Raw genomic sequence first — 41,209 nt, forward strand, 5'->3', positions numbered from 1 at the left:
GGACACCGGCCGCCCCTCGGCCGTTTCTGCGGGTGCTCGGTACTTCTCCTGCTACTGCTGCGGCGCTTGCGGCGCTTCGGGAGCCTGCGGGTAGTGCGGCTGCTCGGGCTGCTGCGGCGGGTAGCCGTAGCCCGCCGGGGGATACCCGGGCTGCGGGTTCTGGGGGTTCTGGGGCTGGCCGTAGAGCTCCTGGCCCGGGTGCGGTTGCTGCTGCTGTTGCGGCGGATACGGCTGCCCCGGCTGTTGCGGGTACGGCTGGGCCGGCGGTTGTCCCTGGGGCGGACCCTGCTGCGGGTACGGCTGGCCGGGCTGGGGAGCCTGCGGCGGATAGGGATAGCCCGCCTGGGACGGATAGGGCTGTCCGGGCATCGGCTGTCCGGGCATCGGCTGTCCGGGCATCGGCGGGGCGGCCACCGGGGGCGGGTTGCCGTCGTTGGTCCACAGTCCCTGACGCTGTTGGTGGCGGATGAAGTCCTCCGCGACCAACGCCGTGAGGTTGAAGTAGGCCTCGCGTACCTTCGGCCGCATCATGTCGAGGTCCACCTCCGCGCCGGCGGCGAGGTGCTCGTCGAACGGCACGACGACGACACCGCGGCAACGGGTCTCGAAGTGCGACACGATGTCGTCCACCTTGATCATCTTGCCGGTCTCGCGCACCCCGGAGATCACGGTGAGGGACCGCGAGACGAGCTCGGCGTACCCGTGCGCGGACAGCCAGTCCAGCGTCGTGCTGGCGCTGCTCGCGCCGTCGACGGACGGCGTGGAGATGATGATGAGCTGGTCGGCGAGGTCGAGCACACCGCGCATCGCGCTGTAGAGCAGGCCGGTGCCGGAGTCGGTGAGGATGATCGGGTACTGGTTGCCCAGCACCTCGATCGCGCGCCGGTAGTCCTCGTCGTTGAAGGCCGTGGACACCGCCGGGTCGACGTCGTTGGCGATGATCTCCAGGCCGGACGGCGCCTGCGAGGTGAACCGCCGGATGTCCATGTACGAGTTGAGGTACGGGATCGCCTGGACGAGGTCCCGGATCGTCGCCCCGGTCTCCCGGCGCACCCTTCGGCCGAGCGTGCCGGCGTCCGGGTTGGCGTCGATCGCCAGGATCTTGTCCTGGCGTTCGGTGGCCAGGGTGGCGCCGAGCGCGGTGGTGGTCGTGGTCTTGCCCACGCCGCCCTTGAGGCTGATGACGGCGATCCGATAGCACGACAGCACCGGCGTGCGGATCAGCTCCAGCTTTCGCTGCCGCTCCGCCTCCTCCTTCTTGCCGCCGAGCTTGAAGCGGGAGGACGCGGCGGTCGGCCGGCCGCTCTTCGCCTTCTGCTTCTTGTTGTTGAGCAGTCGGTCGGACGACAGCTCCACGGCGGCCGTGTAACCCAGCGGCGCGGCACCGGGATTGACCGGTTGCCGCTGGTCGTGCTGGATCGGCTGCGGCCAGGCGGCGCCGGCCCGGGGGTCCACCGGCGGCTGAGGAGGCTGCGGGGCCTGCGGCTGCTCGGCGTGCGGAGCCTGCGGGGTCTGCTGCGCGGCCGGCTGGGGGAAGCCGTAGGCGCCGGGTGCGCCGGGCGCGGCAGGCGGGGTCGGCTGAGGCGCCGGGTGCGGCTGCGTTCCGGGGAAGCCAGGACCGCCGGGTGCCTGGGGCGCGGGCGGCTGGGGGAAGCCCTGCGGTCCCGCCGGTGTGAAGTTCTGACCACCGGCCGCCGGGGGCTGTCCGTCACCCGGCTGCGGAGTCCCGGGCTGCGGGTATCCGGGCTGCGCCTGGGGGGCTTGGGGGGCAGGGGAGGCGAACTGCGGCTGCGGAGCCTGCTGCGCGGGCGGCTGGGGGAAGCCGTAGCCGCCGGGGGCGGCAGGCGGCGTCGAGTACGGGTGCGGCTGCGGTGCGGCTGCGGCGGGAGGCGCCGCCGGGTCCGCGTGGTGCTGCGGGAAGCCGTACCCGCCGGGTGGCACGGGCGGCTGGGCGGCCGAAGGCGCCGGCTGGGGTCCCGGCGCCGGTGCGTGAGCAGGAGCGGCGGGAGGCATCGCCGGGCTCGCGTGGTGCTGCGGGAAACCGTAAGCGCCGGGGGCGCCGGGCGGGTTCGGGGCAGGGGCGACGCCGGGCTGCGGAAAACCGTAGCCCGGCTGCGGGGCCTGGGCCTGATGCGGGGCCGGGGCCGGGGCCTGGGGCTGTGGCCGCGGCGCCTGTGGCTGCGGCGCCTGGGGAGCCGGGGGGTGAGGGAAGCCGTAACCGGGCTGCGGTCCCGCCGGAGCGGGCTGCTGGACCGCCGGGTTCCAGCCGGCCGGTGTCTGAGCCGCGGCGTCGGCGGGCTGCGGCTGTGCCGGCCACTGGGCCGCGGCCGCGGGCGCCGCGGGCTCGTACGACGGCGGCAGCGGCGGCAGTTCGCCGTGCGGTGCCGGCGGGGGAGCCCAGGCTGCCGGGGCGGCGGGAACGGCCGGCTGGGGAGCGGGAACGTCGCTCTGAGCAACACTGCCGTGCGGCGCGGCTGCGGTTTCCGGGGCGGTGGCCACGACGGCGGCGGCGCTTTGGGGCGTCGGCTCCGGCCCGCCATCGGCGTCCGGGCCATCGGGCTGGGCCTGGGGTTCGGTTCCGGGATCGATTCCAGGCTCGGTCGCCGGTTGGGTCGCGGGCTGGGCCCCGGCCTCAGCGCCTGACTCGGCCTCAGCGTCTGCCGGGGCTTCAGGGCCTGCCTCGGCCTGGGGCTCCTGCTGCGCGTCCGCAGGCGCTTCCGCATCGGCGGAGGTGTCACCGTCCGCGTCGGTGGCCACGGCAGAGACAGGGTCCGACGCTTCCGTGGTGGCGGATGCCCCAGCGCCCTCGGACACCGGGGAGACCTCCGGGGAGGTATCCGCGGACGGCTCGGGCGACTCTGCCGGCTCGTCGGTCCGGACGGGCTCGACGGGCGCCTCGGCGGCATCGAGCGTATCCGTGGCGTCGGCGGGCGGTTCGTTCTCGGCGGCGGCGGCGGCAGCAGCAGCGTCGTCCGTCGCGGCGGGCTTCTCGTGGTCCGCCTGCACCGAGGCGGCGTGCTCCGCGATGTCACGACGGAGAGCGGCTGAGGAGAAGCGCATGGTGGCGCCGCTCTCGAGGTCGCCGTTGCCGGCCTCGCCCTCCTCGGCGCCCGCGCCCGGAGTCCCCCACGGCGCCCCCGGCTGTCCCTGGGGCTGCGGCTGAGAATGAGCCTGAGGGTGAGCCTGGGGCTGCGGTTGGGCGTGCGGCTGCGGTTGGGCCTGCGGCTCGAAAACCCCGCCCGGCGGAACGCCGGGCACGGGGGCCGGTTCTGCGGCGAAGGCCGGCGCAGGAGGCACGGCAGGAGACGCGGGACCGGCAGGAGCCACCGGACCGACGGGATTCACTGGACCGGCAGGAGCCACCGGACCGACGGGATTCACTGGACCGCCCGGAGCCACCGGACCTGTGGGACCGGCCGGCGCAGCAGGGGCCGTCGGCGCGCCGGGCGGCGGAGGCGCGGCCGCCACGAACGGCGCACCCGGAGCCGGCGGCGTGACCGGGCCACCGGGACCCCCCGGGGCTCCCGGCGCCGGCGGCACAGGAGGAGCGGCAGGCATGCCCGGCGCGGGCGTGGCACCCGGCGCGGGCGTCGCACCCGATGCCGAACCGCCGCCCGCGTTCTGCGTGTACCAAGCCGGCGGCGCGTAGTCGATGGTGAACTCGCCCGTCGCCTCGACGGCGGATTCCGCGTCGGGCTGGTCATCGCCGGGTGTGGCCCAGCCCCCGCGGATGCCGTCCCGATCGCTGCTCACAGTTCCTCCTGGTTGGTCGAGCACCCTCATGCCGTGCCGAAGCGACCATGTCTGTCGTCCGATGTGGGTTCGCGGCCGTCTGACGTCGTCGGATGTGCGGGCCCTCCCCCGGAGGCGCCGACGTCCACCCCACGGTTTCCGGCCCTGCGCCCCGTACCAGCCTAATCACCGAACGGCCCGCCCCGGCAGGCCCGCCCATCTCTCGGCACCGGTCCGTCACGTCACGGACCGTCCGAGAGGCCGCGCGGGCATGTCGGAGGGCTCGACAAAACGGCCATAGGGCCCGAAGTGCCGCGCAGTCGGACGGAGCGGCGGCCTCAGTCCATCCGTCTCGGCGTGCCCAGCAGCCCGATCTCCGCGTCGGTGGGCTGGGTCATCACGTACTGCCGGTCCCGGTCGCCGCACCACAGCGTGAAGCCGTCGGCGAGGGCGGGCAGAGCCTCCACGTCACGTGGGGGCAGTGTGAGGGCGCGGCCGAGTTCCGTCGCCTCGTCCGGCGAGATCCGCTGCACGCCCACGAGCCGGGCCTGCCGGATCAGCCGGGGTGCGACCGGGCTGAGGTACGGCAGAAGGGTCAGCACGGACTGCCAGGGCCCGGAGGCGACCCGTCCGCGGGGCGGGCGCATGCCGCAGTCCCGCACCACCAGCGCGGGCGTGCCCGCCGATGCGCCCTGCGGGGGCACCCGTCCGACCTCGTACACCGCGAGCCCGTTCTGCCCGCCGCCCATTGCGTGCACCATCTGCACCCAGGCCTGCGGCCGCCCCGTCTCCACGGCCACCCTGGCCCCGGTGGCCGCCGCCCTCAGTGCCAGGACCTGCGCCGTCCACAGGCCGCCGATGAGGACGACGTCGTACGGCGAGGGCCGGTTGATCCCCAGTACGGCCGGCCGCCCTTCGACGTCCACGCCGATGACGACGCCGTCGTCCCCGATGGGCAGGGCGAGCGCCCCCAGTTGCTCCAGGGACGCCGAGTGGCGGCCGTGCCGCGGCCCGAGGAGGCCGAAGCCGCTGCGCGGCGAGCGGCGTGCGGGCCGACCGGCGGGCGATGGCTCCGGTTCGTTGGAAGGGGTGGTTCCGTGTGTTGTCGTCGCCGTCATCGGGCGCCTCCGAGGGGCAGCGTCGCGAGCATGCCGGGCACCTGTTCCCGGTCGAGGCGGGCGAGGCCCGCGCCGGTGTGCCGGGCGGCGCCCTGCACCGCGCGCCGGGCCGCCACGAGTTCGTCGTCACTGCGCCCGGTCACCCGGATGTGCCCCGAAAGGGATATCTCCTGCCGTTCGCCGCGCGCGAGCGTGACGCTGAACGTGGTGGCGAGCGCGGGCACGGCCGTCACCAGGGCGACGAACTGCGGCAGCGAGGGACCGGCGCCGCCGAGCGCGGGCCAGCGGCGCAACCAGTACGTGGTGTGACGGCGGTTGTCGCACCGCCAGCTGCGGCCGGTCTCCTCGGTCCGCCGCTCCAGCTGCCCTGTCCGCCCGGCCTCCGCCGTGACCAGCGGGTTGGCGCAGGCCGACGTGGCGACGGCGGCGGTCAGCTCCTCCTCGTCGAGGACGGTCGCCCGGAACCCCGCGCCGGTCAGCCGGCTCGCGAGATGGTCCGCCGCCCGCACGACGCACTTCTGAGCCCCGGTCAGGCCGCCCCCGCGGACCGCGACGGCCTCCGGGCACAGCTCCGGATCCAGCTTCAGCGCGATCCAGGTGATCCGCACGGCGGGCGCCCCGGTCTGCTCCTGCAGCGGCGCGTAGTTGGCCACCGCCACCGACTGCCGGGGCAGGTGCAGGGCGGGCGCGGGCTGGGTGTGCAGCACGATCTGCGCGGACTCCAGGACGATGCCGTCCACTTCGAGGGCGTCCGCCACCAGTGCGAGGGGCAGCGGCTGCCGGTCCCGCTCGGCGCGCAACGCGGTCGCGTCCGCCTGCACCTGCAGGACGGCGGTGACGAACGTGCCGTCACCGACGAGTCCGACCGGCCGCCGGTCGCGTCCGCCGTACGTGTAGGTGCGCAGGCCGGGGTCGCACTCCACGGCCGGCCCGAACCCCGGTTCCGTCCCGGCCGGTATCCCGAGCCGGTCGGCCCGGCGCCGGCGGGCCTTCAACGCCCGTGCGGTGGCCAGCCATTCCGGCAGCGAGCGGCCGCGGCGACGGGCGAAGGCGAGGACCACCAGCACTACGGCGACTACCCCCGCCGCGATCAGCGCCATGGGCCCGGCCGTCCAGCCGACGACCACCGCCGCAGCCGCGATCTCCAGCAGGACGAGGCGTTGCAACCGGAATGCCCCGCCTTGCGCGGTGCGCGCCCTGAGGTGCGGCGCCCCGGACGCCGACGGGTTCCGGCCCCGCTCGGACGGCTGCGGACCGGTGGGCGCGGAGCCCCGGTTCCGCGACCGGCCGGCGGAGCGCACGCCCGTTCCCGAAGCCATCACTCCATCTCCCCGTTCCGTTCACGAATCACCCGTGTTCCAGCACCGCACACGGCACTCGACGGCCCAGGAACCCTACCCGCTCCCCGAGTCCCCAGGGTTACCGGGCATAGTAGGTGGCCGCTCTGACATCGGAGACGGGGAACCGGGCCCGCCCGCGCAGCAGATCACGCGGATCGGCCGGAAAACGGGGAGTGACGAGCACAGATGGCATCTCGGCGGGACCAGCTCAACGCCTACACCTTCGCGAAGCGCAGGATGCTCGCGGCCTTCCTCCAGTCGTCGCCGGACGGCTCGGAGGAGGGTGCGCCGCGACCGCTGCGCGGAATCCTGCCCGGCATCGTGGTCGGGGTGATCGTCATGGCCGTCTTCGGGGCGTGGGGCATGTTCAAGCCGACCGCTCCCAAGGGCTGGGACGAGCCCAACGCCAAGGTGATCGTCGCGAGCAAGTCGACCACCCGCTACGTCGTCCTGCGGACCGGCAAAGAGGTTCAGCTGCACCCGGTCCTCAACATGGCTTCCGCGAAACTGCTCCTCGAGGAGGGGCAGGGCGACGTCGTGACGGTCTCGGAGTCCGTCCTCGACAGCGGCAAGGTTCCGCACGGCGTGACCGTCGGCATCCCGTACGCCCCCGACCGGCTGCCTTCCGCGTCCGAGGCGGGCACCTCCAAGCGCTGGGCGGTCTGCGAGCGGCCGGGGGCGGGAGGCGGGGCCTCGGTCCAGAAGGCCGCGCTGGTGCTGGCGTCCCGTGAGAAGGAGGCCACCGAGGGCTCGGAGCGCCTGCACGGCGGCCAACTGCTCTACGTGGCGGGCCCGGACGGCAAGCGCTTCGTCGTGGACGCGGCCGGCACGGCGTATCCGATGGGCGGCGACGAGTTGCTGCTGCGTGCGGTGGTCGGCTCCGGCCGGGAGCCGCAGCGGGTCTCCGCGGAATGGCTGGCGACCCTGCACCAGGGCGACCCGATCGCCTTCCCGGACGTCCCCGGACAGCCCGGCTCCGCGGCCGGCGCGCCCGGCCAGCTGGACACGGAGGAGAACAAGATCGGCGTGGTGCTCAAGGCGTCCGACAACCACAAGGACCAGTACTACGTGGTGTTGCAGGGCCGGGTCGCTCCCGTGTCCGCGTTCGTCGCCCAGCTGCTGCTGTTCAGCAAGGAACTCGCCCCGCTGGGCCAGGCCGGTCACGCCCGCGAGATGAGCCCCGGCGCGATCGTGCCGGGCGGTCCGTTCGGCACCGAGCACCGCTGGCCGGCGGGGAGTCCCGTGCCGGTCAACGAGGCGTCGTCGGCCGCCGGGAGCCGCAGCACGATCTGCACCGTCCTGCGGGGCGTGAACGCCGGGTCGGGCGCCACGACCCTGAGCACCTGGGCGGGCGACGACTTCCCGGCCAAGCTGCCCACGGGCTCCTCCAGCGCCTACGTGACCCCCGGCTCCGGCCAGCTCTACCGCCAGTTCCAGGGCGAGGAGACCAAGGCCGGGCCGGTCTTCCTCGTCACCGACACGGGACTGCGCTACGTCCTGCAGTCCAACGGCGACAGCGCGACGGACGACGCGGGCATCGGCACCACCCCCGAGCAGCGCGAGAAGCAGCAACAGGAGGCCAAGCAGGCCCAGACCCTGCTGGGTTACAAGGACGTCGACCCGGCGCCGATCCCGGCCGCCTGGTCGGAGTTCCTGCCCACAGGCCCGCGCCTGTCGACGGCGGCGGCCCGCCAGCCCCAGGGCTCGTGAGAAGGGAGACGGCGATGGCGCCGTGCACGACGACGGGGAGGCCGAGCCCGCGGCCGGCCCCCCGCGCGACGGCCCCGCGCGCCACGCCGCGGCGAACCTCGAGGTGGGCGCTGCGCACGACGCTCGCGACGGCCGCCGCCCTCCTCGCGACCGCCACCGTCCTCGCGCCCCCCGGGGCGGCCGCGCCGGCCGCGGGCAAGCTGCCCTACTCCGACCAGTGCGCGTTCCCGAACGGCGACTACCCCGGCCGCCCCTGGTCCCTGCAGCGGGTCCTGCTGGACGAACTGTGGAGCCGCTCCAAGGGCAAGGGCGTCCGCGTGGCCGTCATCGACACGGGCGTGGACGTCAAGAACCCGCAGCTCGCCCGCGCCGTGGACGTGAAGGCCGGCCGCAACCTCCTGCCGAAGAACCTCAAGGACGAGGACGGCGACCCGATCGAGCGCGGCAACGAGAACGGCACGACGGACACCGTCGGCCACGGCACCAAGGTCGCCGGCATCATCGCGGCCCGCCCCCTCGACGGCACCGGCTTCGTGGGCCTGGCCCCCGAGGCGACGATCATCCCGGTCCAGCAGAACGACGCCGAGGGCCACGGCGACACCAAGTCCCTCGCCCGGGCGATCCGTTACGCCGCCCAGGCCGGGGCCGGGGTCATCAACATCTCGCAGGACACCTCCAACGCGCTGAAGCCGTCCCCCGACCTGGAGAGGGCGATCGACGAGGCGCTGGCCCGCAGAATCGTCGTCGTGGCGTCGGCGGGCAACGACGGCCTCGGCGGCAACGTCAAGGAGACGTACCCCGCCTCCTACGAGGGCGTCCTCGCGGTGGCCGCCTCCGACCGCAACAACGAGCGCGCCTCCTTCTCCCAGTCCGGCGACTTCGTCGGCGTCGCCGCCCCCGGCGTCGACATGATCTCCACGGTGCCTCAGGGCGGCCACTGCTCCGACAACGGGACGAGCTTCTCCGCGCCGTACGTGGCGGGCGTGGCGGCGTTGCTCAAGGCACGGCACCCGGACTGGACCGCACGCGAGATCGTCGCCCAGATCGAGCAGACCGCGGAACGCACCATCGCGGGCCACGACCGCCTGGTCGGCTGGGGCGTCGTCGACCCGGTCCGCGCCCTGACGGAGGACGACCGCCCCATCGAGTCGCCCCGCCCCGAAGGGGGCCTTGGCAAGGCCGAGGCCCCGTCCCCCGCCAAGTTCCAGATCGGCGAGACCCCCGACGAACGCAACACCCGCCTCGCCACCTACGTCACCGTCGCCGCGGCCGTCCTCGTCGCCGGCCTCACCGGCACAGCGGTAGCCATCCGAGACGCCCGCAAACGCTCCCGCCGACTGGCGGGGGCGGGAGCGGAGTAGCGGCGCGAAACGGCCGACGCACGTGGCCACGCGGGGAGTTGAGGCATGCAGGCGGCACGGACTTATAAGATCATCGCAACAGCAAGCGACTTGTGATGCCGATGTGCAGGGGGACGGAGGTCGGCCATGGGCGTGCCCGGACCCGGCTCGGGGCAGGGGAGCGGCCCGAATCTGCGGGTCTCCGCGACGGATCTCACCAAACTCGCCGGCGACCTCGACGACATGCAGGATCACCTGGACAAACAGGTGCAGCGCATGGACGCGATCGTCGACCGCATCGAGGCGGGCTGGCGCGGCCCGGCGGCGTCGGCGTACCGCGACTTCCACCGCGCGGCGGCCGAGGACGCCGTACGCATCCGTGAAGTGATGAAGCTTCTGGAGGAGGCGGTACGGCTCAGCCGCGACGGCTTCTCCCAGGACGACCTCGAAGTGCTCGCCCACATGCGGCAGATCCAGGTGGACGTCGACAGCGAGGTCGCCCGCCTGTCGACCCCGAACACCGAGCCGCCGCCGGCCCCGTCGCCGCGCAGCAGCCTCGACGACTTGTAGGCCTCCCCGAGCCCTTTCCAGAAAGCAGTTGTTGAGACGATCACAGGGGGATCATGTCGACTGGCGCCGCACCCGACGACGAGAACATATCCGTTTCCTTCGCCACCCTCGACGAGCTGGCCGCCGATCTGGAGGACGTCCTCAAAAAGCTCAACGGCAAGCTTGACGACCTCTACGACCGGGTGGTGCCGGTCGTGCTGTCGTGGCAGGGCGAGACCCGGGAGGTCTTCGTCGACAAGCTCGACGAGTGGGACCGCTCCGCCCAGGACTTGCAAGCCGCCCAGAAGTGGCTTCACGAATACGTCACCACGGGCCGCACCAACTACACAGCTGCGCACCAGGCGGTGCTACGGGGCTGGGGGGCGGTCTGATGGCCGAGAGGCCCACGGCCGAGGAGCGCGCCCAGGAGAGGTCGCAGGCCCGGACCCGCTCACCCAAGTCGAGCGGCGGTGGATTTGACGTACAGCCACAGCATCTGCACTACACGGCGCTCGTGGTGCGTGACGGGCAATTCGACTACGACAAGGGGGCCACGGCGCTCGTCGACGCGTTGAACCAGTACAGCCAGTCGGCGGGAACGGGATGGGGCGCGGACTCCTTCGCCTCGGTGTACAAGTCGGTGAACGAGAAGTTCCTGGAGCTCTGGGCGAAGAGCGTGGTCAGCGTGGGCGGGGTCGCCGTCGGTCTGACGGACACGGCCAACAAATACACCCAGGCCGACTGGCACGCCCGCAAGATGTATGGCCCGCCGCCGGTGGAGAAGCCTCTGCCTGCCGTCATCGACAAGCCGCCCCGGTACGGCCCGGTCAACGACATCAAGTGGTCCGGCACCGGCGAGGACGCGGACTCCTGGGACATCTCCGGGATGCTTGGAGAGATCCCGGACTCTCTGGCCGACGTCATCCGGCCCGCGATCGAGCACGGCCTCAACCTCGGCAAGATGCATGAGATCACTCCGGGAGCCAGGGACGAAGAGCTCAAGGGCATGGCCACGGCCTGGCGAGCAGTCGAGAAGGACGCCAAGGCGGCGTCGGACGACTTCAACAGCGCCATCAAGTTCATCACCAACAACAAGGGCAACGACGAGTGGCAGGGCGCGATGAAGGCGTTCTGCCAGACCATCTGGGGCACCACCGAATGGGGCCGGACCTACGACGCCCAGGGCAACCGGGCTTCCATGGGCCGTAGTTGGAAGACCAATCGCAATGTGGTGCCTGCGAAGCAGCGGCCCGTCATCGAAATTCTCCGGCAGACCGCCAATACGGTGCAGGAGACCCTCGACCACCTGGCCGACGTGCGCGTCAAGACGGCGGAGACGACGACCCGGCTCGGTCAGGAGGCCGCGAAGGCAACGGCCAAGGATCTCACCACAGGCCTGGACCTGGGGGAGATGACCCGGCTTGCGGCGACAATGGCCTTCGGCGAGATCGTGCTGACTTTCCGCTCGCACATGGACAAGGCCGCCGCTGACGCTGCGGTCGCGAAATACCACCAGGAGTTCAGCGACGCCGCCACCAAGTTGCTGGCACTGGAGGTCGAGCTGGACGAGGCGCTTCTGAGCGTGCCCACGTTCCGGGCGGAGGCGGCGCGCGCGGCGGCGTACGGCGCTCGCTCCCTGAACGACTTCAAGAAGGAGCACAGCTGGCAGCGGACCGAGAACCAGATCCCGTACAAGTACTCCATAGACCTGGTCACCGAGGAGGAACTGTACGGGGGGCACAGTATCGACAGACACGTCGGTCTGACGGACTCCCAACTCACCCAACGCTTGCGGGACGAGGCGAACGGAGCGGGCAAGGTCGATATTCCGGCGGCTTCGTCCTTCACTGACCTTGATTCGGCGCAAAATCACACTCAGTATAATATTCGGACCAATACGGCAGAAATCGAAAAGTGGCTGACGGGCCCCCCGCCTCCGACACCGGGAGAAAAACAAGAATTCTCGGTGAATTCGGTATCCTCGGGATTGCAGGGAATGTCGACGGTGACCGGACGTACGGCGCCCGTGGTGAACGATCGGGCGACGCCGCCACGGGACGCTTACGGTGTTCTGTCCGTGCTGAAGTACGAACCGAACCTGGACCCGCCGTTCGTGGTTCTGACGTCCATGCCCCAATGACGAGGGAGAATTCGGCGATGACCGAACTCGATGAGCGTTCATGGTCCGATGCGATCGGCATGTACGAGCGCCGGGCCACCATTGCCAAAACGACAAATCGAAAGCATGAGAACTGGGTGCTCGACCTGTCCACCTTGATGCGCGGTGACACTCGCGACGTGCGAGGCTGGCGCACGGTGGACATGTGGGAGGGTGAACTCGAAAGGGTCGACGAGCCGTCCTACCCCTTCGTCATGCCTCCGGAGGTCGTCGCGGCGGCGGACAGCTGGAAGCCCTACCTGCATGAGATCCCACGCTCTCAGGCCTTGCGATTCCTGGTGGCCCTCTCCACCCCCTGGATCGATGTCACAAAGGAGCACGATTTTGCGGAGCGCCGGGAGATTCTCGAAGCGAATGCCCGAGTCATCCTGTCGCGCTTTCCTGACGGATCGCACTTTTACGCCAACACCGGACATGGCAGCGATACGCGTGACTACTACCAGCGGGTTTCTCGCTGGAACTCCTTTTCCGTGCGCACGTATGACTTCGGTTTGGTGCTTGTCTCGGAGAAGGAAGTGGGGATGGTCTGGTCATTCCGATGATGCGACGTGCGCCGTTCGTCCGAACAGGTTAATTTTCTTTGTTCGTTCAACCCCGTTTGATGGAGCCCAGCACTTGCGCACCCGAAGTTCCACCTACCCCGACCGCGAAACCGCCCAGTGGGCCACCCAGCAGGTCGTCACCGCCAACGAGCAGATCATCCACCGCTGGCTGGCCGGGTCCTCGCGCCCGCGCCTGGCCATCGAGGCGTCATGGCCCTCGCGGCCCGAGCCGATCGGCCGGGTACTGCTGCAGGCGATGATGCTGGCCGGCCGGGAGCCCGTCGACGTGCGCGCGGCCCGGGTGATCCTGAAGCGGGACGCCGGCCGCCCGCACGGCTTCGCCGTTCACGCGACCTTCCCCGTGTATCTGTAGGAACCCAGTAGCAGAAACCTGTAGAGGCTGCCCACCGTGCCCCTGAGCCCCCTTGAACACGACCGCCGCTATGGCGAGTTGGACCATGTGATCCGCGCCTATACCGGCCAGGCGGCGGACGACGCCCCCGACGGGCCGAGTCTCGCCCTGACCGCCTATCTACGTCAGACCTGGCACACCCGCCCCTGGGCCCTGGCCGTGGCGGAACGCCAACTGCGCGAGTACGCCGACAACCCGCCGGGCCGACTCCGGCTCCGCCTGGGCGAGTTCTACGCCGTCCCGGACGTCGGCCTGCCCGAAGCCGAGATCCAGCAGTGGCTGTACTGCCTGGCCGACCACCTCCGGCACAGCGTCGAGCAGGGCGAGGTCCCGCCGCCCGCCGTCCCCGCCACCCACTGGGAGTGGCACGCCCGCTTTCCGGAACTGGGCCAGTTCCTCGGCGGCTGGTTCTCGCAGGACATGCCCGACGAGTTCGACGACCACGACGCGGCCGTCGACGACTACCGTTCGCACACCGACCCGCACCTCACGGCCCGCCTGGTCGGCGAACTGCACGAACTTCTCGCCCTCGACCTGGACGAGCCCGACTACGCCTTGGCCGTCGCCGAGTTGGGCATGGAGGTCGACCCGTCTGCCCCCTACGCTCCCAGCGGTTGGCTCGCGCTCGTCGCGGGCCGACTGAGTACGCCGCGCGCCGACTACGGCCCCGGTGCGGCGACAGACGCGCCCTGACGGACGACCAGGTCATTTCGCGGTCAAGCGCTGATCTGGCCACGGCCAAACACCTGTATGCGTTCCGCATGCTCCGACCCTGCCGACCTGAAATAGCCGGACTTGCCCGAAAGTAGCCTGGCTACGGTGGTCCCGCCACATCATCCGCAGGTTCACGGGGAACAGGAGACCGCGGTGGGCACACCCATGCCTTCACGCCTCCTCGACTACATCGAGGCAGAGCCGCCCGCAGCGCCGCCCGCAGGGGCGGACCCGACGGCTCCGCGGACGCCGGAGCCTGAGCCGGGGCAGGGCAGATCGCGCCTTCTCGAATACGCCGAGGCCGCAGGGCCCGGAGCAACCCGGCCCGCGTCCCCGAGCCCCAAGCCCGGCGTCCCCGCCTACCACACCCCCGTGTTCGTCCCGGCCCATCCCCGGTACGCCGCCGCCACGGACGCGGACGGCCACCCGGTCCGCGTGCCCTGCATCGCGTACGAACTCTTCGAGCACCCGACGGCCGGAACGGGAACCCGGACCGGAGCCGAAGACACGGCCGGTGCCGGTGCCGGTGCCGTGGCGTTCGCCTTCACCACCCGCGACAGGCTCGTCGCCGCGCTCGGCGAGTCCCAGCCCTGGGTCGCCACTTCGATCGGTCCCCTGGCCGAAGCCGTCGGCGCGTACGACGCGACCGTCCTCCTCGACCCACGGGTCGCCCCCGGAAAGCACAACTGGCAGCCGGACGACCTGGCCGCCTACGCACGGGGGGTGCGCTGATGCCGCCCGACTTCAAGGCCGTCCTCGGCGATCTCACCTCGATGTCCAAGACCTTCCACGACGAGGCCGTCAACTACCGCAAGCTGCACGCCGACGTCGCCCCGCCCCTGGTCGGCGGCGGCGACGCCGGCCTCGACCACGCGCTCAAAGAGGTCGCCGACCTCATCGTCGCCCTGCACGTCGGCTTCGCCGACCGCCTCGACGACCACGGCGACAAGGTGACCTACGCCCGCGACTCCTTCCGACGACACGACATCGACGTACACGGACTCTTCGAGGACCTGATGGCGGAGGACGGCTGATGACCGACAGCTGGGTCGGCGGCGACATCGTCGGACTGCGCACGATGGCGGAGACGTACAAGAACGCCAAGGACAAGCTCGACGACGTCATCACCCCCGTGAGCCGCGCCGTCGAGGCCCTGGTGGACGACGCCGCCTGGAAGGGCGAGGCGGCCGAGACCTTCCGCGCCGCCTGGAGCGAGGACGCCCTGACGGCAGGCGCTTTCGCCACCCTCGTGCACAGTGCGGGCGACATCCTCGACACGCTCGTCGGCTCGCTCACGGCCTGCGAGACGGCGTTGCAGAACGCTGAGCACGTCGCCACGGGCAAAGGCGTCCCGATGGGGGAGAAGGGCGTGCCCCTGGAGATGCTCACCGCGAGTCCGCCCAGCCCCGCCGATCAGAAGACGATCGCCGCCCTCGTCGAGTACGGCAAGGTACGCAACGAGATCCTGCACACCGCCCAGCACGCGCGTCTCGTCGCTGCGGACGGCCTGCGCGGCCTCTACGCGCAGGTGACGGCACCGGTCTCGACCGGAGACAAGATCACCGTCGCGGACGCCCTGCGCGGTCTCTACGCCTACGACGCCGAGGACGCCCGAGCCGGCGGCAAGAAGGCCCGCGCACTGATCGACGACGCCAGGGCCGAGGAACGGGCCGCCAAGAAGGGACTGCGTGCGGAGCGCAAGGCCTTCCAGAAAGCCGGCCGCGCGCTGCCGGACGATCTTCCCGCCAAGAGCGCCTACCGGGACGCGGTGACACAGGTCGACTCGCTCGAGGACGCCATCGCCCGTGCCGACCACGGGAGCACGGCCCTGCCCTACGACCGCGCCCTCAACGTCAAGCTGGCGGACGCGGCGGACGCTCTGCGCCTCGGCAGAGGCGTCGCCGAACTCCCCGAGTTCCTCAGGGAGATCCCGGTGCTGGACGTCGCGGCGGCCGCCGCCTGCGGTCTGGTGGAGGCCAAGGACGACCATGACAAGGGCTGGTCCTGGCAGCACTCCGTGGTCGTCGACGGCGGTGTGGCCCTCGGCGGTGTGGCCGTCGGCGCCGCCGTGGTGGCCGCCCTGCCGGTCGAGGGAGCGGCGGCGGTCGCGGTGGTCGGCGTGGGGGCGACGATCCTTGCGACCGACGTGCTGGACCACTCGTTCCACGAGCACTGGAGCGAGGACATCCACGACCACGGGGTGGTCGGCGGCGTGCTGCACGGTGCCGGAAACGTCGCCACGGAGACGGAAGGCGACGTCGTACGCCTCGGGAAGGACATCTGGAATGGCGTCACGGGCCTCTTCTAAGGCTTCTGTCGAGGAAACACCCGTTCTCATTCCGGCGCTGCCGAAGCTCGGCACGACCTGGTACAAGCGCGGGACGCTCTACTGGCTGTGCCGCGTCCGCACCACCGTCTTCCTGCTCGTGGTGATGGCCGTGGTCTGCTTCTTCGCGTTCAATCTCTACCGGGGCTTCACCAGTGAGTGGACGCCGACCGCGCGCACCGTCGCCGACTGGGTCCAGGCGGCGGCGTCGTGTGTGGCTCTGCCCTGGGGCTGGCTCAAGCAGCGCCGGGGTCACCGGGAAGCTCTGCTGAACCCGCCCACTCCCGAGCAGACCCGCCTGGCCAAGAGCGACCACGACGGGCGCACCCCCGGCCGGATCGCCGCCGGTCGAGGTCTCGTCCTCCTCGCTGCCCCCGTCATGCCGGCGTTCGCCGCGTACATCGTCGGCTGGCTCACGGCGTGGCTCACCGTCCGCGAGTACCCCAGCGAAGTCGGAGCCCGGCGCTGGATGGTGCAGAGGATGTGACGTTCTGCGAAGAATAGGTGGTGTGCCCAACAAGCGGTAGCAGGGTTGTTGCATATGGCAGTTGGGACTGTCAGAGGAGGTCGTTAGAGTGGTCGTGTTGCGGTCATGAACACGTGAGAGGCGCGGAGTGAGCTGCTCAGGACGGGCAGCGGAAAACGGGGAGATGGGCTGTCGTGATTCCTGCGGACATGGGTGGGAGCGCCGACGTGCGGCGCGGCTACATGGCGCTCTCGACGTTCAAGAAGCGGGTGGACGACCTGCTCACGGCCTTCGAGAAATCTGCGGGCGGCTCCGCGAAGGTGGCCGGCCACAGCCTGTCAGCGGCCACGTTCGGAGCGGGTGAGTTCCCGGAGGCAAAGACCCTCCACCTGCAGTACGAGCGCGTCCACGAGCGCATCACCGCGCTCTCCAAGTCACTTGGGCTCCAGCTGGAGGCGATGCAGATCGCCGTGCACGGCGTGGACGTCACCTTCGACAACCTGGAAGACGAGTTGCGGTACCGGTTCCACGAGATCCGGACCGAAGTCAACCGGGACCGGGACGAGTCGCTCAACCCGCAGATCAAGCGGACCAACGACGCCGACCACACGGACGCGGGGTACTGATGAGCGGCGACAAGAAGCCGGACCGCTACCAGGCCGAACGCCAGGACGCGACCCAGCAGAACAGCGGCGTGGACGACGCCGTGAACAAGGCTGTGGTGATCAGCCCCGGGATGCTCAGCAGCCCCGGCGGCTTCGGCAACACCAGCTTCGAGGGCTACGATCTCAACGCCATGATCGACATCGTCGAGGGGGCTAGCCCGGAGACGCTCGAGAGCGCCGCCACGGCCCTTGTGGACGCCCGGGACGCCATCAACGACGCCGCCGACGAGCTCAGCCGCAATCTGGGCAACGTCGACTGGGAGGGCGAGGCCCACACCGCCTTCTACACCTGGGGCATGAACCTCACCACCACGGCGAAGGAGTTGGCCACCTACACCGACGAGGTGGGCACCCAGGTCCTGGCGGCAAGCTCCGGCCTCGCCTCCGTACGCAAGTCGATGCCTCCGCGCGACAGTCGTATCGTCCCCAAGAAGGTCGACGACATCCCGACGCCCCAGCGCGTCGACGGCAACGCGGAGTACACGGCCGCGGTCAAGGCCGAGAAGGACCGCCAGGAGGCCATCAACCAGATGTACCGACTGGCGTCGTTCTACACGGTGTCGAGCGGCATGATGGAGATGGCAAAGGAGCCGGTCTTCCCGGAGATGCCCAGCGTGGGGGTACCGCAGCCGCCGCCGGGCTTTGACCCTCCGAAGACGCCGGTTTCGACGCACGAGTCACTCTCTCCATTGACTGATTCAGGTACGACTCGGCGGGATTCGGCGGATTCCGGGGCAGGGCGGTCCCGTTCGGAGGAGACTCTGTCGTCCCACAAGGGGGTGGACGAGCCGATCAGAACTCCCGAACAGCACGTGGGCACGGAGATCGACAGCGTCGGTACGCTGCCGCCCCAGGAGACGATGAAGCCGGCACCCACTTCGCCGACATCGACGGGTCCCACCGTCACTCCTGTCGGAACAACGTCACCTCTCACGCCCGTCGGAGTTCCAGCCGCTCTGCGAGGGCCTGCTGGGCGTACGTCTATGTTCGGCGGTGGGTCCGGGACGAAGGCCCCGGCCTCGGCACAGGGTCGAGTCGGCAGTACGACGGGCCGCACGGGAACCGGGCCCATTGGTCGGGCTGGTGGGCCTGCTCAGACAGCCGGCCGTACTGCGGGCCCTATGGGCCCGATGGGTCGGACCGGTGGGCCCGCTCAGGCAGCCGGCCGTACAGCCGGCCCCATGGGACGAGGCGTGGTCGGTGGCATGCCCAGGACGGGCGGACCGACCGCGAGCCAAGCCGGCGGTGTGCCCCGCGGTCCCGTGAATGGCATGGGTGCCGGGAATCCCGGCCGTACCGGCGCCGGTCGTACCACTAATGGCGTCGTCGGCGGAAAGCCGATCGCTGGAGCCGCCTCTGGAGCCAACGGTGCCAAGGTGCCACGTGGCACGGTAGTCGGTGGTCAGGCTGCGCCCACCCGACCCGGCACAGGTGGAAAGCCCGGACAACGGGGGGTGATCGGGGCCCAGGGCCCCACGAACGGAGCGGGGCAGGCAGCGCGTCGCCCCGTCGCCAGTCCTGATGGGGTGGTCGGAACGCCGAAGGAACGGACCCCAGGGTCCCGGAACGGCCGACCCGCGCCGGGCGGCACGGGCGTCACGCGCGGTTCCAGGGGCAACCAGCGTTCCGACGAAACGCGTTCGCGCCGTGATGAGCGGCGTGACGGATCTTCGACCGACTGACCGGACAAGAGCGAGGACAGGCAGAGGCATGGTGTCAGGGATCAGTCGACGCGGCGGGTGGAGCACGCCCATCGCGGGACGAAACGGGAGACGGGTTTCCGCCGTCTGTTCAGCGCTCGGTGCCTTGGCAGTCCTGTCGGCGGGTCTGGCTCCCAGTGCGACAGCAGCCGACGCTCAGTCCCAGCAGTGGTACCTGTCAGCCATGAAGGCCGATGAGATGTGGAAGGTGAGCACCGGCAAGGGCGTGAAGGTGGCCGTCATCGACACGGGAGTCAACCCGGCTACCCCCTCGCTCAAGGGGCAGGTGCTCGTTGGCGATGTGTCGAAGGGTGTCGGCTACAAGGCCACCGATGACTACACGGGTCATGGGACGACCATGGCCGAACTCATCGCCGGTACTGGAGCGGGCGGTGGGCTGAAGGGCCTTGCCCCGGGAGCGAAGATCGTCCCCTACCGGATCTCGCTCAAGGGCCTGGACAGCAAGGCCGAACGAGAAAAGGCACCTACCGAAGAAGCGGTGATCAGGGCCATTGCCGACAGCGATGTCCAAATCATCAACATGTCTTATGGTGGTCAAGTTGCCTACCCGGCCATGGATGCGGCGATCAAATACGCCCAGTCCAAGGGGAAGTTGATGATTGCCGGCACAGGCAACGACGCTGAGAAGGATAACTCGATAGGATATCCGGCCGCCTTCCCGTATGTGGTTGGTATGGCCGCGTCGGATGAGTCCGGAAAAGTCGGAAAGTTCTCGGAGTACGGGAACTATGTCGATCTGGCGGCTCCTGGGCTGCGTGTGCCTACGTGGTGTGACAAGACATTTCGCTCGTACTGCCTCAGCGGGGGAACGAGTATGTCCACAGCCATCGCCTCCGCCTCCGCCGCCCTCATCTGGTCCGCCCACCCCAAGTGGACGGCCAACCAGGTCCTCGCCAGCCTGATCGACACCGCCGGGCGCGACTGGGCGAAGGACGACCCGAGCACGTACCTCGGATACGGACTGATCCGCCCCCGCAAGGTGCTGGAGAACAAGAACTTCAACCCCGGCCCCGCCGGCACCGACCCCCTCGCCAAGGAAAACGTCACGGGCGTCACGGACGCGGCGGGCAAGGCGCCCTCCGCCAACGCTTCCGCGGCAGCCTCGCCGCAGCCCTCGAAGGACTCGACGGACGATCAGGCCCCCGCAGCGGCAACCGCCGACGCTTCCGACAACACCACGATGTGGATCGCGCTCGGAGCCGCAGCAGCCGTCCTCGTGATCGGAGGCGGCGCCTTCGCCGTGATCCGCTCACGGCGCGGCGCTGGATCGACCCACGCATGACGAGGAACCGTCACACGCAACGGTTCTGCCCCACAGACCACCGCGCAGTCAGCAGCGAATCGAAGCTCACGAAGAAGGAGTGTCGCAATGGTCGACCGCAAGCTCAATGACGGCGATGTACACAAGCTCCAGAAGGAAGTCATCGACCGGTACGACAACATCCGGAGCTCCCTCGCGAAGCTGCAGGGGACGATCGACATGATCGAGAAGGCGTGGACGGGCCAGGGCGCCAACGCGTTCAACGCCAAGCAGACGGAGATCAACACCCACATGGTGGGGATCGGCAAGATGCTCGAGGACTTCCTCGAGGGCATTCACATGACCAAGAACGACAAGCAGAACCTCGAAGACCAGATCACGGCGGACCTCACCAAGATCTCGGTCGAGGACCTCGGTGGCAAGACTTCGGCGCTCAGCAGCTACTGACGAGCCTGAGCCAAGCATCGCGTTGAACCACATCGTTGCCCGGACTGACGATTCCGGCTGACATCCGCAAAGAGACGAGGGAAACATGTCCGGAGCCCATTACGACGAACTTGCCGTCACCTACGGCACCATGGACGCGCTCGCCACCGAGCTCGGCGACCAGGCCAAGAAGCTCGAGGAGGACCTCGAGGCGCTTCGGCAGGCCGTGCTCAACGTGTCGGCCGGCTGGGGCGGCGAGGCGTTCCAGGCGTTCCAGGGCAAGAGCGAAGAGTGGAACAAGCACGCACGGGGCATCCACACGGCCCTGATGCAGATCTCGCACAAGGTCCACGGCGCCGGCGGTGACTACCGCGGCGGCGACCTGAAGGGCGCCAGCTACTTCATGTAAGTGCGGGCACGTATTTCGCGGCACAGGGTGGGCACGCACGGGAGGTGCCCACCCTGTGCTGTGCAGGCATCTGCAACCGCCGCCCTCGACCTCGCCCCGTCAGCCGTTGCCGCTGTCCTCCTCGGACGCACCGGCGGGCACGGCGATGACGAACACACCCTTCCCCTGGACTCCTTGAACGGTCCCTTCCGCCTGTAGCACCTCGATGGCGGACTTGATGGTCCGGCGGCTCACTGCACCGCCCGTCTCCTGCTCCAATTCATGGTGAGAGGGGATGCGTCGGCCAACCGGAATCTCGCCGCGTCGGATGCGCTCACGCAGGGCGGAAGCAAGCTGCACGTACATCGGGACGATGCTCTCGCGGTCGATGTCTATCACGCCTTAGAGCGTAAAAGGCCAGCTCAAGACAGCATAGGGCGACCTAGCACGTAAAAAGACGTACCAAGACGTACCAAGTTGCCGTACAGTCGATGTCAGCAGAAGACCCCCGCGACGGTAGGAGCCGTCCGGGGGCATGGCCGCCAACCCGATGGAGGTTGATGACAGTGAGCATTATCCACGCGTTGCTGCGCTGGATCCTGGGCGTGTTCGCGCCCGGCACCGGCAGGCGGAGGGCGGGTGCACACCCCGCCGTACCCGCCGCCCGCGCTGCACTGCGGGTCGACGTAAGGGGCGTACAGCGACTCCCCGCAGCCCGTTCCCCGTACGGGCTGCCCGAGATCCTCGACGGAGCCGCCACCGTCCCGGTCCGCCCGTACGTGCTCGCGGCTGACTTCGGAATCGGCCTCGACCGGTATGTCGTCGGCGCGGTGAGGGCGGCGTGATGGGTGCGGGGGACAGAAGGGGGGACAGGGCACCCCGCCCGCCCGTGCGGATGTGCGTGCGCTGCGAGGTGACCACGGAGACGCCGGTCGTGGTCGGAGTCGTCCACCAGAACTCGGGGCCGGGCTTCGTCATCTACGCGTGCCAGGCGTGCGCCGCCGCACACTACCCGCCACAACCGGACGTCCTCACCGTCCTGGCCCCGCCCCGCCGAGCCGGGAGTGCGCAGTGAGCCGGCGCATGGCTGAAAGGACGGGGGCAGCAAGGGAGTTGTCGCCGGAATGCGCTCTGGCCCATCGGCCCGGCTACGAGGACGTACACCTCGCGTGCCGCCGCCTGCGAGACATCCCGCTCCCGCACGGCGGGGGCCTGTTGCTCGTAGACCGTTGCCCCTGCTCCTGCCACCATCCACGGCCGGAGGGAGCCCGGACGGCCGCCGGCACCACACCGCGGCGGGAGCCTGACGTCCGACGCTGAGCGCCCGTGGGGCCTGTATCAGGTCGGAACCTCGACCCGATACAAGCCCGATCCGAAGATGGCGGCCCCGACGCGGGGATGCGGTATTGGTCCGCGGTGGCCATTGCGGCACTCTCTCGTGGGGAGGGCCTGGAGGCCGTGAATGCGGCCGTCCTCAGCCCGTTTCAGCTGCTCGAGGCGGAAGGCCGAGGAGGGGGCGGTGGCATGGGCGGGTACGGCGGCCGAGAAGGGATCCTGGCTGTGGGTGGTGCTGCTGACGGAATTGCCGGGGGCGGTGACGGCGGCGGAGGCGGCACCTCCGCGAACTCCGGCAGGACCGGGCCGCCTGTGCGTAGCCGCGCGATGGTCCGCTCGGCTCGGCGGCGGGCCGGCGGGGCGTCGTCACGAAGGAAGTGAAGACGTACGCGCCCCCGTCTGAGGTTGTCGGCGGCGATCAATCGGTAGCCGAGGGCATGGGTGATCTCCTCTATGCGGGCCTTCTGTGATGCCCGTGTGAGAAATTCGAAGCGGCCACGCCCGTCGAAATGTCTGATGATCTCCTCATCCGTCATCAGTCTTCCTCGTAGCGGGGCAACGCCTCAGGGAAGCTACGAGGCTCTTTGCACTCGGCCAACTTGTAGGCGTGTCGGGTGAGCTGGTACGCGAAATCGGTCAGGGCCTGACGCAGCTCGCCACCGGTGGCCCGGCTCTTCCCTGTCACGTTGACCTCCGCTATCAGAGCATATTCTTGTTTTCCGGCATCTTCTTTCATGTTCCTCGGCTGGCATGAGACATAGACTGAGGAAATAGCGCTGTCGTCGTCCGTCTGTGTCAGTGCCTCGATGCCGCCTCGCGTGACTCTTATGACATGGTTACCTGCAAGACTTCCGTAGTGCTCTTCCCATGCGGACCTGGGCGTATCTCGAAGGTCCACCATTCCTGACAGGATAGAATCACCACTCGTGGAAACATTGCAGTAGAAGTCGAAATTATCTCCAGTTCCCCCTTGGTTTGAATGTTCCTCTGCCGCTCGTGCCCGTGGAAGGCTCTGGATCGCGATGTCACGTTGTACGGCACCGTCGCACACCTTGTCGGGCAACAGGTAAAGTCCCTTCATGGAGAACAGGGCAATGGCCCCACCTATCAGTCCGCAGGTCACCAGACCGATGAGGAAGCCTTTCGCGGCCTTTAGGGTCGCCTCCCTTTCCGGCCCCCTTTTACTCATACTGCTCCTTAGCGCGACTCAAATAGTAGTCACTGTCCTTCCAGCCATCGTTGACGGCTTGCCGCATGGTGTCCTTTATTTCATCCCTCGGTAGGTCAATCTTGTTTCGGTCGAGGGCATCTTCCATCGACCACTGCGTCTGCTGGCTGACCGAGTCGCGCATCCTGAACAAGTCTTGACTGGAGTGATACAGCGCTTCGTCTTTGGCGCCCTCGAGTTGCTGGCCATCGATTAGGCGATCAACCGCTGATCCGGCGACGGCGCCCAGCATCCCGCCGCCCACGGCGCCCATCGCTGCTCCTCCGAGTCTCTCGGGGACTTCGATGAAGGTCAGGCCGACCGCAGCCCAGGTCTTAGCGAAATCACCTTTTGCCTTCAGTGCGCTGTTGTAGTCCTTCTCGCCACTGATGCTGTCGTTGATCTCTGCGTTTGCGGCAGAATGGCCTACAAGCCCCTCGATGATCCCTGAATTTCTGCCGATATCCGCAAGGACCTTTTCGCGGCTCCCGTCGAACAGGGAGGAATCTGAAAGGTGTGCTTCAAGGAGATTTGCAGTGTAGATGCTTTCTCCGTAGATGATCCCTGCTCTTCCGTAAGGGTCCGCTGACGTCGCTGAAAGGAAGCGAGTTACATCCGAAACGTTGAGACCCGCAGCAACGCTTTGCCCACGGTTCGACCGCGGCCAAAATCGGGAGGCGAGGACCGGCCACCGCCGGACCTCCGGGAGCCCTCGGTCGGAGAGCCGCGAACCCCGGTTCGCGACTCCCCTCACCCCTGCGCTCCCCTCAGCTCACTCCGCCCCCTCCATCCCTTCCTCCACCAACCCCACCTGCACCAGCGGCTTCCCTCGGCGCCGGGAGACGAAGATGCCGCGGCCCGCGGGCATCGGGCGGGGGCGGACGCCGCCCAGGAGGTCGCCCTCGCCGGGGTCGCCCGCCAGGACCACACCCTGCGCCCCGAGTTCCTTGACGCGCTGCATGAACGCCTCGTACGAGGCACGCCCCGCGCCCGCCGTGGACCGCGCGATGATGAACCGCACCCCCACGTCCCGGGCGAACGGCAGCAGTTCGGTCAGTCCCGCCAGCGGGTTGCCGCTCGACGTGGCGACGAGGTCGTAGTCGTCGACGACGACGAAGACCGTCGGGCCCCGCCACCAGCTGCGGTCCCGGAGTTGCTGCGCCGTCACGTCGGCCGTCGGCGTCCGGCGCTTCATGAGGTCGGCGAGCGCGGCCATGTGATGGTCCATCGCGTTGGACATCGGGATGTACTCGGCGAGATGCGACGCCGGAGTCACGTCCAGCAGGGAACGCCGGTTGTCGACCACGAACAGCTTGCACTCGTCGCCCGAATACCGCTGTGTGAGCTGCTTGATCAGCAGCCGCAGCAGGTTCGACTTGCCGGACTCGCTCTCGCCGAGGACGAGGAAGAACGGATCCTGCTCGAAGTCGACGAAGACCGGCTCGAGACGGTCCTCGTCGAGGCCGAACGCGACCCCGCGGCGCGGGAAGCGGTCGCCCGGCGGCAGCGACTCGGCAGGGAACTCCCGCGGCAGCAGCCGCACTTCCGGCGCGGGCGCGGCCTGCCAGTGCCGGGAGACCTCCGCGGCCAGGGCCTGCGTGGCGTCGGAGAGCTCGGTGTCCGAGGCGAGGCCGTCGATCCGCGGCACCGCGGCCATGAAGTGCAGCTTCTGGGGCGACTGCCCCCGGCCGGGAACGCCCGACGGGACGTTCGCGGCGAGCTTGCGGTCGATCTCGGAGTCCATCGTGTCGCCGAGCCGGAGCTCCAGCCGGTTCATCAGGTGATCCTTGAGAGCGGCCCTGACCTCCATCGACCGCGACGCCGTCAGCACCAGGTGGATGCCGTAGCCGAGGCCGCGCGCCGCGATCTCGTGGACGATCTGGTCCAGCGCCTCGTAGTCCGCCCGGAAGTTGCCCCATCCGTCGATGACCAGGAAGACGTCGCCCCACGGCTGGTCCGTGACCGAGATCTCGCCCCGGGCCCGCCTGGTCCGGAAGTCGGCGATCGAGGAGATCCCCGACGCGCGGAAGTACTCCTCGCGCCGGGTCAGGACGCCGTACACCTCCGCCACCGTCCGCCGCACCCGCTCGGGGTCCAGCCGGGAGGCGACCCCGCCCACGTGTGGCAGGCCGGCCACCGAGGCCATCCCGCCGCCGCCGAAGTCGAGGCCGTAGAACTGCACCTCGTGCGGGGTGTGGGTGAGGGCGAACGCCGAGATCAGGGTGCGCAGCAGCGTCGACTTGCCGGACTGCGGGCCGCCCACGATCTGCATATGGCCGGCCGCGCCGGAGAAGTCGACCCACAGCGAGTCACGGCGCTGCTCGAACGGCTTGTCCACCAGGCCGACCGGCACGACCAGCCGTCCCGCGCCCTCGTAGCCGGGCTGGGTGAGCCCACGGCCCTCCACCGCCGTGAGACCCGGCAACAGCGCGTCCAGCGACGGCGGGCTGTCCAGGGGCGGCAGCCACACCTGGTGCGCCGCCGGGCCCTGCGCCTCCAGCCGGCGCACGATCACGTCGAGCACCGTGTCCGCCAGCGCGTCGTCGACCTCCGCTTCGCCGGCCGCGCGGGCCTGCGGCACGGCCGCGTACCGCACCGGCACCTCGGACGAGGTGAAGAGCACCGGCCGCCGGTCCAGGGGCAGCGGGCCGCCCCCCGGCGCCGTCCGCTGACCGCCCGAGCGGTAGACACCGGACACGTACGCCGCCTTGAACCGCACCATTTCGTCGGTCCCGAACTTCAGGAACCCCGAACCCGGCACATTGGGCAGCGAGTACGCGTCGGGCACGCCCAGCGCCGCCCGCGACTCCGCGGCGGAGAACGTGCGCAGACCGACGCGGTACGACAGATACGTCTCCAGTCCGCGCAGCCGCCCCTCCTCCAGGCGCTGCGAGGCCAGCAGCAGATGCACGCCGAGCGAGCGCCCGATCCGGCCGATCTGCACGAACATCTCGATGAAGTCCGGCTTCGCGGTGAGCAGTTCGCTGAACTCGTCGATCACCAGCACCAGCGAGGGGATCGGCTGCAGGGCGGCTCCCGCGGCCCTCGCCTTCTCGTAGTCGTGGATGTTGGCGTAGTTGCCCGCGTTGCGCAGCAGCTCCTGACGGCGGTTGAGCTCGCCCCTGATGGAGTCGCCCATCCGGTCGACCAGCGTCAGATCGTCCGCCAGGTTGGTGATCACGGCCGCGACGTGCGGCATCTGCGCCATCCCCGCGAACGTGGCGCCGCCCTTGAAGTCGGCGAGGACGAAGTTCAGCGTCTCCGACGAGTGCGTCACCGCCAGCCCCAGCACCAGCGTGCGCAGCAGCTCGGACTTGCCGGAACCGGTCGCGCCCACGCACAGACCGTGCGGACCCATGCCCTCCTGCGCCGCCTCCTTCAGGTCCAGCATCACCGGACGGCCGTCCTCGCCCACCCCGATCGGCACCCGCAGCCGCTCGGCCAGCGAACGCGGCCGCCAGGTGCGCTGGGTGTCCACCGACGCGGCGTCGCCGAGGTTCAGCAGCTCGGTGAACTCCAGGTTGGCCAGCAGCGGCTCGTCGTCGTCGCCGCCGGAGGCCATCCGCAGCGGAGCGAGCTGCCGGGCGAGCGCCTCCGCGGACTCCGGCGACAGCATGTCGGGCGTCCCCTCGTAGACGGCCCCGTGCCCCGACTCCAGCCGCAGCGCCCCGGGCTGTACGACGATGTCGAGCTCGCCGCCCGCTCCCGTCAGCTCGCCGGGGACGATCTCGAGGACCGTCACGCCCTGCAGGCCCTCGGAGTTGGCCAGGACCGAGTCCTGGGGGAGCGACACACCGTCCAGGATCACGACCACGTGCGGCTCGTCGGGCAGCGGCGTCGCGTTCGGGTGGAAGCGCGGCCGCCCGGTCAGCCGGGAGCCGAGCAGGCTCTCCAGCTCACGGGTGTTCGAGCCGATCAGCCGGCGGCTGCCCGCCCCGTCCACGGCGCCGGACGCCTGGACGTGCGGCAGCCACTTCGCCCACTCCCATTCCGGCAGTTCGTCGCGGCCCGCCGCGACCACGAGCACCAGGTCCTCGGACGAGTGCAGCGCGGCCAGCGAACCGGCCAGGGCCCGGGCACAGGAGCGGACCGGGTCCGCCTCGCCGCTGATCGTCACGTGGTAGAAGGCACGCAGGGAGACCGCCATCGGCAGGTCGTCCAGACTGTCGTGCACGGCGAGGAAGCGCTGCAGCGCGCCGGCCGTCAGCGGCTCCAGCTGCTCCACCGGGGCGGTCTCCGGGGCGACCAGCGGGGTGGCGAGTGCCTGGGCGCCGAGGCCCACCCGGACCTGCCCGAAGTCCTCGTCCCCGGGCCGCCGTTCCCACACCCGGCTGCCCTCGGCGACCAGGGCCCACAGCTGCTCGGGGGAGGGGTGCAGGTAGTACTGCGCGTCACGCTGTGCCCGCGCGGTGTCCAGCGCGGTACGCCGGGTCTGCGCCAGGTAGCTGAGGTAGTCCCGGCGCAGATCCGCCAACTGCCCCTGGGAACCCCGCCGGAAACGCACGACCATCGCGATCGACATGGCCACCGTCGAGGCGATCATCACCATGCCCATGATGCGCATGAACGGCTGCCCGCTCGTGAAGAAGAAGACCACCGAGCCGCCCATGCCGAGCGTCGGCAGCAGTTGCATCAGCACGCTCTCCTGATGCCCCCGAGGCAACTCGGGCGGAGGCTGCAGAACGACCTCGCCCATGGGCACCTCGGACGGCAGCGCCCTGGGCGGACGCTTCACGACGATGTGGCTCACTGCTCACCAATCCCCTTGCGAGGCCCCCGGGAAGTACCGTCCGCCACCCCGTGTCAGGCGGACGCAGGCCGCCGCGTGATCCTACTGACTGCTGGTACCACCGCGGGGCGGTAGGGTGCCGGATGTTCGCGTGAGCACACCGCGGGCCGCGCGGCCGCACCGACCTGCGCGGGACCTTCACACAGCCGACGCGAGACCATCACTGAGGGGGAGCAGCAGGGTGAGCATCACGACCTCCGCGGCAGCCACCGGCGAAGGACGCGGCGCCGCAGCCGCGCCCGCGGCGGGGACGGGGCTCGGCTTCTGCCGGGTCACCATCGTCGCCCCCGACAGCCGGATCGACGTGGCGCTGCCCGACGACATCCCGGTCGCCGATCTCTACCCGGAGATCCTCCGGCTCGCCCGGCAGAGCCCCGCCGAGGGCGCGCCGGTCGGCTACACCCTCGTCCGCAGGGACGGCTCCGTCCTCGACAGCTCGCGGTCGTTCGCCGCCCAGCACATCCTCGACGGCGAACTCCTCACGCTGCGCCCGTTCTCCGAGTCGCTGCCGCCCGCCGTCTTCGACGACGTGTCCGAGGCGGTCGCCTCGGCCGTCACGCGCGAGCACACCCTGTGGAGCGGCGAACTGACCCGCGCCGCGGGCCTCGTCGGCGGAAGCGTGCTGCCGGCCCTGCTCGCCTTTGTGGCCTGGACCGGCGACCCGCACCATGACATGCACGGCCTGCCCGGCGTCCTCGCCGCAGTCGTCGGGGTGCTGCTGGTCGCCCTCGCCGGCGTCCGGGCCCGCGTCTACGACGACCGCGGCTCCGCGATCGCCCTCGGCCTCGGCGCCCTGCCCAACGTGGCGGTGGCGGGCTCCGGCCTCCTCGCGCTCGCCGACGGCCAGGGCATCGGCAAGCTGCAGTTCCTGCTGGCCTGCGCGGCGGTTCTGCCGGCGTCGGTGCTGCTCACCCTGTGCTCCCCGCGCGGCGACGGCCCGTTCGTCGCTTTCGTGGTCGCGTCGGGCGCGGGCCTCGCGGCGGTGTTCGCGGCGATGCTCGCGCACTGGAGCCCGGCCGAGACCGCCGCCCTGTGCGCCCCCGTCGGCGTGGGCGCCCTGGCGTTCCTGCCCGGCCTGTCCATGCGCTTCGCCCGCCTGCCGATCGGCTTCGACGCCCCGGACTCCGCCTCACGCCGCGCCTACGGCGCCGATCCCGCGCCCCGGGAACCGGTCGACGCCGAGCGGATCGCCGCACAGGCCCGCCGCGGCCACGAACTCCTGGTCGGCCTGGTCGGCGGCTGCGCGGTGATCACGGTCGGCGCCTGCGCGGTCCTCGGGTTCTCGGACGGCGTCTGGGCCCAGCTGCTCGCGCTGGCCACGGGCGCCGCCCTGCTGATGCGCGCCCACCTCTTCCGATACACCGCGCAGGTCGCCCCGGTGCTGGCCGCGGGCCTCGGCTCGCTCGTCCTGCTCGGACTCGGCCTGGCGCTCAACCCGCCCCACTCGGTGATCCGCGACGCCCTCACCGGCGACCGCACCGACCTGGACATCCGCACGGTCTGGCTGGTCGCCGCCGTCGCCGCGGCCGCGGCGATCGTCACCTCGATCGGGCTGATCACCTCGCGGGGCGGCCTCACCCCGTTCTGGGGACGTTTCATGGAGATCGCCGAGGGCTTCGTCCTGCTGACGCTGGTGCCGCTGGCCCTGGCCGTCTTCGACGTGTACTCGGCAGTCCGCTCGATGACCGGCTGACTGCCTTCCCGGCAGGAAGGCCCCGGGCCGGACGCCCAGGGCGCCTGCACCGAGGCCTCGAGACCGTCCCGCGGTGACGCGGCACCGGCACCGAGGCCTCGTCGCCGTCCCGCCGTGGCGCGTGGTACCTACTCCGAGGCGGCCTCCGCCACCGTCCCGCCGTGGCGTGGCGCCTACTCCGACGGGGCCTCCGCGGCCGTCCCGCCGCTGTGCGGCGCCGGCTCCAGGTCGAACTCGCCGTCCCGGGCGCCCAGCACGAAGGCACGCCACTCCGCCTCGGTGTAGCGCAGCACCGTCTCCGGGTCGAGCGAGGACCGCATCGCCACGGCCCCCTCGGGCAGGCAGGCGATCTCGACGCGCTCCTCGTGCTCCTCCGTGCCCGGCGCGCTCTGCCACTCGACGCCGGAGATGTCGAGCGCGTACAGCTCGTCCCGCTCCCGCTCCTTGCGCGCTTTGACTGCCTTGTCCTCGGCATCGGCCATGTCGGCTCCGACCCTTCCTCTGAGATCCCGCTGTCCCAACTGTCCCAACGAGCTGCAGCGTCACCCTACTTGCCGACGTTCCCCCTGCTCAGAGGTTCTTCCGTTACGTTCCGGTCAGCCGACGTCGCCCGTACACTGCCCCCGCTCACCCGAGTGCCGCCGGACCGTCCGCCGCGATATCCGGGCAGGTCGGGCGCACCGGCCTGATACCCTGGCTCTCGGCCGTTTGTGTACGCACCCCCGGAAGCACCCTCAGGCAACGTCTGAAGGTTCTGGAGGTCGCGCCCAGCGGATCCCCGCCTCCCGAGTAACGGAAGCTCCCCCGAGACCAAGACCGGGGGCACTCGATGGCCACGGAAAAGACTACGAGGAGTACGCGTGCCGCTCGACGCCGCTACGAAGAAGCAGCTCATCAGCGAGTTCGGTCAGAAGGAGGGCGACACCGGCTCCCCCGAGGTCCAGGTCGCCATGCTGTCCCGCCGGATCTCGGACCTGACCGAGCACCTCAAGACGCACAAGCACGACCACCACTCCCGTCGTGGTCTGCTGATCCTGGTCGGCCAGCGTCGCCGCCTGCTGCAGTACCTCGCCAAGAAGGACATCCAGCGCTTCCGTGCGCTGGTCGACCGTCTCGGCATCCGCCGCGGTGCGGCGGGCGCCAAGTAGCACGCCGTGAGGGGAGCGGTTCCCGGAGAACGGGACCGCTCCCTTTGCTGTACACCTCGGTGCGTGCCACTGCGGTACGCACCGACACGCACCACGACAGGGCCCGTCGTACGCCCGACCGTGCAGCGCGACGTGCGGAGTGTCACCGACGCTTTGTAGTGTGGTAGCACAACGCCATACGTACGACACAGCGTGATGACGTGTACTCGCTGCGGGTAGACGTCACCACGCACACCGAACGAGGAGAAGCGCGCCTAGCCGCCGCCGGTCCTCGGTAGTGGCCCCCGGGCGAGAGAACCCCGGGTGCTTCGATCGAAGACCGGCCCGCACCGAGCGTTTCTCCGCCACCGTCCCCCTGCCACACGGGCAGCGAGGGACGAAAGACGACAAGTAACGGAGAAAATGCTAGTGGAGAACGAGACCCACTACGCCGAGGCCGTCATCGACAACGGCACCTTCGGCACCCGCACCATCCGCTTCGAGACGGGCCGCCTGGCCAAGCAGGCCGCCGGCTCCGCCGTGGCGTACCTGGACGACGACACCATGGTGCTGTCGGCCACCACCGCCTCCAAGAACCCCAAGGACCAGCTCGACTTCTTCCCCCTCACGGTGGACGTCGAGGAGCGGATGTACGCCGCCGGCAAGATCCCCGGCAGCTTCTTCCGCCGTGAGGGCCGTCCCTCCGAGGACGCCATCCTCACCTGCCGCCTGATCGACCGCCCGCTGCGCCCGTCCTTCCGCAAGGGCCTGCGCAACGAGATCCAGGTCGTCGCCACCATCATGGCGCTCAACCCCGACCACCTGTACGACGTCGTGGCGATCAACGCCGCCTCCGCGTCCACCCAGCTGGCCGGCCTGCCCTTCTCCGGCCCGATCGGCGGCGTCCGCGTCGCGCTGATCAACGGCCAGTGGGTCGCGTTCCCGACGCACACCGAGCTCGAGGACGCCGTCTTCGACATGGTGGTCGCGGGCCGCGTCCTGGAGGACGGCGACGTCGCCATCATGATGGTCGAGGCCGAGGCCACCGAGAAGACCATCCAGCTCGTCGCCGGCGGCGCCGAGGCGCCGACCGAGGAGGTCGTCGCCGCCGGTCTGGACGCCGCGAAGCCCTTCATCAAGGTGCTCTGCAAGGCCCAGGCCGACCTCGCCGCCAAGGCCGCGAAGCCGACCGGCGACTTCCCGGTCTTCCTCGACTACCAGGACGACATCCTGGAGGCCCTGTCCGCCGCCGTCCGCCCGGAGCTCGCCTCCGCGCTGACCATCGCCGGCAAGCAGGACCGCGAGGCCGAGCTCGACCGCGTCAAGGCGCTCGCCGCCGAGAAGCTCCTCCCGGAGTTCGAGGGCCGCGAGAAGGAGATCTCCGCCGCGTACCGCTCGCTCACCAAGCAGCTGGTCCGCGAGCGCGTGATCAAGGAGAAGACCCGCATCGACGGCCGTGGCGTCACGGACATCCGTACGCTCGCCGCCGAGGTCGAGGCCATCCCGCGCGTGCACGGCTCGGCGCTGTTCGAGCGTGGCGAGACCCAGATCCTGGGCGTCACCACCCTCAACATGCTCCGCATGGAGCAGCAGCTGGACACCCTCTCCCCGGTGACCCGCAAGCGCTACATGCACAACTACAACTTCCCGCCGTACTCCGTCGGCGAGACCGGCCGCGTGGGCTCCCCCAAGCGCCGCGAGATCGGCCACGGCGCCCTCGCCGAGCGCGCCATCGTGCCGGTCCTGCCGACGCGCGAGGAGTTCCCCTACGCGATCCGTCAGGTGTCCGAGGCCCTCGGCTCCAACGGCTCGACGTCCATGGGCTCGGTCTGCGCCTCCACCATGTCGCTGCTGAACGCCGGTGTGCCCCTCAAGGCCCCCGTCGCCGGCATCGCCATGGGCCTGATCTCCCAGGAGATCAACGGCGAGACGCACTACGTCGCCCTCACCGACATCCTCGGTGCGGAGGACGCCTTCGGCGACATGGACTTCAAGGTCGCCGGCACCAAGGAGTTCGTCACCGCCCTCCAGCTCGACACCAAGCTGGACGGCATCCCGGCCTCCGTCCTGGCCGCGGCCCTCAAGCAGGCCCGCGACGCCCGCCTCCACATCCTCGACGTGATGATGGAAGCGATCGACACGCCGGACGAGATGTCCCCCAACGCCCCGCGGATCATCACCGTCAAGATCCCCGTGGACAAGATCGGTGAGGTCATCGGCCCGAAGGGCAAGATGATCAACCAGATCCAGGAGGACACCGGCGCCGAGATCACGATCGAGGACGACGGCACCATCTACATCGGTGCCCAGGTCGGCTCGCAGGCCGAGGCCGCCCGCGCCACGATCAACGGCATCGCCAACCCGACCATGCCGGAGGTCGGCGAGCGTTACCTGGGCACGGTCGTCAAGACCACGACCTTCGGTGCGTTCGTGTCGCTGCTCCCGGGCAAGGACGGTCTGCTGCACATCTCGCAGATCCGCAAGCTCGCCGGCGGCAAGCGCGTGGAGAACGTCGAGGACGTGCTCGGTGTGGGCTCCAAGGTCCAGGTCGAGATCGCCGAGATCGACTCCCGCGGCAAGCTCTCCCTGATCCCCGTGATCGAGGGCGAGGAAGCTGCCGAGGACGCGAAGGACGACTCCGACAAGTGACGTCGAGTAGCTCCCAGGCGAAGGCCCGCACCTCTTCGGAGGCGCGGGCCGTCGCCCGTACCCAAACCCTGATCAAGGGCACGGCCGGCATCGGCGTCGTCCGCAAGACCACCCTGCCGGGCGGCCTGCGCATCGTCACCGAGACCCTTCCGTCGGTCCGCTCCGCCACCTTCGGCATCTGGGCGCACGTCGGCTCCCGTGACGAGACGCCGTCCCTGAACGGCGCCACGCACTACCTGGAGCACCTCCTCTTCAAGGGGACGACCCGCAGGTCCGCGCTCGACATCTCCTCCGCGATAGACGCGGTGGGCGGCGAGATGAACGCGTTCACGGCGAAGGAGTACACGTGCTACTACGCGCGCGTGCTCGACACCGACCTGCCGCTCGCCATCGACGTCGTCTGCGACATGCTGACCGGCTCCCTCATCCGCGAGGAGGACGTCAACGTCGAGCGCGGCGCGATCCTCGAAGAGATCGCCATGACCGAGGACGACCCCGGCGACTGCGTGCACGACCTGTTCGCGCAGACGATGTTCGGGGACAACCCCCTCGGCCGACCGGTCCTCGGCACCGTCGACACGGTCAACGCCCTCACCGCCGACCGCATCCGCCGCTTCTACCGGAAGCACTACGACCCGACCCACCTCGTGGTCGCCGCCGCCGGCAACATCGACCACAACAAGGTCGTCCGCCAGGTCCGCGCGGCCTTCGAGAAGGCGGGCTCCCTCAGGAACACCGACGCGGCGCCCATCGCCCCGCGCGACGGCCGTCGCTCGATCCGTTCCTCCGGCCGGGTCGAGCTGATCGGCCGCAAGACCGAACAAGCGCACGTCGTGCTCGGCATGCCCGGTCTCGCCCGCACGGACGACCGGCGCTGGGCGCTGGGCGTGCTGAACACGGCCCTCGGCGGCGGCATGTCCTCCCGCCTCTTCCAGGAGGTCCGCGAGAAGCGCGGCCTGGCCTACAGCGTGTACTCGTACACCTCGGGCTTCGCCGACTGCGGCCTCTTCGGCGTGTACGCGGGCTGCCGCCCGAGCCAGGTGCACGACGTGCTGAAGATCTGCCGGGACGAACTCGACCAGGTCGCCGAGCACGGCCTGTCCGACGAGGAGATCGTCCGCGCCATCGGCCAGCTCCGCGGTTCCACGGTCCTCGGCCTGGAGGACACCGGCGCGCTCATGAACCGCATCGGCAAGAGCGAGCTGTGCTGGGGCGACCAGATGTCCGTCGACGACATGCTGGCCCGGATAGCGGCCGTCACCCCGGACGAGGTCCGCTCCGTGGCCCGCGACATCCTGGGACAGCGCCCGTCGCTGTCGGTCATCGGCCCGCTCAAGGACAAGCAGGCGGCCCGGCTGCACGACGCGGTCGCCTGACCCCCTCTGCCGGCCTTCGGCAACTTCGGTAAGGAAGCACAAAAGATGAGCAAGCTGCGCGTGGCGGTCCTCGGCGCCAACGGCCGGATCGGCTCCGAGGCGGTACGGGCGGTCGAGGCCGCCGAGGACATGGAGCTGGTGGCCGCCCTCGGCCGCGGCGACGACCTGGAGACGCTGGCGAAGACCGGCGCCCAGGTCGCGGTCGAACTGACCACCCCCGCTTCGGTCATGGACAACCTCGACTTCTGCGTACGGCACGGCATCCACGCCGTGGTCGGCACCACCGGCTGGACGGACGAACGCCTCGCGCAGCTGAACGACTGGCTGGCCGCGTCCCCCGCCACAGGCGTGCTCATCGCGCCCAACTTCTCCATCGGGGCCGTCCTCACCATGAAGTTCGCGCAGATCGCCGCGCCGTACTTCGAGTCCGTCGAGGTCGTGGAACTGCACCACCCCAACAAGGTGGACGCCCCCTCCGGCACCGCCACCCGCACCGCCCAGCTCATCGCCGAGGCCCGCCGCGCGGCCGGCTCGGCCCCGGCCCCGGACGCCACGGCGACGGCGCTCGACGGGGCGCGGGGAGCCAGCGTCGACGGCGTCCCGGTGCACGCGATCAGGCTGCGGGGCCTCCTGGCCCACCAGGAGGTCTTGCTGGGCGGCGAGGGCGAGACCCTGACCGTCCGCCACGACTCGCTCCACCACAGCAGCTTCATGCCGGGCATCCTGCTGGGAGCCCGCCGGGTGGTGTCGACGCCGGGCCTCACCTTCGGCCTGGAACACTTCCTGGACCTGAACTGAGCCTCTGACGTCATGCGCGCGAAGATCTCCTACGCCCTCACGGCCGCCGTCCTGGTCTTCTACTTCGTCCTGGTCGGCAGTCGCGGCGTCATGCTCATCCAGTCCGGCACCCTGCTGACCGTCACCTTCGGCGTGGCGGTGCTGATCCTCCCGGTCATCGGCGTCTGGTTCCTGTGGAAGAACACCCAGTTCGTCCGTCGGGCCAACGCCCTCGCCGCGGAACTCGACGCAGAGGGCGGTCTGCCCGTCGACGAGCTGAGGCGGACCCCGAGCGGCCGTGTCGACCGTGACTCGGCCGACGAGGTGTTCGCCGTGCGCAAGGCCGAGACCGAGGCGGCCCCCGAGGACTGGCGCACCTGGTTCCGGCTCGCCGTCGCCTACCACGACGCCCGGGACACCCCCCGGGCCCGCAAGGCCATGCAGCGGGCGATCCGCCTGCACGACGGCAAGCCCGTCGAGGCCGTCTGACCTCGCCCACCCCCGCCCGTCCTGCCGGTACGCGGAAGGGCCGGCCCGCGCTCTGGCGGACCGGCCCCTTCGTGCGTCCGGCGATCAGCCGTGCCGGTTCTCCGCGGCCCACGCCTCGACCGCGTCAGCCGCCCGGTCGAAGGCCTCGCCGCGCGCCAGGAAGTCCGCCCCGTGGGTGGTCAGCAAGGGAGTGCTCTCGGCGGGCCGGTCCCGTCGCGCGACCGTCAGAGCCTGCCCCTGGACGGTCCGCGGCAGCCCCAGCCAGCGCACCGGCTGCTGCACGGTGTGCACCGCCCCGACCCGCTCCCACGGCAACGTGCGCGTGGCGAGGAAGCCGACATGGCGCAGCCCCCGCGCGCTCACCCACACCCCCATGCGCAGCAGTCGCAGGGCGGCGGCGATCACCAGCAGCGAGCCGCCGAAGATCACGGCGGCCTCGGACATCGAGCCGGTCAGGGCGATGATGACGGCCGCGAACAGCACGAACGAGGCGAGCAGCAGTGTCAGCGCCGCGATCCCGACACGCCAGGGGCCGGGCCGGTAGGGGCGCCGCCAGCGCTCATGGTCCTCGAAGGGCAGGGCGACGTCGTCCGCCGCGTCGAACGGTCGGTCGGCCGTCAGAAAGGGCAGGGGCACGACTGGTCCTCACTCGTCCATGCGTGGGCTGTGCCCGGTGAGGCTATCCGTCGGCGTCCCCGCTCACCACTATCGGGGGTCCGTGGCGGCGAGACCGGCCCCGCGTCAGCGGCCCTGGGACGCCTGTGACTGCTGGGCCTGCGAGGAGTCGTCGACGCTCAGCGCCGGCATCCCGATGACCACCGAGCCCACGAGCCCGGCCACGATGGTGAGCCCCAGCAGCCAGCGCCCAACTGTCCGGCTCACGGAGGACCGCTCGGGGGGCGGGGGAGTGACATTGCTTCGGAACCTGTCGGCCTCGGCGAGGAAGGCGAAGGGGACGGGCTCGCGCCGGCGGAGCATGGTGGGCACTTCCTCCTGGAACGTGTGGGACGTCGTCTACCGATACAGACGAGCGAGTGCCCGAAAACGTGCCCCATATCGGCAGACGTCCTGCAGAGATCCGCGGCACGCCCATGCCCGTCCGGCCCAACGGCCCCCGTAGAGTTGGCGCCGCTCCGAAGACGCGATGGAAGGACCTCCGCACCGTGACCGACAGCCCCGCCGACGACCTCAAGCCCGGCTTCCGCAGCGACGTCACCGTCGAGCTGGTCAAGCACACCGCGTCGGACGCCGACGTGCTCTTCGCCGCCCGTGTCTCGACCGTCGGCGAGCAGTCCCTCGACGAGCTGGGCAAGGACCCCGAACGCTCGAAGGGCCTGATCAACTATCTGATGCGGGACCGGCACGGCAGCCCCTTCGAGCACAACTCGATGACCTTCTTCATCAGCGCCCCGATCTTCGTCTTCCGCGAGTTCATGCGGCACCGCGTGGGCTGGTCCTACAACGAGGAGAGCGGCCGTTACCGGGAGCTCCAGCCGGTCTTCTACGTCCCCGGCGAGTCCCGCAAGCTGGTCCAGCAGGGCCGCCCCGGCAAGTACGTCTTCGTCGAGGGCACCCAGGCACAGCAGGAGCTCGTGGGCCGCACCATGGAGGACTCCTACCGACGGGCGTACGAGGCCTACCAGGAGATGCTCGCCGCCGGAGTCGCCCGCGAGGTCGCCCGCGCGGTCCTCCCGGTCGGCCTGTTCTCCTCGATGTACGCCACCTGCAACGCCCGCTCGCTGATGCACTTCCTGGGCCTGCGCACCCAGCACGAGCTGGCGAAGGTCCCGTCGTTCCCGCAGCGGGAGATCGAGATGGTGGGCGAGAAGATGGAGGCCGAGTGGGCCCGGCTCATGCCCCTCACCTACGCGGCCTTCAACGCGAACGGGCGTGTCGCGCCCTGACGGGGACGGGCTACGGAGACGTATGTACGGATCATCCGCCCGAAGTGTCCGTATTGCGGCATTTAGAGAAGTTCATCTAGCCTGATCAAACGGACCCGGCACTGCTTGAACCCCCGAGCAGGCAGTGCCGGGTTCCATCTTTGTCATGACTTTTCGCGCCCCCCGAGGGCAGACCCCGCGGTGAGCAACGAGTAGCGTGTCACCCATGGCTCCGACCTCCACTCCGCAGACCCCCTTCGGGCGGGTCCTCACCGCCATGGTCACGCCCTTCACGGCGGACGGCGCGATCGACCTCGACGGCGCACAGCGGCTCGCCACCCACCTGGTGGACGCAGGCAACGACGGCCTGATCGTCAACGGCACCACCGGCGAGTCGCCCACCACCAGCGACGCGGAGAAATCGGATCTGGTACGAGCCGTCGTGGAGGCCGTCGGAGACCGGGCCCACGTGGTCGCGGGAGTCGGCACCAACGACACCCACCACAGCGTCGAGCTGGCCAAGACGGCAGAGACGACGGGCGCACACGGCCTCCTGGTCGTCACCCCGTACTACAACAAGCCCCCGCAGGAGGGCCTGTACCGCCACTTCACGGCTGTCGCCGACGCCACCGGACTGCCGGTCATGCTCTACGACATCCCCGGCCGCAGCGGAGTCCCGATCAGCACCGAGACGCTGGTCCGCCTCGCCGCCCACCCGCGGATCGTCGCCAACAAGGACGCCAAGGGCGACCTCGGCCGTGCCGGCTGGGCCATCGCGCGCTCCGGCCTCGCCTGGTACTCCGGCGACGACATGCTGAACCTGCCGCTGCTCTCCGTGGGCGCGGTCGGCTTCGTCTCGGTGGTCGGCCACTTGGTCACCCCGGACCTGCGTGCCCTGGTCGAGGCGTTCACCGCCGGCGACGTCCAGAAGGCCACGGAGATCCACCAGAAGCTGCTCCCCGTCTACACGGGAATGTTCCGCACCCAGGGCGTCATGACGACGAAGGCGGCGCTCGCCCTGCAGGGCCTGCCCGCGGGACCGCTGCGCCCGCCCATGGTCGAGTGCTCGCCCGAAGAGATCGAACAGCTCAAGATCGATCTTGCCGCGGGCGGGGTACAGCTCTGACAACAGACTTCACAACTGAATAGGCAGGCCACCGGTGCCTGCAATCCACAACGACAACTGCTTCTGCACGAACGTCATGCGCGCCACGTGCCCACCGGTACGTGGCGCGCGTGTTTGAGGAGAGTCTTTTGAGTCATCCGCATCCGCAACTCGCTGCGCCCCCGCAGCTCGTCGAGGGCGGCCTCCGGGTCACCCCGCTCGGCGGGCTCGGTGAGATCGGCCGGAACATGACGGTCTTCGAGTACGGCGGCCGTCTGCTGATCGTCGACTGCGGGGTGCTGTTCCCCGAGGAGGAGCAGCCCGGCATCGACCTGATCCTGCCGGACTTCTCGTCCATCCGGGACCGCCTCGACGACATCGAGGGCATCGTCCTCACCCATGGCCACGAGGACCACATCGGCGCCGTCCCCTACCTCCTCCGGGAGAAGGCGGACATCCCGCTGATCGGCTCCAAGCTGACCCTCGCCCTGATCGAGGCCAAGCTCCAGGAGCACCGGATCCGCCCGTACACCCTCGAGGTGGCGGAGGGGCACCGTGAGCGCATCGGCCCGTTCGACTGCGAGTTCATCGCCGTCAACCACTCGATCCCGGACGCTCTCGCCGTCGCGATCCGTACGCCCGCCGGCATGGTGGTCCACACGGGCGACTTCAAGATGGACCAGCTCCCGCTGGACGGCCGGCTCACCGACCTGCACGCGTTCGCACGCCTGAGCGAGGAAGGCATCGACCTTCTTCTCTCCGACTCGACGAACGCCGAGGTCCCCGGATTCGTGCCGCCCGAGCGGGACATCTCCAACGTCCTGCGCACGGTCTTCGCCGGAGCCCGCAAGCGGATCATCGTGGCCAGCTTCGCCAGCCACGTCCACCGCATCCAGCAGATCCTCGACGCGGCGCACGAGCACGGCCGCCGTGTCGCCTTCGTGGGCCGCTCGATGGTCCGCAACATGGGCATCGCGCGCGACCTCGGATACCTGAAGGTCCCGCCGGGCCTCGTCGTGGACGTCAAGACCCTCGACGACCTCCCGGACCACGAGGTCGTGCTGGTGTGCACGGGTTCCCAGGGCGAACCGATGGCCGCCCTGTCCCGCATGGCCAACCGCGACCACCAGATCCGCATCGTCCCCGGCGACACGGTGATCCTGGCGTCGTCGCTCATCCCGGGCAACGAGAACGCGGTCTACCGGGTGATCAACGGTCTGACGCGCTGGGGCGCGAACGTCATCCACAAGGGCAACGCCAAGGTGCACGTCTCGGGCCACGCGTCCGCCGGCGAGCTCCTGTACTTCTACAACATCTGCCGTCCGAAGAACCTGATGCCGGTCCACGGCGAATGGCGGCACCTGCGCGCCAACGCCGAGCTGGGAGCCCTGACCGGCGTCCCGCACGACCGCATCGTGATCGCGGAGGACGGCGTGGTCGTCGACCTGGTCGAGGGCAAGGCGAAGATCGCAGGCAAGGTCCAGGCGGGTTACGTGTACGTCGACGGCCTCTCGGTCGGCGACGTCGGCGAGCCGGCCCTCAAGGACCGGAAGATCCTGGGAGACGAAGGCATCATCTCGGTCTTCGTCGTCGTGGACTCGTCCACCGGCAAGATCACGGGCGGCCCCCACATCCAGGCCCGCGGCTCGGGCATCGAGGACTCGGCCTTCTCGGCCGTCACCCCGAAGATCGCCGAGGTTCTGGAACGCTCCGCGCAGGACGGTGTCGTGGAGCCCCACCAGCTGCAGCAGCTCATCCGCCGCACCCTGGGCAAGTGGGTCTCCGACACCTATCGCCGCAGGCCGATGATCCTGCCGGTCGTGGTGGAGGTCTGAGCGACGTACGACCGCTCGTACGCGTGAACCGGGAGCGGGGGGGGGGGGGGGGGGG

The 41,209-nt window shown here is 70.1% G+C and carries 38 protein-coding genes and 1 pseudogene; 28 read left to right on the forward strand and 11 right to left on the reverse strand.

Going from position 1 to position 41,209, the window contains the following annotated elements:
- Positions 1-51 precede the first annotated feature (51 nt).
- The 4 genes and pseudogenes from ACN6LD_RS33350 to eccE all read right to left on the reverse strand — a co-directional run bounded on the left by ACN6LD_RS33350 (position 52) and on the right by eccE (position 6,169).
- Positions 52-3,258: an AAA family ATPase gene (locus ACN6LD_RS33350; RefSeq protein ID WP_445045130.1), complete on the reverse strand. Its 3,207-nt coding sequence runs from the start codon at positions 3,256-3,258 to the stop codon at positions 52-54.
- Between the two features lie 366 nt (positions 3,259-3,624).
- Positions 3,625-3,783: pseudogene (locus tag ACN6LD_RS33355) on the reverse strand (SCO5717 family growth-regulating ATPase); the annotation flags it as partial.
- 287 nt (positions 3,784-4,070) lie between these two features.
- On the reverse strand, positions 4,071-4,850 hold the full coding sequence (locus tag ACN6LD_RS33360) for a hypothetical protein (RefSeq protein WP_445045110.1): 780 nt from the start codon (positions 4,848-4,850) through the stop codon (positions 4,071-4,073).
- On the reverse strand, positions 4,847-6,169 hold the full coding sequence (gene eccE, locus ACN6LD_RS33365) for a type VII secretion protein EccE (protein WP_445045111.1): 1,323 nt from the start codon (positions 6,167-6,169) through the stop codon (positions 4,847-4,849). Before eccE ends, ACN6LD_RS33360 begins: the two co-directional genes overlap by 4 nt.
- A 207-nt stretch (positions 6,170-6,376) precedes the next feature.
- Between eccE and eccB the strand changes: the two genes are divergently transcribed.
- The 17 genes from eccB to ACN6LD_RS33450 all read left to right on the forward strand — a co-directional run bounded on the left by eccB (position 6,377) and on the right by ACN6LD_RS33450 (position 20,910).
- Positions 6,377-7,900: a type VII secretion protein EccB gene (gene eccB, locus ACN6LD_RS33370; RefSeq protein ID WP_445045112.1), complete on the forward strand. Its 1,524-nt coding sequence runs from the start codon at positions 6,377-6,379 to the stop codon at positions 7,898-7,900.
- 14 nt (positions 7,901-7,914) lie between these two features.
- Positions 7,915-9,261 carry a type VII secretion-associated serine protease mycosin gene (gene mycP, locus ACN6LD_RS33375; RefSeq protein ID WP_319196041.1) on the forward strand — a complete coding sequence of 449 codons (1,347 nt, stop codon included), beginning with the start codon at positions 7,915-7,917 and terminating at the stop codon, positions 9,259-9,261.
- Between the two features lie 126 nt (positions 9,262-9,387).
- Complete coding sequence (locus tag ACN6LD_RS33380; protein ID WP_445045113.1) at positions 9,388-9,810, forward strand: WXG100 family type VII secretion target; 423 nt, start codon at positions 9,388-9,390, stop codon at positions 9,808-9,810.
- Between the two features lie 53 nt (positions 9,811-9,863).
- Positions 9,864-10,181: a WXG100 family type VII secretion target gene (locus ACN6LD_RS33385; RefSeq protein WP_445045114.1), complete on the forward strand. Its 318-nt coding sequence runs from the start codon at positions 9,864-9,866 to the stop codon at positions 10,179-10,181.
- Positions 10,181-11,929: an RNase A-like domain-containing protein gene (locus ACN6LD_RS33390; protein ID WP_445045115.1), complete on the forward strand. Its 1,749-nt coding sequence runs from the start codon at positions 10,181-10,183 to the stop codon at positions 11,927-11,929. The genes ACN6LD_RS33385 and ACN6LD_RS33390 overlap by 1 nt, the downstream gene beginning before the upstream one ends.
- A 17-nt stretch (positions 11,930-11,946) precedes the next feature.
- Positions 11,947-12,510 (forward strand): hypothetical protein, encoded by a 564-nt coding sequence (locus ACN6LD_RS33395; RefSeq protein WP_445045116.1) that lies wholly within the window; start codon positions 11,947-11,949, stop codon positions 12,508-12,510.
- A 73-nt stretch (positions 12,511-12,583) separates the two neighbouring features.
- A complete protein-coding gene (locus ACN6LD_RS33400) occupies positions 12,584-12,883 on the forward strand; it encodes an RNase A-like domain-containing protein (protein ID WP_445045117.1) in 300 nt (99 codons plus the stop codon).
- A gap of 36 nt (positions 12,884-12,919) precedes the next feature.
- Positions 12,920-13,615 (forward strand): contact-dependent growth inhibition system immunity protein, encoded by a 696-nt coding sequence (locus ACN6LD_RS33405; protein WP_445045118.1) that lies wholly within the window; start codon positions 12,920-12,922, stop codon positions 13,613-13,615.
- 174 nt (positions 13,616-13,789) lie between these two features.
- The gene (locus tag ACN6LD_RS33410) at positions 13,790-14,368 is read left to right on the forward strand and encodes a hypothetical protein (RefSeq protein ID WP_445045119.1); all 579 of its coding nucleotides are present in this window, start codon (positions 13,790-13,792) and stop codon (positions 14,366-14,368) included.
- Entirely contained in the window at positions 14,368-14,670 is a 303-nt protein-coding gene (locus ACN6LD_RS33415) for a DUF6317 family protein (protein ID WP_445045120.1), read from the forward strand. The genes ACN6LD_RS33410 and ACN6LD_RS33415 overlap by 1 nt, the downstream gene beginning before the upstream one ends.
- The gene (locus ACN6LD_RS33420; RefSeq protein ID WP_445045121.1) at positions 14,670-15,944 is read left to right on the forward strand and encodes a hypothetical protein; all 1,275 of its coding nucleotides are present in this window, start codon (positions 14,670-14,672) and stop codon (positions 15,942-15,944) included. The genes ACN6LD_RS33415 and ACN6LD_RS33420 overlap by 1 nt, the downstream gene beginning before the upstream one ends.
- On the forward strand, positions 15,922-16,449 hold the full coding sequence (locus tag ACN6LD_RS33425) for a hypothetical protein (protein ID WP_319196606.1): 528 nt from the start codon (positions 15,922-15,924) through the stop codon (positions 16,447-16,449). The genes ACN6LD_RS33420 and ACN6LD_RS33425 overlap by 23 nt, the downstream gene beginning before the upstream one ends.
- 173 nt (positions 16,450-16,622) lie before the next feature.
- Positions 16,623-17,054 carry a hypothetical protein gene (locus tag ACN6LD_RS33430; protein ID WP_445045122.1) on the forward strand — a complete coding sequence of 144 codons (432 nt, stop codon included), beginning with the start codon at positions 16,623-16,625 and terminating at the stop codon, positions 17,052-17,054.
- Entirely contained in the window at positions 17,054-18,775 is a 1,722-nt protein-coding gene (locus ACN6LD_RS33435) for a hypothetical protein (protein WP_445045123.1), read from the forward strand. The genes ACN6LD_RS33430 and ACN6LD_RS33435 overlap by 1 nt, the downstream gene beginning before the upstream one ends.
- A 202-nt stretch (positions 18,776-18,977) precedes the next feature.
- Positions 18,978-20,096 carry a S8 family serine peptidase gene (locus ACN6LD_RS33440; RefSeq protein ID WP_445045124.1) on the forward strand — a complete coding sequence of 373 codons (1,119 nt, stop codon included), beginning with the start codon at positions 18,978-18,980 and terminating at the stop codon, positions 20,094-20,096.
- An 87-nt stretch (positions 20,097-20,183) separates the two neighbouring features.
- Positions 20,184-20,522: a WXG100 family type VII secretion target gene (locus tag ACN6LD_RS33445; RefSeq protein WP_319196613.1), complete on the forward strand. Its 339-nt coding sequence runs from the start codon at positions 20,184-20,186 to the stop codon at positions 20,520-20,522.
- An 85-nt stretch (positions 20,523-20,607) separates the two neighbouring features.
- Complete coding sequence (locus ACN6LD_RS33450) at positions 20,608-20,910, forward strand: WXG100 family type VII secretion target (protein WP_319196615.1); 303 nt, start codon at positions 20,608-20,610, stop codon at positions 20,908-20,910.
- Between the two features lie 99 nt (positions 20,911-21,009).
- Here ACN6LD_RS33450 and ACN6LD_RS33455 read toward each other — a convergent pair whose 3' ends face one another.
- The gene (locus tag ACN6LD_RS33455) at positions 21,010-21,288 is read right to left on the reverse strand and encodes a GntR family transcriptional regulator (protein WP_319196617.1); all 279 of its coding nucleotides are present in this window, start codon (positions 21,286-21,288) and stop codon (positions 21,010-21,012) included.
- Positions 21,289-21,449: 161 nt separating this feature from the next.
- On the opposite strand from ACN6LD_RS33455, the gene ACN6LD_RS33460 reads away from it, so the two are divergent.
- Together ACN6LD_RS33460 and ACN6LD_RS33465 are read left to right on the forward strand one after the other, a co-directional pair.
- Positions 21,450-21,734: a hypothetical protein gene (locus tag ACN6LD_RS33460; RefSeq protein WP_319196618.1), complete on the forward strand. Its 285-nt coding sequence runs from the start codon at positions 21,450-21,452 to the stop codon at positions 21,732-21,734.
- A 68-nt stretch (positions 21,735-21,802) separates the two neighbouring features.
- The gene (locus tag ACN6LD_RS33465; protein ID WP_445045125.1) at positions 21,803-21,964 is read left to right on the forward strand and encodes a hypothetical protein; all 162 of its coding nucleotides are present in this window, start codon (positions 21,803-21,805) and stop codon (positions 21,962-21,964) included.
- 795 nt (positions 21,965-22,759) lie between these two features.
- On the opposite strand, the gene ACN6LD_RS33470 is transcribed toward ACN6LD_RS33465, so the two are convergent.
- From ACN6LD_RS33470 to eccCa, 3 genes are read right to left on the reverse strand one after another with little or no spacing between them, the layout of a single operon-like run.
- A complete protein-coding gene (locus ACN6LD_RS33470; protein ID WP_445045126.1) occupies positions 22,760-23,413 on the reverse strand; it encodes a hypothetical protein in 654 nt (217 codons plus the stop codon).
- Positions 23,406-24,185 carry a hypothetical protein gene (locus ACN6LD_RS33475; RefSeq protein WP_445045127.1) on the reverse strand — a complete coding sequence of 260 codons (780 nt, stop codon included), beginning with the start codon at positions 24,183-24,185 and terminating at the stop codon, positions 23,406-23,408. The genes ACN6LD_RS33470 and ACN6LD_RS33475 overlap by 8 nt, the downstream gene beginning before the upstream one ends.
- Before the next feature lie 18 nt (positions 24,186-24,203).
- Positions 24,204-28,181 (reverse strand): type VII secretion protein EccCa, encoded by a 3,978-nt coding sequence (eccCa, locus tag ACN6LD_RS33480; protein ID WP_445045128.1) that lies wholly within the window; start codon positions 28,179-28,181, stop codon positions 24,204-24,206.
- Positions 28,182-28,401: 220 nt separating this feature from the next.
- Here eccCa and eccD point away from each other — a divergent pair, with 220 nt between their 5' ends.
- Positions 28,402-29,913, forward strand: coding sequence for a type VII secretion integral membrane protein EccD (gene eccD / locus ACN6LD_RS33485; protein WP_319194410.1), 1,512 nt, complete (start codon positions 28,402-28,404; stop codon positions 29,911-29,913).
- A 173-nt stretch (positions 29,914-30,086) separates the two neighbouring features.
- Here eccD and ACN6LD_RS33490 read toward each other — a convergent pair whose 3' ends face one another.
- A complete protein-coding gene (locus ACN6LD_RS33490) occupies positions 30,087-30,395 on the reverse strand; it encodes a DUF397 domain-containing protein (protein WP_319194411.1) in 309 nt (102 codons plus the stop codon).
- Between the two features lie 378 nt (positions 30,396-30,773).
- Here ACN6LD_RS33490 and rpsO point away from each other — a divergent pair, with 378 nt between their 5' ends.
- The 5 genes from rpsO (at position 30,774) to ACN6LD_RS33515 (ending at position 36,331) form a co-directional block, all read left to right on the forward strand.
- Positions 30,774-31,061, forward strand: coding sequence for a 30S ribosomal protein S15 (gene rpsO, locus ACN6LD_RS33495; RefSeq protein WP_057579463.1), 288 nt, complete (start codon positions 30,774-30,776; stop codon positions 31,059-31,061).
- Positions 31,062-31,469: 408 nt separating this feature from the next.
- Positions 31,470-33,689, forward strand: coding sequence for a polyribonucleotide nucleotidyltransferase (locus ACN6LD_RS33500; RefSeq protein WP_107441620.1), 2,220 nt, complete (start codon positions 31,470-31,472; stop codon positions 33,687-33,689).
- The gene (locus ACN6LD_RS33505; protein WP_445045129.1) at positions 33,686-35,065 is read left to right on the forward strand and encodes a M16 family metallopeptidase; all 1,380 of its coding nucleotides are present in this window, start codon (positions 33,686-33,688) and stop codon (positions 35,063-35,065) included. The genes ACN6LD_RS33500 and ACN6LD_RS33505 overlap by 4 nt, the downstream gene beginning before the upstream one ends.
- Positions 35,066-35,110: 45 nt before the next feature.
- The gene (dapB, locus tag ACN6LD_RS33510) at positions 35,111-35,863 is read left to right on the forward strand and encodes a 4-hydroxy-tetrahydrodipicolinate reductase (RefSeq protein WP_319194416.1); all 753 of its coding nucleotides are present in this window, start codon (positions 35,111-35,113) and stop codon (positions 35,861-35,863) included.
- Positions 35,864-35,875: 12 nt separating this feature from the next.
- A complete protein-coding gene (locus ACN6LD_RS33515) occupies positions 35,876-36,331 on the forward strand; it encodes a tetratricopeptide repeat protein (protein WP_319194418.1) in 456 nt (151 codons plus the stop codon).
- A gap of 84 nt (positions 36,332-36,415) precedes the next feature.
- Here the strand turns inward: ACN6LD_RS33515 and ACN6LD_RS33520 are convergent, their stop codons facing one another.
- Together ACN6LD_RS33520 and ACN6LD_RS33525 are read right to left on the reverse strand one after the other, a co-directional pair.
- On the reverse strand, positions 36,416-36,967 hold the full coding sequence (locus ACN6LD_RS33520) for a YdbT family protein (protein ID WP_319194420.1): 552 nt from the start codon (positions 36,965-36,967) through the stop codon (positions 36,416-36,418).
- A gap of 105 nt (positions 36,968-37,072) precedes the next feature.
- On the reverse strand, positions 37,073-37,309 hold the full coding sequence (locus tag ACN6LD_RS33525) for a hypothetical protein (protein WP_445045131.1): 237 nt from the start codon (positions 37,307-37,309) through the stop codon (positions 37,073-37,075).
- Between the two features lie 185 nt (positions 37,310-37,494).
- Between ACN6LD_RS33525 and thyX the strand changes: the two genes are divergently transcribed.
- From thyX to ACN6LD_RS33540, 3 genes are all read left to right on the forward strand, one after another.
- A complete protein-coding gene (gene thyX / locus ACN6LD_RS33530) occupies positions 37,495-38,235 on the forward strand; it encodes an FAD-dependent thymidylate synthase (RefSeq protein ID WP_319194422.1) in 741 nt (246 codons plus the stop codon).
- A 205-nt stretch (positions 38,236-38,440) separates the two neighbouring features.
- Positions 38,441-39,340, forward strand: a complete 900-nt coding sequence (dapA, locus tag ACN6LD_RS33535) for a 4-hydroxy-tetrahydrodipicolinate synthase (RefSeq protein WP_319194424.1) — start codon at positions 38,441-38,443, stop codon at positions 39,338-39,340.
- Positions 39,341-39,468: 128 nt separating this feature from the next.
- Positions 39,469-41,154, forward strand: coding sequence for a ribonuclease J (locus tag ACN6LD_RS33540; RefSeq protein WP_319194426.1), 1,686 nt, complete (start codon positions 39,469-39,471; stop codon positions 41,152-41,154).
- Positions 41,155-41,209 lie beyond the last annotated feature (55 nt).

Source organism: Streptomyces sp. SAS_272, from assembly GCF_052543235.1.

Excerpts from the sequence above, each read along its gene's own strand:
- ACN6LD_RS33360 (WP_445045110.1), bottom strand. The coding sequence starts at position 4,850 with ATGACGGCGACGACAACACACGGAACCACCCCTTCCAACGAACCGGAG.
- eccE (WP_445045111.1), bottom strand. The coding sequence starts at position 6,169 with ATGGCTTCGGGAACGGGCGTGCGCTCCGCCGGCCGGTCGCGGAACCGG.
- eccB (WP_445045112.1), top strand. The coding sequence starts at position 6,377 with ATGGCATCTCGGCGGGACCAGCTCAACGCCTACACCTTCGCGAAGCGC.
- mycP (WP_319196041.1), top strand. The coding sequence starts at position 7,915 with ATGGCGCCGTGCACGACGACGGGGAGGCCGAGCCCGCGGCCGGCCCCC.
- ACN6LD_RS33380 (WP_445045113.1), top strand. The coding sequence starts at position 9,388 with ATGGGCGTGCCCGGACCCGGCTCGGGGCAGGGGAGCGGCCCGAATCTG.
- ACN6LD_RS33385 (WP_445045114.1), top strand. The coding sequence starts at position 9,864 with ATGTCGACTGGCGCCGCACCCGACGACGAGAACATATCCGTTTCCTTC.
- ACN6LD_RS33390 (WP_445045115.1), top strand. The coding sequence starts at position 10,181 with ATGGCCGAGAGGCCCACGGCCGAGGAGCGCGCCCAGGAGAGGTCGCAG.
- ACN6LD_RS33395 (WP_445045116.1), top strand. The coding sequence starts at position 11,947 with ATGACCGAACTCGATGAGCGTTCATGGTCCGATGCGATCGGCATGTAC.
- ACN6LD_RS33415 (WP_445045120.1), top strand. The coding sequence starts at position 14,368 with ATGCCGCCCGACTTCAAGGCCGTCCTCGGCGATCTCACCTCGATGTCC.
- ACN6LD_RS33420 (WP_445045121.1), top strand. The coding sequence starts at position 14,670 with ATGACCGACAGCTGGGTCGGCGGCGACATCGTCGGACTGCGCACGATG.
- ACN6LD_RS33425 (WP_319196606.1), top strand. The coding sequence starts at position 15,922 with ATGGCGTCACGGGCCTCTTCTAAGGCTTCTGTCGAGGAAACACCCGTT.
- ACN6LD_RS33435 (WP_445045123.1), top strand. The coding sequence starts at position 17,054 with ATGAGCGGCGACAAGAAGCCGGACCGCTACCAGGCCGAACGCCAGGAC.
- ACN6LD_RS33440 (WP_445045124.1), top strand. The coding sequence starts at position 18,978 with ATGAAGGCCGATGAGATGTGGAAGGTGAGCACCGGCAAGGGCGTGAAG.
- ACN6LD_RS33445 (WP_319196613.1), top strand. The coding sequence starts at position 20,184 with ATGGTCGACCGCAAGCTCAATGACGGCGATGTACACAAGCTCCAGAAG.
- ACN6LD_RS33450 (WP_319196615.1), top strand. The coding sequence starts at position 20,608 with ATGTCCGGAGCCCATTACGACGAACTTGCCGTCACCTACGGCACCATG.
- ACN6LD_RS33460 (WP_319196618.1), top strand. The coding sequence starts at position 21,450 with ATGACAGTGAGCATTATCCACGCGTTGCTGCGCTGGATCCTGGGCGTG.
- ACN6LD_RS33470 (WP_445045126.1), bottom strand. The coding sequence starts at position 23,413 with ATGAGTAAAAGGGGGCCGGAAAGGGAGGCGACCCTAAAGGCCGCGAAA.
- ACN6LD_RS33490 (WP_319194411.1), bottom strand. The coding sequence starts at position 30,395 with ATGGCCGATGCCGAGGACAAGGCAGTCAAAGCGCGCAAGGAGCGGGAG.
- dapB (WP_319194416.1), top strand. The coding sequence starts at position 35,111 with ATGAGCAAGCTGCGCGTGGCGGTCCTCGGCGCCAACGGCCGGATCGGC.
- ACN6LD_RS33515 (WP_319194418.1), top strand. The coding sequence starts at position 35,876 with ATGCGCGCGAAGATCTCCTACGCCCTCACGGCCGCCGTCCTGGTCTTC.
- ACN6LD_RS33525 (WP_445045131.1), bottom strand. The coding sequence starts at position 37,309 with ATGCTCCGCCGGCGCGAGCCCGTCCCCTTCGCCTTCCTCGCCGAGGCC.
- dapA (WP_319194424.1), top strand. The coding sequence starts at position 38,441 with ATGGCTCCGACCTCCACTCCGCAGACCCCCTTCGGGCGGGTCCTCACC.